This window comes from Lysinibacillus sp. IITD104, assembly GCF_036698265.2.
In the GTDB taxonomy this organism is placed as follows: domain Bacteria; phylum Bacillota; class Bacilli; order Bacillales_A; family Planococcaceae; genus Lysinibacillus; species Lysinibacillus boronitolerans.
Genome location: NZ_JBAHYH020000001.1, coordinates 3,512,659 through 3,570,329 on the forward strand (window position 1 = coordinate 3,512,659; position 57,671 = coordinate 3,570,329).

The 57,671-nt window shown below is 37.7% G+C and carries 52 protein-coding genes and 1 other annotated feature (1 of these 53 running past the window's edge); of the genes, 6 read left to right on the top strand and 46 right to left on the bottom strand.

Annotated features, from left to right (window positions below):
• Positions 1-886: 886 nt before the first annotated feature.
• The 5 genes from V1L66_RS17935 (at position 887) to V1L66_RS17955 (ending at position 6,528) form a co-directional block, all read left to right on the top strand.
• Complete coding sequence (locus tag V1L66_RS17935; RefSeq protein ID WP_016994281.1) at positions 887-2,551, top strand: peptide ABC transporter substrate-binding protein; 1,665 nt, start codon at positions 887-889, stop codon at positions 2,549-2,551.
• Between the two features lie 139 nt (positions 2,552-2,690).
• Positions 2,691-3,620, top strand: a complete 930-nt coding sequence (locus V1L66_RS17940; protein ID WP_016994279.1) for an ABC transporter permease — start codon at positions 2,691-2,693, stop codon at positions 3,618-3,620.
• A complete protein-coding gene (locus V1L66_RS17945) occupies positions 3,620-4,540 on the top strand; it encodes an ABC transporter permease (protein ID WP_016994277.1) in 921 nt (306 codons plus the stop codon). The genes V1L66_RS17940 and V1L66_RS17945 overlap by 1 nt, the downstream gene beginning before the upstream one ends.
• 13 nt (positions 4,541-4,553) lie before the next feature.
• A complete protein-coding gene (locus tag V1L66_RS17950; RefSeq protein WP_036077171.1) occupies positions 4,554-5,609 on the top strand; it encodes an ABC transporter ATP-binding protein in 1,056 nt (351 codons plus the stop codon).
• Complete coding sequence (locus tag V1L66_RS17955) at positions 5,602-6,528, top strand: ABC transporter ATP-binding protein (protein WP_016994275.1); 927 nt, start codon at positions 5,602-5,604, stop codon at positions 6,526-6,528. Before V1L66_RS17950 ends, V1L66_RS17955 begins: the two co-directional genes overlap by 8 nt.
• A 522-nt stretch (positions 6,529-7,050) precedes the next feature.
• On the opposite strand, the gene opp4C is transcribed toward V1L66_RS17955, so the two are convergent.
• The 19 genes from opp4C to V1L66_RS18050 all read right to left on the bottom strand — a co-directional run bounded on the left by opp4C (position 7,051) and on the right by V1L66_RS18050 (position 28,933).
• Positions 7,051-7,959: an oligopeptide ABC transporter permease gene (opp4C, locus tag V1L66_RS17960; RefSeq protein WP_036077169.1), complete on the bottom strand. Its 909-nt coding sequence runs from the start codon at positions 7,957-7,959 to the stop codon at positions 7,051-7,053.
• Between the two features lie 12 nt (positions 7,960-7,971).
• Positions 7,972-8,937: an oligopeptide ABC transporter permease gene (gene opp4B / locus V1L66_RS17965; RefSeq protein ID WP_036077167.1), complete on the bottom strand. Its 966-nt coding sequence runs from the start codon at positions 8,935-8,937 to the stop codon at positions 7,972-7,974.
• An 82-nt stretch (positions 8,938-9,019) separates the two neighbouring features.
• Entirely contained in the window at positions 9,020-10,753 is a 1,734-nt protein-coding gene (gene opp4A / locus V1L66_RS17970; protein ID WP_036077165.1) for an oligopeptide ABC transporter substrate-binding protein, read from the bottom strand.
• 53 nt (positions 10,754-10,806) lie between these two features.
• A complete protein-coding gene (locus tag V1L66_RS17975; protein WP_016994267.1) occupies positions 10,807-11,796 on the bottom strand; it encodes an ABC transporter ATP-binding protein in 990 nt (329 codons plus the stop codon).
• A gap of 4 nt (positions 11,797-11,800) precedes the next feature.
• On the bottom strand, positions 11,801-12,796 hold the full coding sequence (locus V1L66_RS17980) for an ABC transporter ATP-binding protein (protein ID WP_036077163.1): 996 nt from the start codon (positions 12,794-12,796) through the stop codon (positions 11,801-11,803).
• A gap of 880 nt (positions 12,797-13,676) precedes the next feature.
• Complete coding sequence (gene pyrE, locus V1L66_RS17985; RefSeq protein WP_333006113.1) at positions 13,677-14,306, bottom strand: orotate phosphoribosyltransferase; 630 nt, start codon at positions 14,304-14,306, stop codon at positions 13,677-13,679.
• Between the two features lie 3 nt (positions 14,307-14,309).
• Complete coding sequence (pyrF, locus tag V1L66_RS17990) at positions 14,310-15,014, bottom strand: orotidine-5'-phosphate decarboxylase (RefSeq protein WP_036077160.1); 705 nt, start codon at positions 15,012-15,014, stop codon at positions 14,310-14,312.
• On the bottom strand, positions 15,014-15,925 hold the full coding sequence (locus tag V1L66_RS17995) for a dihydroorotate dehydrogenase (RefSeq protein ID WP_333006115.1): 912 nt from the start codon (positions 15,923-15,925) through the stop codon (positions 15,014-15,016). The genes pyrF and V1L66_RS17995 overlap by 1 nt, the downstream gene beginning before the upstream one ends.
• The gene (locus tag V1L66_RS18000; protein ID WP_333006116.1) at positions 15,922-16,695 is read right to left on the bottom strand and encodes a dihydroorotate dehydrogenase electron transfer subunit; all 774 of its coding nucleotides are present in this window, start codon (positions 16,693-16,695) and stop codon (positions 15,922-15,924) included. The genes V1L66_RS17995 and V1L66_RS18000 overlap by 4 nt, the downstream gene beginning before the upstream one ends.
• A 1-nt stretch (position 16,696) precedes the next feature.
• Entirely contained in the window at positions 16,697-19,894 is a 3,198-nt protein-coding gene (gene carB, locus V1L66_RS18005) for a carbamoyl-phosphate synthase large subunit (RefSeq protein ID WP_333006117.1), read from the bottom strand.
• Positions 19,887-20,987: a glutamine-hydrolyzing carbamoyl-phosphate synthase small subunit gene (gene carA / locus V1L66_RS18010; protein WP_016994256.1), complete on the bottom strand. Its 1,101-nt coding sequence runs from the start codon at positions 20,985-20,987 to the stop codon at positions 19,887-19,889. Before carA ends, carB begins: the two co-directional genes overlap by 8 nt.
• A complete protein-coding gene (locus V1L66_RS18015) occupies positions 20,987-22,264 on the bottom strand; it encodes a dihydroorotase (RefSeq protein ID WP_103117551.1) in 1,278 nt (425 codons plus the stop codon). Before V1L66_RS18015 ends, carA begins: the two co-directional genes overlap by 1 nt.
• Position 22,265: 1 nt before the next feature.
• Positions 22,266-23,144 (bottom strand): aspartate carbamoyltransferase catalytic subunit, encoded by an 879-nt coding sequence (locus tag V1L66_RS18020; RefSeq protein ID WP_016994252.1) that lies wholly within the window; start codon positions 23,142-23,144, stop codon positions 22,266-22,268.
• Between the two features lie 194 nt (positions 23,145-23,338).
• Positions 23,339-24,649 carry a uracil-xanthine permease family protein gene (locus tag V1L66_RS18025; protein ID WP_016994250.1) on the bottom strand — a complete coding sequence of 437 codons (1,311 nt, stop codon included), beginning with the start codon at positions 24,647-24,649 and terminating at the stop codon, positions 23,339-23,341.
• Positions 24,650-24,663: 14 nt separating this feature from the next.
• Positions 24,664-25,212: a bifunctional pyr operon transcriptional regulator/uracil phosphoribosyltransferase PyrR gene (gene pyrR, locus V1L66_RS18030; RefSeq protein ID WP_016994248.1), complete on the bottom strand. Its 549-nt coding sequence runs from the start codon at positions 25,210-25,212 to the stop codon at positions 24,664-24,666.
• A 240-nt stretch (positions 25,213-25,452) separates the two neighbouring features.
• Positions 25,453-26,364 (bottom strand): RluA family pseudouridine synthase, encoded by a 912-nt coding sequence (locus V1L66_RS18035; RefSeq protein WP_016994246.1) that lies wholly within the window; start codon positions 26,362-26,364, stop codon positions 25,453-25,455.
• Positions 26,361-26,840, bottom strand: a complete 480-nt coding sequence (lspA, locus tag V1L66_RS18040) for a signal peptidase II (RefSeq protein ID WP_016994245.1) — start codon at positions 26,838-26,840, stop codon at positions 26,361-26,363. The genes V1L66_RS18035 and lspA overlap by 4 nt, the downstream gene beginning before the upstream one ends.
• A 164-nt stretch (positions 26,841-27,004) precedes the next feature.
• The gene (locus V1L66_RS18045) at positions 27,005-28,573 is read right to left on the bottom strand and encodes a cation acetate symporter (RefSeq protein WP_016994242.1); all 1,569 of its coding nucleotides are present in this window, start codon (positions 28,571-28,573) and stop codon (positions 27,005-27,007) included.
• A 24-nt stretch (positions 28,574-28,597) separates the two neighbouring features.
• Positions 28,598-28,933, bottom strand: a complete 336-nt coding sequence (locus V1L66_RS18050; protein WP_036077146.1) for a hypothetical protein — start codon at positions 28,931-28,933, stop codon at positions 28,598-28,600.
• A 202-nt stretch (positions 28,934-29,135) separates the two neighbouring features.
• Between V1L66_RS18050 and V1L66_RS18055 the strand changes: the two genes are divergently transcribed.
• A complete protein-coding gene (locus V1L66_RS18055) occupies positions 29,136-30,341 on the top strand; it encodes an AraC family transcriptional regulator (RefSeq protein ID WP_036077145.1) in 1,206 nt (401 codons plus the stop codon).
• Positions 30,342-30,440: 99 nt separating this feature from the next.
• On the opposite strand, the gene ileS is transcribed toward V1L66_RS18055, so the two are convergent.
• The 27 genes from ileS to V1L66_RS18190 all read right to left on the bottom strand — a co-directional run.
• A complete protein-coding gene (gene ileS / locus V1L66_RS18060) occupies positions 30,441-33,209 on the bottom strand; it encodes an isoleucine--tRNA ligase (protein WP_333006118.1) in 2,769 nt (922 codons plus the stop codon).
• Positions 33,210-33,321: 112 nt separating this feature from the next.
• Positions 33,322-33,545: a binding site (T-box leader), on the bottom strand.
• A 96-nt stretch (positions 33,546-33,641) separates the two neighbouring features.
• On the bottom strand, positions 33,642-34,166 hold the full coding sequence (locus tag V1L66_RS18065; RefSeq protein ID WP_016994237.1) for a DivIVA domain-containing protein: 525 nt from the start codon (positions 34,164-34,166) through the stop codon (positions 33,642-33,644).
• A gap of 95 nt (positions 34,167-34,261) precedes the next feature.
• Positions 34,262-35,050 (bottom strand): RNA-binding protein, encoded by a 789-nt coding sequence (locus V1L66_RS18070; protein WP_016994236.1) that lies wholly within the window; start codon positions 35,048-35,050, stop codon positions 34,262-34,264.
• A 170-nt stretch (positions 35,051-35,220) separates the two neighbouring features.
• A complete protein-coding gene (locus tag V1L66_RS18075) occupies positions 35,221-35,502 on the bottom strand; it encodes a YggT family protein (protein WP_004227322.1) in 282 nt (93 codons plus the stop codon).
• Between the two features lie 20 nt (positions 35,503-35,522).
• Entirely contained in the window at positions 35,523-36,020 is a 498-nt protein-coding gene (locus V1L66_RS18080; protein ID WP_004227319.1) for a cell division protein SepF, read from the bottom strand.
• Positions 36,004-36,708, bottom strand: a complete 705-nt coding sequence (locus V1L66_RS18085; RefSeq protein WP_036077201.1) for a YggS family pyridoxal phosphate-dependent enzyme — start codon at positions 36,706-36,708, stop codon at positions 36,004-36,006. The genes V1L66_RS18080 and V1L66_RS18085 overlap by 17 nt, the downstream gene beginning before the upstream one ends.
• 119 nt (positions 36,709-36,827) lie before the next feature.
• The gene (locus tag V1L66_RS18090; RefSeq protein WP_225340754.1) at positions 36,828-37,070 is read right to left on the bottom strand and encodes a PRC-barrel domain-containing protein; all 243 of its coding nucleotides are present in this window, start codon (positions 37,068-37,070) and stop codon (positions 36,828-36,830) included.
• 128 nt (positions 37,071-37,198) lie between these two features.
• Positions 37,199-37,972, bottom strand: coding sequence for an RNA polymerase sporulation sigma factor SigG (gene sigG / locus V1L66_RS18095; RefSeq protein ID WP_004227313.1), 774 nt, complete (start codon positions 37,970-37,972; stop codon positions 37,199-37,201).
• Between the two features lie 114 nt (positions 37,973-38,086).
• The gene (sigE, locus tag V1L66_RS18100; RefSeq protein ID WP_009373518.1) at positions 38,087-38,794 is read right to left on the bottom strand and encodes an RNA polymerase sporulation sigma factor SigE; all 708 of its coding nucleotides are present in this window, start codon (positions 38,792-38,794) and stop codon (positions 38,087-38,089) included.
• A gap of 13 nt (positions 38,795-38,807) precedes the next feature.
• The gene (locus tag V1L66_RS18105; RefSeq protein WP_036077139.1) at positions 38,808-39,641 is read right to left on the bottom strand and encodes a sigma-E processing peptidase SpoIIGA; all 834 of its coding nucleotides are present in this window, start codon (positions 39,639-39,641) and stop codon (positions 38,808-38,810) included.
• A 182-nt stretch (positions 39,642-39,823) separates the two neighbouring features.
• Entirely contained in the window at positions 39,824-40,981 is a 1,158-nt protein-coding gene (gene ftsZ / locus V1L66_RS18110) for a cell division protein FtsZ (protein WP_004224858.1), read from the bottom strand.
• Between the two features lie 53 nt (positions 40,982-41,034).
• Positions 41,035-42,318 (bottom strand): cell division protein FtsA, encoded by a 1,284-nt coding sequence (gene ftsA, locus V1L66_RS18115; protein WP_004224856.1) that lies wholly within the window; start codon positions 42,316-42,318, stop codon positions 41,035-41,037.
• A gap of 95 nt (positions 42,319-42,413) precedes the next feature.
• Positions 42,414-42,785, bottom strand: a complete 372-nt coding sequence (locus V1L66_RS18120; protein ID WP_036077137.1) for a small basic family protein — start codon at positions 42,783-42,785, stop codon at positions 42,414-42,416.
• A 3-nt stretch (positions 42,786-42,788) separates the two neighbouring features.
• Entirely contained in the window at positions 42,789-43,508 is a 720-nt protein-coding gene (locus tag V1L66_RS18125) for a DUF881 domain-containing protein (RefSeq protein ID WP_036077135.1), read from the bottom strand.
• A 123-nt stretch (positions 43,509-43,631) separates the two neighbouring features.
• A complete protein-coding gene (locus tag V1L66_RS18130) occupies positions 43,632-44,360 on the bottom strand; it encodes a DUF881 domain-containing protein (protein ID WP_036077199.1) in 729 nt (242 codons plus the stop codon).
• The gene (locus V1L66_RS18135) at positions 44,338-45,171 is read right to left on the bottom strand and encodes a cell division protein FtsQ/DivIB (protein WP_036077132.1); all 834 of its coding nucleotides are present in this window, start codon (positions 45,169-45,171) and stop codon (positions 44,338-44,340) included. The genes V1L66_RS18130 and V1L66_RS18135 overlap by 23 nt, the downstream gene beginning before the upstream one ends.
• Before the next feature lie 20 nt (positions 45,172-45,191).
• Positions 45,192-46,271, bottom strand: coding sequence for a putative lipid II flippase FtsW (gene ftsW, locus V1L66_RS18140; RefSeq protein WP_333006122.1), 1,080 nt, complete (start codon positions 46,269-46,271; stop codon positions 45,192-45,194).
• Between the two features lie 40 nt (positions 46,272-46,311).
• Entirely contained in the window at positions 46,312-47,661 is a 1,350-nt protein-coding gene (murD, locus tag V1L66_RS18145; RefSeq protein ID WP_036077127.1) for a UDP-N-acetylmuramoyl-L-alanine--D-glutamate ligase, read from the bottom strand.
• Positions 47,661-48,632, bottom strand: a complete 972-nt coding sequence (gene mraY / locus V1L66_RS18150) for a phospho-N-acetylmuramoyl-pentapeptide-transferase (RefSeq protein ID WP_016992541.1) — start codon at positions 48,630-48,632, stop codon at positions 47,661-47,663. The genes murD and mraY overlap by 1 nt, the downstream gene beginning before the upstream one ends.
• Positions 48,633-48,757: 125 nt before the next feature.
• Positions 48,758-50,674, bottom strand: a complete 1,917-nt coding sequence (locus tag V1L66_RS18155) for a stage V sporulation protein D (RefSeq protein ID WP_333006125.1) — start codon at positions 50,672-50,674, stop codon at positions 48,758-48,760.
• Between the two features lie 57 nt (positions 50,675-50,731).
• Positions 50,732-52,954, bottom strand: a complete 2,223-nt coding sequence (locus V1L66_RS18160; protein ID WP_333006126.1) for a penicillin-binding protein — start codon at positions 52,952-52,954, stop codon at positions 50,732-50,734.
• Positions 52,951-53,322, bottom strand: a complete 372-nt coding sequence (ftsL, locus tag V1L66_RS18165) for a cell division protein FtsL (RefSeq protein WP_004224836.1) — start codon at positions 53,320-53,322, stop codon at positions 52,951-52,953. The genes V1L66_RS18160 and ftsL overlap by 4 nt, the downstream gene beginning before the upstream one ends.
• Positions 53,323-54,273 carry a 16S rRNA (cytosine(1402)-N(4))-methyltransferase RsmH gene (gene rsmH, locus V1L66_RS18170; protein ID WP_036077119.1) on the bottom strand — a complete coding sequence of 317 codons (951 nt, stop codon included), beginning with the start codon at positions 54,271-54,273 and terminating at the stop codon, positions 53,323-53,325. It lies immediately after the preceding gene.
• A gap of 62 nt (positions 54,274-54,335) precedes the next feature.
• Positions 54,336-54,767, bottom strand: coding sequence for a division/cell wall cluster transcriptional repressor MraZ (mraZ, locus tag V1L66_RS18175; protein WP_016992543.1), 432 nt, complete (start codon positions 54,765-54,767; stop codon positions 54,336-54,338).
• A gap of 254 nt (positions 54,768-55,021) precedes the next feature.
• The gene (bshC, locus tag V1L66_RS18180) at positions 55,022-56,638 is read right to left on the bottom strand and encodes a bacillithiol biosynthesis cysteine-adding enzyme BshC (RefSeq protein WP_333006128.1); all 1,617 of its coding nucleotides are present in this window, start codon (positions 56,636-56,638) and stop codon (positions 55,022-55,024) included.
• A 414-nt stretch (positions 56,639-57,052) separates the two neighbouring features.
• Positions 57,053-57,448: a DUF3397 domain-containing protein gene (locus V1L66_RS18185; protein ID WP_221679721.1), complete on the bottom strand. Its 396-nt coding sequence runs from the start codon at positions 57,446-57,448 to the stop codon at positions 57,053-57,055.
• A protein-coding gene (locus V1L66_RS18190; protein ID WP_312125009.1) for a 2-dehydropantoate 2-reductase crosses the window boundary here: on the bottom strand, positions 57,445-57,671 show its 3' end. The gene runs 694 nt beyond the window's last position; 227 of the gene's 921 nt are visible here — the last part of the coding sequence; the start codon falls outside the window, past its right edge — the gene reads right to left on this strand; the stop codon is at positions 57,445-57,447. Before V1L66_RS18190 ends, V1L66_RS18185 begins: the two co-directional genes overlap by 4 nt.

Genomic DNA, 57,671 nt, shown 5'->3' on the forward strand with positions numbered 1-57,671 from the left:
CATGTGGATGCACTGTTTTTTTATATTTTTTCATGTAACACATTTGAATAGTGGAAGAATTTCCTTCTGAATAGCTATTGATAACGGTTTCATTTGATGAATAAACAGATTTTTAGTAATTATTTGCATTATCAATCCTCTTCAGTAAGACAAATGACATCCTCAAAAAAACAATATTATTAAAACGGTTCTCTTTGGAAGAATACAGGACAAAACGAAGCATTCCGTTTATTTTTTGACTGATGAATAAAACAGTGACTAGCTGCATATATGCATGTATACACATCTAGGTCAAAAATTATTTCAATAAAACTTAATCTCGTAAACTAGCTTCTCACTAAATCCATTTTTTTCTTAGTATGGGTACCTTTTTTCATACAAATGCTCATTTTTTTCTTTTTCTTCCCTACAAATGGATAATCTTAGAAAAATACAAAACAAGTTTCTTATATATCATTAATAGATAAAAATATTCATGTTTCGCGATCATAAATTACAAGAAATTACCTGTAAAAGAAACTAATTCACTGAGTTTTACATAGATTTTCTACAAATCTATACAAATTCCTCAAGGTATTACATCTATGACTTTAGATTCATTTTTCAAATATCGATAATATTATCAAAAAAATAGGAATTTTCCGTATAGTAAATCATTTTTTTATTTTTACTTTATTTTTGATATTCAGAATAAGTAAATATCAAATTCTTATTATATATACACTTTGCCTCTTTAGTGTGATAAATCGGAAAAATTTATTATTCTCCTAAATGTCAGATAATACTATATAAATTCGAATCTTTTTTATTTTGTACACAATGATTTTTTTGGTATATTAAATAGGAGCTTCACAAAAGGCTTAAAAATTGTATAAGGGGGATTCACATGAATAAAAACAAAAAGTTTTTATTACTAACTGTCCTTGCAGTATTTTCTTTAGTACTTGCTGCATGTGGCTTCGGCGGAGATTCGTCTGAAAAATCAAAAGACGATGGAAAAGATTCAGGTTCATCTGAAACTGCTTCATCAGGTGGTGAACTAAACTTAGTAGTAACTTCTGAGCCACCATCATTACATCCAGGATTAGCAACTGATACAACTTCTAGTGCTATTCTTACAAACATATTTGAAAATTTAACAACGCTAGATGCAGATTCAAAACCAGTTGCTGCTGCTGCTTCTGACTGGACAATTAGCGAAGACCAAAAAACTTACACATTCACAATCCGTGATAATAAATGGTCAAATGGAGATCCAGTAACGGCAAAGGACTTTGAATATGCATGGAAATGGGCACTAAACCCAGATAATCTTTCAGAGTATGCTTCTATTTTTTACCCAATTAAAGGTGCTGCAGCGTATAACAACGGTGAAGGTTCTGCTGATGACGTAGGTGTTAAAGCAGAAGATGACAAAACATTAGTCGTAACGTTAGAAAACCCAACACCTTACTTCTTAGAATTAACAGCATTCAAAACATATGCTCCGTTAAATCAAAAAGCAATTGAAGGTAATGATGAGTGGTACACTGATGCTGGTGATGACTATGTAACAAACGGACCATTCACTTTAAATGAATGGAGACACAACGACGCAATCGTATTAAAGAAAAACCCAGAATACTGGGATGCAGATAAAGTTTCTTTAGAGACAATTAATATCGGTATGGTTGAATCTGAAACAACTGCTGCTACAATGTTTAAAGCTGGCGAAATTGACTATCTTGGTGCTCCATACCAATCTGTTGCACTTGATTCAATTGAAGGATTTAAAGCTGATGGTTCATTAAATATTGCTGACCAAGCTTCTGTATATGTCTATAAACTAAATACAAAAGATAAATTTACTGGAAACGCTAACATTCGTAAAGCGTTAACTCTAGCAATCGATCGTCAAGGTTTAATTGACAATATTACTAAAGGTGAGCAAAAACCTGCATTAGGTATGGTGCCAATCGCAGTTAGTGGTTTTGAAGAAGACCGTGGTTACTTCAAAGATAACGATATTGAAGGTGCAAAAGCTGCACTTGAAGCTGGTATGAAAGAACTTGGTATTAAAGATCCATCTGAAATCACTGTAAACATTTCATTCAATACTAGTGAAGCACATGCTGCTATCGCTCAATTTATTCAAGAGGGCTGGACGAAAAACCTTGGTATTAAGGTAGGTCTTGATAACTCTGAATGGCAAGTTTACCTAGAGAAACTTAATCAATTAGACTACCAAGCTGGACGTCTAGGCTGGACTGGTGACTATAATGATGCTTATACATTCTTAGAAATCTATGATACTGCTGCAAACGGTAACAACGATACTGGTTGGGAAAACCCAGAATATAAAAAGTTATTAGATCAATCTAACCTAGAAACTGATCCTGCTAAACGTCTTGAGCTTTTAAAACAAGCAGAGTCAGTTATCATGACTGATTTACCTGTTGCACCTATCTACTACTACACTAACCTTTCTGTAGTACAAGATAACGTGAAAAACATGCATGCAGATGTTCTTGGTAACATTCCACTTAAAGAGGTTGTAGTAGAAGAAAAATAATTATTTATATTATTTTATCTTGCTTTTTTAGCTCTACAGCAAGAGCTGCCTCGTAGCCACTACGGCGCGAGTCAGCTCTTTTTAAAATACGAAGGCATTTATTTGTCTGAAAATTGACAAATAGAAGGAGGAGTTTTATGTGATTAAATATATTTTGAAAAGGCTGATGTATATACTTCTCGCGCTTTTCGTCATCGTAACGGTTACGTTTTTCTTAATGCGTCTCGCTCCTGGTAGTCCTTTCGCGAGTGAACGTAATTTCCCACCTCAAATCGAGGAGAAGTTAAACGAAACGTATGGATTAAATAACCCTTGGTATATACAATATAAAGATTATTTAATCGATACGGCCACTTTCAATTTCGGTGAGTCAATGAAATATAAAGCGCGTTCTACAAATGATATGATTTCTGAAAGTTTCCCTGTTTCTTTAACATTAGGGATTGAGGCTATGCTACTTGCAGTTGGATTGGGTATTTTAATTGGCGTAGTTTCCGCGCTATATCATAATAAGTTCCCGGATTATTTGGCAACGTCCTTTGCGGTGCTATTTATATCAGTACCTTCATTTATCTTAGCTGGTTTAATGCAGTATTTCTTAGCCTATAAGTTAGGTTGGTTCCCAATTAGTGGATGGAAAGGCTTTGTTTATAGTATATTACCTGCCTTTGCAATCGCTTTCTCACACATGGGCTTTATCGCAAAGTTAACACGTTCAAGTATGCTTGAGCAAAACAATAGTGACTATGTAAAAATGGCTCGTGCAAAAGGGATAGGAAAATGGACGATCGTATTCCGACATACTTTACGAAATGCCCTTCTACCAGTCGTAACATACCTTGGTCCATTAACAGCTGGTGTTGTAACAGGTAGTTTCATTGTTGAGCAAATTTTCGCTATTCCTGGACTTGGTAAACACTTCGTTCAAAGTATTACAAACCGTGACTATACAGTCATTATGGGTACGACAGTGTTCTACTCTATCATCCTTTTATTTGCGGTATTAATCGTTGATATTCTTTATAGTGTGATTGATCCGCGTATTAAACTGAAAGGAGCGAAAAAATAATGACACAGCAACAAATTGAAAAAGATAAGTTTAAAATTGTTGGTGGAAATCATGAAGCAACGGAAAAATTAGCTGATAAATCAGTCTCCTTTTGGAAAGAAGTATTTCTCCGTTTCTCTCATAACAAAATGGCCATCATTGGGATAATTATTTTAATCATTGTTATTTTAATGGCTACGTTTGTACCAATTTTTTCTCAATACAAAGCAAGTGATCAGCTAGGTGTTTACAATGCACCACCATCTGCTCAATTTTGGTTTGGAACGGATGATCTTGGTCGTGATATTTTCGTTCGTATTTGGGAAGGCGCTCGTATTTCCCTATTTATCGGAATTGCTGCAGCGATTATTGACTTAATTATCGGTGTTATTTGGGGAAGTATTTCTGGTTTAGCAGGTGGTCGTGTCGATAACATCATGATGCGTATTGCAGACGTTTTAACAGCAGTACCTTATCTATTAGTTGTAATCGTACTATTAGTTGTTATGCAACCTGGTTTAATCCCAATGATTATTGCCCTTTCTATCACTGGATGGATAAACATGGCACGTATCGTTCGTGGGGAAGTATTATCTATTAAAAACCAAGAATATGTTCTTGCTGCTCGTACATTAGGTGCTAGTACAGGCCATTTAATCATTAAACATTTAGTTCCGAATGCTCTTGGTGCAATTTTAGTAACGATGACGTTAACAATTCCATCTGCTATTTTCACTGAATCATTCCTAAGTTACCTAGGTCTTGGGGTTCCTGCTCCAACAGCTTCTTGGGGTACAATGGCCTCTGAAGGAAATAAAGCCATTGCCAATGCTCCATGGCGTTTGATTTTCCCAGCAGTATTTATTTCACTAACAATCTTTGCGTTTAACGCAGTTGGTGACGGCTTACGTGATGCTCTAGATCCAAAACTACGTAAATAAGGAGGTGGCCGAAATGAGTAAAAAAATTCTAGAAGTAAAAGATTTAAGAATTAATTTTAAAACTTATGCAGGGCTTGTCCGTGCTGTACGTGGTGTTAACTTTGATTTAAAGGAGGGTGAAACACTCGCTATAGTAGGTGAATCTGGTTCTGGTAAAAGTGTTACGAGTAATGCGCTAATGAAACTAATTCCCCAGCCACCTGGTATTTATGAGTCAGGACAAATTTTATTCAATGGCCGTGATTTAGTTCCATTAACTGATAAAGAAATGTCTAAAGTACGCGGAAATGAAATTGCTATGATTTTCCAAGATCCAATGACAAGTTTGAATCCAACGATGAAGGTCGGACGTCAAATAACTGAAGTAATTTTGCAACACAAAAAAGTTTCTAAAGACGAAGCAAAAAAACGTGCGATTGAGCTTTTAACACAGGTAGGTATCCCCTTCCCTGAAAAACGCTATAACCAATACCCACATGAGTTTTCAGGTGGTATGCGTCAACGTGTTGTTATTGCCATTGCCCTTGCAGCTGATCCTAAGCTACTAATTGCCGATGAGCCAACAACAGCTCTAGACGTAACAATTCAAGCGCAAATTTTAGAATTAATGAAAGAAATTCAGAAAAACTCGAAAACATCTATCATTTTCATTACACACGATTTAGGTGTAGTGGCGAATATCGCTGACCGTGTAGCAGTAATGTACGCTGGCCAAATCGTAGAATACGGTACTGTAAATGATATTTTCTATAATCCAAAGCATCCTTACACATGGGGTCTACTTGGTTCAATGCCTGATTTAGATAATGATACTGATGAGCTATTACGTACGATTCCAGGCTCACCGCCGGATCTTACGAATCCACCTAAGGGTGATGCATTTGCAGCTCGTAACGAGTATGCTATGGCGATTGATTATGAACAAGAGCCACCAATGTTCCAAGTAAGTGAAACTCATTTTGCAAAGACTTGGTTGTTGCATCCTGATGCACCAAAGATTCCTCTTCCAGATGCGGTTGCTAAACGTATTGAAGGGTATTTAGCAAAGGAGGCACAAGAAAATGACTAAAACTGGTGCGAAAAAAATTCTTGAAATCAAAAATTTAAAGCAGCATTTTGGTTCGCCAAGTAATCCTATCAAAGCTGTAGATGGTATCAGCTTCGATGTTTACGAAGGTGAAACACTTGGTCTTGTGGGTGAATCTGGTTGTGGTAAGTCAACAACTGGTCGTTCAATCATTCGATTATATGATATTACAGGCGGTGAGATTGTTTTCGATGGTGAAAATGTCCATGGAAAAAAATCAAAAAATGAGTTAAAGAAATTTAACCGTCAAATGCAAATGATTTTCCAAGATCCTTATGCTTCTTTAAACCCTCGTATGACAGCTGGGGAGATCATTGGTGAAGCCTTTGATATTCATGGCCTATACAAGGATAAAAAGGAACGTCGTGCGAAAATCCAAGAGTTACTTGAAGCTGTTGGTTTAAACAAAGAGCACGCGAATCGTTACGCACACGAATTCTCAGGTGGTCAACGTCAACGTATTGGGATTGCCCGTGCATTAAGCTTAGATCCTAAGTTTATCATTGCCGATGAGCCAATCTCTGCGCTAGACGTATCCATTCAAGCCCAAGTTGTTAACTTACTAAAACAACTACAAAAAGAACGTGGCTTAACCTATCTTTTCATTGCCCATGACTTATCTATGGTAAAATACATCAGTGACCGTATTGCTGTAATGTACCGTGGTAAAATCATGGAAATCGGTAAGGCAGATGATATCTACAATCACCCTGTTCATCCGTATACAAAATCTTTACTATCAGCTATCCCACTTCCTGATCCAATGTCAGAGAAGCGCCGTCAACGTATTCAGTACAAGCATACAGAGGTTGACGAAAGTGCAACTTACCATGAAGTTGGTGACCAGCATTATGTTTATGGTACTGCTGATCTAGTAAAAACTTGGGTTGCTAATCGATAAAGCCTATAACTCCTGTCGACAGTATAACTACTGTGATGGGAGTTTTTTAATTTACTTCTTTATTACCCAATATCCCCATCAGTGTAAACCTAACTAAACTTACGACTATAATTCCCCTCACTCTTTCAAATATAGTTAATAAATACCATTTTTGTAAAATTAGTTTAAATAATTTAGGGAATATATTATGATTGAGTTAACACAAATAAAGGAGTGTATTCCAATGAAAAAAAGTATGAAACTTCTTCTTGCTACATGTTGTTTTACAATCTTATTAATTAGTGTTGGTTCTTCTACAGCATCTGCCTATCCAGGTCCATGCCACAGTCCAAAGCCTTGTGTGATTAGACCATAATAGTTGCTCTCAAAACATTCTTTTCAAGTCTCTATTTTGTAATGACAATCAATATTACTATGTATTAAACGATTATCCTTTATAAAATTCGGCACCTTTAAATGTGATTACTTTTACATTTAAAGGTGCCCTATTTTCTTGTTACATATTAGATATCCATTTTATGATTACCTTCTAGATTTTGGATTTAATGCATCCTTTAATCCTTCTCCGATAAAATTAATGGACAAAATTACTAGTGTAATAGCTGTCGCAGGAGGCACCCACATCCAAAGCTTCTCCTTTAATACCTCTGAGTTTCTAGCTTCGGACAGCATATTTCCCCAACTTGGTGTATCTGCTGGTACACCCAACCCTAAAAAGCTTAAACCCGATTCAGCAACGATTGTTACAGCCATCAGCAACGTTGCTTGTACAATAATCGTCGAAGCAACATTAGGTAGTAAATGCCTGATAATGATCTTTGATGATTTACAGCCAATTGATTGAGCTGCTAATATATACTCATTTTCCTTTTCAGCAAGCACCCTACTTCGTACAATCCTTGCAACAGATCCCCACATTAACAGCGAGATAACAAAAATCAAAGTCCATAGACCAGATACTTTTCCAATTAGAATTTGATTTAAAACAATGACAAAAATCATAAATGGAAACATTAAGATAAAATCTGTAAATCTCATGAGTATTTGATCTATTTTTCCGCCAAAGTACCCTGAAATGGCACCGACTGTAGTTCCAATTAAAACAATAAAGAACATACAGCTTAATCCTACTGTTAAGGACGATCGACCAGCATAGAGCATTCTTGTAAACACATCTCGACCATTTGTATCTGTTCCTAACCAGTTTTCACTAGATGGTGGTTTACTTATTTGGGTAAAATCAACTCGAACAATATCTTTCGTTGTAATATATGGTGCTAAAAACGATAAGATAATAACGAACAGTAGAAATATAAGGCTAATCAAGGCTAGTTTATTTTTAAAGAACTTTCGTCTCGCAATTACCCATGGCGAGGGGCTTTTCTTTGGCGATTTTGGCGTTAAAACTTCTTGATCTGTTACCAATGTCATATTTCCCCCTCCTTAATCCAATCTAATACGTGGATCTACTACACCATATAATAAATCCGCTACTAAATTCCCAAAAAGTGTTAAAAACGAAAGTAACATTGTGATCGACATCATGACTGCATAATCCCTTCTTCCAACAGATTCAAGGAAGAGAGCACCTATTCCAGGATAAGTAAAGATTGTTTCTGTTATTACCGCACCACTAATTAATGTCGCAATATCAAACCCAAGGAATGTAATAAGAGGAATAATAGAATTTCGTAAAATATGTTTGTTATAAATTTTCGATTCTTTTGTTCCCTTTGCTCTTGCAGTTCTTACAAAATCTTTTCTACTATTTTCAATAATGTCATTTCGCAAAAATTGTGTATAGGATGCTGTTCCCATTAATCCTAATATAAGCGCAGGTAGTAAAACATGGTGAAATCTACTTATATAGTAGTCCAAATTTCCAGGCTCTAGCCCAACGCCCACAGAACCGTTAAATGGGAACCAACCTAACTTGAACGAGAAAAAGTAAATAGCTACAATTCCCGCAACAAATGATGGAATGGCTAAAGCTAGATAATTATACGTTGCAATCAAATTGTCCCCAAGTGTATAGGGTTTTCTACCAGCATACATGCCCATAATAAATGCAAATATGTAGGTAAAAATTAACGATGTTAGAGCTAAAAATATGGTATTAGGTATACGCTGCGCAATAATTTCTACTGCTGGTTTTTTATAAACAGTTGATTTACCAAAATCCCCTTGCATAAAATTAACAATCCATCTACCATATTGCTGGATAATAGGATCGTTATAACCTAATTTTTCTCTCATTTCTTCGATGTATTGTGGATTCGTATTAGAAGGATCAATTTCACCAGCAAATGCATCTCCTGGCATCATTTTCGCTAAAAAGAATACCACCAACGAAATAAGGAGTAACAATGGGATCATGCCAAGTAATCGTCGAAGTGTATATTGAAGCATGTAACGTCTCCTTATCTACAAATTTACTAACTAAGTCCTCTTTTTAAGGACTTAGTTAGCAAGAATTAAAATACAGAAAAGCTTATTCTTTAATATGCCATTTATAAACATCCGTTTGGAAGCCAACAGCGTTAACATGAACACCTTGTAAACGATTATTTATACCATATAAATCTAAGTTTTCCCATAAAGGAAGTGCAGGTAATTCTTCGTTGAAGTATTTTTGCCATTCAACATATGTTGCCATACGTTTGTCTTTGTCAAATGCTTCTTCACTTAAGCCTTTATCTAATAATTCTTGGTTTTTCGGATCTACCCAACGACCATAGTTCCACTCTGCATCATTGCCCCATAATCCTGATGGATCTGGATCAGAACCCATACTCCAAGCACCAAAGAATGCTTCTAATGCTGCATCATCATTGTCTTTCATATCATTATATAAGTTAAACTCAATTAAACTACCTGTCGCTAATTCTGTTTTTACACCAATATCATTCCAAGATTGTACAATTGCTTGTGCACGTCCTTCAAATGCTGCTGAACCTGCATAGTGTCCAAATGAAATTTTAAATGGTTGTCCCTTTGGATCTTCGACAAAACCATCACCATCTTTATCAACATAGCCAGCAGCTGCTAATAGCTCTTTTGCCTTTTCTGGGTTGAATTCATATTGATTTAATTCTGACTCTGGTGCAGCAGTCCAGAAAGTAGTTGGAATCACAGTATTGGCAACTGTTGCTTTTCCTTCTAAGAAAGCATCGATCATTGCTGGACGGTTAATTGCATATAATAATGCTTGACGTAATTCTTTTGCATTAAATTTATCAAAATCTGCCACATTTTTTAACGCCGCTTTATCACGGTGGCCAAAACGAAGTCCGATGTATGAATAGCCCACACCATTAGTTTCTTCAATACGTACATTGCCTAAAGCTTCTAATTCTTTTACGGATTGTGGTCTAATATCCATAATATCAATTTCTCCGTTTTGGAATGCACCAGTTGCTAGTGATGGGTCGATTACTTTTACAATAACACCATCAAGCTGTGGTTTGCCCTTCCAGTAATCATCAAAACGCTCTAATTCAGAATATTCTCCATCTACAACCTTTTTCACTTTAAAAGGCCCTAAGCCAACAGGATTTTCACGAACCTGTTTTGATTCCTCTAAATCTTTTACCGCAATGCCTTCATAATGTTTTTTCGGCATTGGATACTGCCAAAGTTGTTCTAAATTATTAATTTTCACTTGTTCAAAAGTAATTTTTACTGTATGTGGATCTACCACTTCAATACCTTCAATTTTATCAGCTTTGCCTTCTTTTTTAGCTTTTGCCCCTTTAATACCTTCTGCATAATTAAAACGAGGTCCAGCATAATCAGGGTCTGCTAGAGTCTCTAATGCAAATACCCAGTCGTCAACTGTTAACTCTTCACCATTATGCCACTTTACACCCTTTTGGAATGTAAATGTATATGTTAATTTATCTTCACTAATTTCCCAAGAAGCTAAGTTAGGAACATATTCTAAGTTATCATTTACATCATAGATACCTTCTGTTGTGAAATTTTGAATATAGCTATCTACAATACTACCTGAATAAGCTGGATCATATACGCCCTCAGGTGCAACATCTGTACCAAATGTTACGATTCCACCCTCTGTAGAAGGTTTATCTGTTGTTGCCGTTGTATCCCCGCTTGTATCCTTTTCATTTTCCTTCTCTGTTTTTGATGCGTCATTATTACATGCAGCTAAAAATAATGCCATAACTAGCAATAGCATAAATGACCATATTGCTGATTTTTTCATTTTTTTCCCCCCGTAATTTTATTTTTGTCAATAACTATTTTCCGTTTTAGTTTTTAATATAAATGACAAGCAACACTATGCCCTGACTTCACCTCCTTTAAAGCTGGCTTAGATAATGAACATTCGGCCATTGCCTTTGGACATCTTGGATGGAATGGACAGCCTGATGGTGGATTAGCAGGACTCGGTATATCTCCCTCTAAAACAATGCGACTATTTTTCTTTCTCGGATCTGGCACTGGTATTGCAGAGATCAATGCTTGTGTATAAGGATGTAATGGCTCATCGTAAATATGTTCCTTATCAGCTATTTCTACAATATTTCCTAGATACATCACGCCAATTCGATCGCTCATATGCTTGACCACACTTAAATCATGTGCGATAAACAGGAATGTTAGATCAAACTCATCCTGTAGTTCTTTTAATAAATTAAGAACTTGTGATTGTACTGATACATCTAAGGCTGAAACAGGCTCATCTGCTATAATAAGCTTTGGTCTAAGTGCTAGTGCCCGAGCAATACCAATACGCTGGCGCTGACCACCTGAGAACTCATGAGCATATTTATAATAGGCATCTTCAGGTAAGCCTACTTTTCTTAATAGCTCCATTACCTCGCCTTTTAATGATTTCAATGATTTATTACTGAAATTCATAATAGGCTCTGCAACAATGCTCCCTACCATTTGCATCGGGTTTAATGAGGCGTATGGATCTTGGAATACCATCTGAATATCTTTTCGTATATCCCTTAAAGATTTCCCTCTCAGGTTTGTAATATCTTTACCATCAAAGATAATTTTTCCATCCGTTGCGTCTAATAATCTTAAAATTGTGCGTCCAGTTGTCGATTTTCCACAACCCGATTCTCCCACTAGCCCTAATGTCTCGCCATTTTTAATGGTAAAAGAAATATTATCCACTGCTTTCACATGACCGACAGTATGCCTTAAAAAGCCACCTTTGATTGGGTAATATGTCTTTAAATCAATAATTTCTAATAAGTTATTCTTTTCTTGTTTTACGATTGTTTCATTCATACTGTCAGCTCACACCCTTTCTTGTATCACAACTTTCGTAAAGTAAACATGATACCTCATGTCCCTCGCCTATGAAGGAAAGTTGTGGCGTAACCTTGCTACAGTCAGGCATAGCCGAAGGACATCTATCCACAAAACGGCAACCTATTTGGGGCATATTTTTTAACGAAGGTACAATCCCTTGAATGGTTGTTAACTTTTCAACTTCTTCATCGATTCTTGGTATAGAAGCCATTAATAGCTTTGTATAAGGATGCTGAGGGTTGTGGAACAAATTATCTACATTTGTTCTTTCTACAATTTTCCCTGCATACATGATAATTACTTCATCACACATTTCGGCTACGACACCTAAATCATGTGTAATAAGCACGATGGACATATCATTCTTTGCTTGAATTGTCTTTAATAGATCTAGGATTTGAGCTTGTACCGTCACATCAAGAGCCGTAGTAGGTTCATCTGCAATTAATAGTTTAGGTTGACATGCAATGGCAATGGCAATCATAACCCTTTGTCTCATACCACCAGATAATTGGTGTGGATACTCATCAACAATTTGATCCGCTCTCGGTATGCCAACTTGTTTTAATAAGTCTATTGCTTTACTTTTAGCCTCTGCCTTTGAGATTTTAGAGTGATTTAAGATAATCTCTTGTATTTGTGAACCAATTGTAAAAACGGGATTTAATGATGTCATGGGTTCTTGGAAAATCATACTGATATCTTTTCCTCTAATCTTATTCATGTCATCGCTAGAATAATTTTCGATGTTTTTGCCTTCAAACTTAATTTCTCCGCCTGTAATTTTACCAATCCCTTTTGGAAGAAGCTGCATAACTGAAAGGGACATGACACTTTTTCCACATCCAGATTCCCCAACTACCCCAATAATTTGACCTGATTTGACTGAAAAAGAAACATCATCAACAGCATGATAAATCTCCCCATCTATATCAAAACCAGTTTTAAGGTTTTTCACTTCTAACATTAAGCTCATTTAATATCACACCTTTAATTTTTTTACTAAAAATCACTACATCCTTTATGTAAGCAACAGAAACATATGTCTAAAATGTATTCTTTAAGTAAAAGATGTAAAAAGAAATTAGCTTTTGGATTCCCTCATAAGATCCAATATTCCGAAAAATTAGATCATAAGGTGTTAAACCTATTTCAAAATTATATTAGCTAAAAAAAACATCAAATTTTAAAAAGAACATCTTCCTTACATAAAATTGACCCTATTTTCCAAATGTAATAGTAACTGGATCAGTATATAATATTCTGACAATTAGGCGTAATGCTATTTTATCTGGAAATAATACATTTAATCAAGTGAATTTTTACAATTCTCATAATATTACATACAAAATAATCCATACAACTATACCATTTTAAATTAGATGCTTTAGGTTTTGCCATACTGAACATTTGTTCATTTTTAACTTTATTTGCCTAAAGTATCATTTTTTTATTTTACTAAAATAATAACAACCTACTCAATTGACCTATTCATACTACGTTAAAATTTACTTTTATTTGGAAAACATGATTATAAAAGGATTTTTATTGTTTATTTAATTCATAGAATGATACTAAATTTTCCTAATTATTATTAATGAATAATTTTATTTATTAAAGTGCTAAACAAATAAAGTATTTTATATTACATTAGAAAAATAAATTATTTTTACAATATCTTTAATCTATAGACCATACTTCTCTTAAAAGTTAATAAAGTTTATTTTCCTTTGACTACGATGAAAAACACAAAAAAACAACTATCAACAAAAATATCGATAGTTGTTTCTATGCATTTGCTCTCTTTTATATTCCAGTAACTCTATGTTTTACTACTACTTTTACAAGATTTCTAATTATAGCTCTCCAGCTTTTAATTTTCCATGCCACTCTTTTAAGAATGGGATATCTTCTTCTTTGATAGCCCCTGATTCATTTGCTGCTTCAATTAGATAATCAAAATTTGTTAACGATACGTATTGGATGCCAGCCTCATCAAACGCTTGCTCAGCACGTGGAAGATTATATGTGTAAACACATACAACGCCAAGCACCTCACAGCCTGCTGCACGCAATGCTTCTACTGCTGTAATGGAAGAGCCACCTGTAGAGACGATATCCTCCACAACCACTACTTTTTGTCCTGCTGCGTATTTTCCTTCAATTTGATTGCCACGACCATGCTCCTTCGCTTTCGAGCGTACATAAACCATTGGTAATTCTAAAATATCACTTACCCATGCTGCATGTGGGATACCTGCTGTAGCTGTTCCTGCTACAATTTCTGTCGCACCGAAGTTCTCTTTGATGACAGAGGCTAAACCATTTGCTAATTGTTTTCGAATAACTGGATCGGAAATGGTTAAACGTGTATCACAGTATATAGGTGATTTAATACCAGATGCCCATGTAAATAGCTCTGTAGGATTTAATTCTACAGCCCCAACTTTTAACATAGCGTGTGCAATTTTATTTTGTAATGTCATAATTTATGCCTCCCATAATTCACTTACGATTTTATACGCTGCTACTGGATCCTGTGCACCTGTTACAGCACGGCCAACAACGATGAGTGATGAACCATCACGCTTTGCCCCATCAGGTGTTGCTATACGTTTTTGATCGTGTGCAGCACCGCCAGCTAAACGAATTCCAGGTGTGACACGTAGAAATTCATCTCCACACGCCTCAGCAATCGCCTTAGCCTCATGGACAGAGCAAACAACACCTTGTAAGCCAGCTTCCTTTGTGAGCCCTGCGTAGTGTAGGACAGACTCTTGCAATGAAAGAGCAATTTTTTGCTCTGCTTGCATTTGTTCTTCTGTTGTGGATGTTAATTGAGTAACGGCTATTAGTGCAGGACGTACTTTGCCTAATGGCGTTCCCGCTTCAAGTCCTTCTAGAGCAGCTTCCATCATAGGACGTCCGCCTGCAGCATGGACATTAACTAAATCTACCCCTAATTTTGCTAGACCCTTCATCGCAGAGCCTACTGTATTTGGGATATCATGTAATTTTAAATCAAGGAAAATATCATGACCTAAATCCTTTACTTTGCGTACGATATCAGGTCCTTCTTGCATATATAATTCCATTCCAATTTTCACGAAAAGAGGCTCATCGAACTTTTTAAGAAAATCGAATACTTCTTTTTCTCCTGGAAAATCTAGAGCTAGTATAGGTTTCGTATTCATCAACGATGGCTCCTTCCAATAATCTCTGTTATATGTTCTACACCTAATGCATCCAGCTTTGCTGGTAATTCTTCAATAATGTTCGGACAAACGAAATGGTCAACAAAGTTAGCTGTTCCTACTGCTACAGCTGAAGCACCTGCAGACATAAAATCAATGACATCCTGCGCTTCTGTTACACCGCCCATACCAATTATCGGAATATTGACGGCCTTGTATACCTCATAAACCATTCGTATTGCTACAGGTTTTACAGCAGGACCAGATAGTCCACCTGTGCCATTAGCAATGACTGGCTTACCTGTACGCTCGTCTAATCGCATACCAACCAATGTATTAATCATCGTAATACCATCTGCTCCACCTGCTTCAACAGCTAGGGCAATATCAACGATGTTCGTCACGTTTGGTGATAGCTTCACATAGACTGGCACTTCTGACACAGCCTTTACTGCCTTTACAAGCTCACGTGCTGTAGCAGGATCTGTTCCAAATTGAATACCACCACATTTCACATTAGGGCAAGAAATATTCAGCTCCAATGCTTTAACATTTGGTGCTGTTGAAATACGGCGTGCTACTTCTACATAGTCTGCTGTCTCTGTTCCAGCGACATTGGCGATGATAGGCACATCAAAACCCTCTAAAAATTTTAATTCCTCATTCATCACTTTTTCAATGCCTGGATTTTGTAGACCAATGGCATTTAACATCCCCGCTGCTGTTTCGGCAACACGAGGCGTAGGGTTACCCGCACGCGTTTCGACCGTTGTTGCCTTAATCATGATAGCGCCTAGATTAGACAAATCATAAAGCTGTGCATATTCACGACCAAAGCCAAAGCAACCTGAGGCTGGCATAATAGGGTTTTTTAAATCTAAGCCTGGTATTTGAATTGTTAAACGACTCATAGTGCCACCGTTCCTTTCGGGAAAACTGGACCATCAGAGCAAACTTTAACATAGTCCTTTTCAACTTGATCTGTTGTTTTGCATACACATGCAAAGCAAGCTCCAATACCACAGCCCATACGTTCTTCAAATGATAAATAGCCCTCTTTTTCAGGGTAATAGCCTTCTAATGCTCTTAACATTGGTAAGGGTCCACAGGAATAAAAAACATCAAATTCAGGAGCACACGACTCTAAAACCGTGGTTACAAAGCCTTTTGTACCTTTCGAGCCATCCACCGTAACATAATGCGTTTCACCAAGTGCACTAAATTCATCCTCATAAAAGCAGACATCCTCTGTTTGGAAGCCTAGGACATGGATTGTTTTCACACCACGAGCATTCAATTGCTTGGCTAACTCATGTAATGGAGGTACACCAATACCACCTCCAACTAATAGCGCCGTGCCTCCTTCTTGAACTGCATCTACTGGAAATCCATTCCCTATTGGGCCAAGTACATCGACTTGTTGCCCCTCACGATTCGTCGCTAACACTTTCGTACCACGCCCCTCGGCACGATAAATCATCGTAAATTCATTGTTGTCTTGATCAATATTTGCAATACTAATTGGTCGACGTAAAAGCGGCTCCAGTGAATCCGACACCTTTACATGGACAAACTGGCCAGGAGTCATCTCCTGAACCAGTTCACCATGAAGTGTCAGTTCGAAAATGTTTGTCGCAATTTGCTTTTGAGAGACGACCGTCATTTTCTCTTGACGTATCATATTAGTGTACTACCTCCGCTTTTGGCATTTGTTCTGCTGTAAATGTCATAGATTCGATAACACGTACCATTGCTTCTGCTGTATCTAGAGATGTTAGACAAGGTACACCATTTTCTACAGACTCACGACGAATTCGGAAGCCGTCACGAGCTGGTTGCTTGCCTTTTGTTAATGTATTGACAACAAGCTGAGCTTCCCCATTTTGAATAAGGTCAATCAATGTTTGTCCTTTCGCCCCGATCTTACCTACTACATCCGTTCTTACGCCTGCTGCTTCAAATGCTTTTGCTGTACCTTCAGTAGCTACAATGCGATAGCCTACTGTTGAGAAGCGTTTTGCTAATGCAATCGCTTCTTCCTTATCTTTATCAGACACAGTGAATAATACAGTACCTTCTGTTCGTATTTCCATACCTGCTGCAACTAACCCTTTATAAAGAGCTTTTTCTAATGTTGCATCTTTCCCCATTACTTCACCAGTAGATTTCATTTCAGGTCCTAATGTAATGTCTACACGACGTAATTTAGCGAATGAGAACACTGGTACTTTTACAAATACGCCTTTTTGCTCCGCTGCTAAGCCTGTTGGATAGCCTTGCTCTACAATGGATTTGCCAAGGATTGCTTTTGTTGCAATATTAGCCATTGGAATATTTGTAATCTTACTTAGGAACGGTACTGTACGTGATGAACGTGGATTTACCTCGATGACAAATACTTCGTTTTGTGAAATAACATATTGAATGTTCATTAAGCCGATGATGCCTAGCCCCTTCGCAAGACGAGTTGTATAGTCAACTAATGTATCTTTTTGTGCCTGTGTTAATTTTTGCGGTGGGTAAACAGAGATTGAGTCACCAGAGTGAACTCCTGCACGCTCGATATGCTCCATAATTCCTGGAATTAACACATTCTCACCGTCACAGATAGCATCTACTTCAATTTCCTGACCTGTTAAGTAACGGTCTACTAATACTGGATGATCTGGAGATGCCTCTACTGCATTTTCCATATAGTGCTGTAATTCTTCTTGATTATAAACAATTTCCATAGCACGTCCACCAAGTACATAAGAAGGGCGAACAAGCACTGGGAAGCCTAGACGCTCACCAATGGCAAGAGCTTCCTCTGTAGAAACCGCTGTTTCTCCTTGAGGTTGTGGAATATCTAATTCACGTAGCGCCTGCTCAAATTTATCTCGGTTTTCTGCACGGTCAATATCCTCAAGAGATGTACCTAGGATTTTCACGCCATTAGCAGCTAATTTATCAGCAAGGTTGATAGCCGTTTGACCACCAAATTGAACAACAACACCAATTGGTTGTTCTAAGTCGATAATATGCATAACGTCCTCAATTGTTAATGGTTCAAAGTATAACTTATCGGAAATTGAGAAGTCTGTTGACACCGTTTCTGGATTTGAGTTGATGATGATTGCTTCATAACCCGCTTCTTGAATCGCCCATACTGAGTGTACAGTGGCATAGTCAAATTCTACCCCTTGTCCGATACGGATTGGACCTGAACCAAGTACCACAACAGAAGGTTTTTCTGACTTAATCGATTCATTTTCGTCTTCATATGTGCCATAGAAATATGGTGTTTCTGATTCAAATTCTGCTGCACATGTATCCACCATTTTATAGACCGGCATAATGCCATGCTCTTTACGATAAGCGTAAAGATCTTCTGGTGTCGTTTCCCAAAGTTCAGCAATTTTCTTATCTGCAAAGCCTAAACGTTTAGCTGTTCGAAGTACGTCTTTGTCATTCTTATTGTCAGCAAGTGTTTGTTCCATATCCACAATATTTTTAAACTTATTTAAGAAGAATAGATCGATTGCTGACCATTCATGAATTTGTTCAATTGTTACACCTCGACGTAAAGCTTCACCGATGAAGAATAGACGTTCATCCCCAGCCTTGCGAATACGTTTTTCAATCCAAGAATCTGAATTTTCTTCAGCATGTTTTAACTCTAAATGTACTTGACCTGTCTCAAGAGAACGAACCGCTTTTAGCATAGCTTCCTCAAAAGTACGACCTAACGCCATTACTTCACCAGTCGCTTTCATTTGCGTACCAAGATTACGTTTAGCAGATTCGAATTTATCGAATGGCCAGCGAGGAATTTTTGCTACGATATAGTCCAGTGCAGGCTCAAAACAAGCATATGTTGAGCCTGTTACAGGGTTCTTAATTTCATCTAACGTTAAGCCTACTGCAATTTTAGCTGCTAGCTTAGCAATTGGATAACCTGTTGCTTTTGATGCTAATGCAGATGAACGAGAGACACGTGGATTTACTTCAATCACATAGTAATTAAAGCTATATGGATCAAGTGCAAGCTGTACGTTACAGCCACCTTCAATTTTTAATGCGCGAATAATATCGAGTGAAATATTACGTAGCATTTGGTTTTCGCGATCAGATAGTGTTTGCGTTGGTGCAACAACGATTGAGTCACCTGTATGAATCCCTACTGGGTCAACGTTTTCCATGTTACATACAACGATGGCATTGTCAGCTGCATCACGCATTACTTCGTATTCAATCTCTTTATAGCCTGCGATTGATTTCTCTAATAGACATTGCGTTACAGGTGAATATTTTAAACCCGATGTCACAATCTCTTCTAAGTCTTGATCGTTGTAGCAAATACCGCCCCCTGTACCGCCAAGTGTAAAGGCAGGTCGAACAATAACAGGATAGCCAATTTTCGCAACAAATCTTTTCGCTTCATCTAAGTTATGAATAATATCAGATTCAGGAACTGGAGCTCCTAGCTCATACATTAAATTACGGAATAAATCACGGTCCTCTGCTTTATGGATGGCATCTAATTTAGTACCAAGAATTTCAATCCCAAGCTCATCTAGAATACCTGATTTGTCTAATTCGATCGCCATATTTAGGCCCGTTTGACCACCAAGTGTTGGTAAAATCGCGTCTGGGCGTTCTTTACGTAATATACGCGATACAAAATCAAGAGAAATTGGCTCAATATAGACTTTGTCTGCAATTTCTGTATCTGTCATGATTGTAGCAGGGTTTGAGTTGATTAAAATAACGCGGTAGCCCTCTTCTTTTAATGAAAGACATGCTTGTGTTCCTGCATAGTCAAATTCTGCTGCTTGTCCGATAACAATTGGGCCTGAGCCGATTACTAAAATAGTTTCAATATCTGTACGTTTAGGCATGTTGTTTCCCCTTCCCTGCTTCTACTTCCATCATTTCGATGAATTCATCAAATAAGTGGTTTGAATCTTCTGGACCTGGTGATGCTTCTGGGTGATATTGCACAGTGAAAATTGGATATTTTTTATGACGCACACCTTCACATGTTCCATCATTTAACGCGATATGTGTTAATTCTAAATCAGTATCTTTCAATGATTCGATATCGATCGCATAGCCATGGTTCTGAGATGTTAAATCTGTACGACCTGTGCGTAAATCTTTTACTGGATGGTTACCACCACGGTGTCCAAACGGTAATTTAAAGGCTTTCGCACCACTTGCTAAAGAAAAGATTTGATGGCCTAAACAAATACCGAACATTGGCACTTTTCCAATTAAGTTACGTACTGTTTCAATGCCTTCTTGAACATCTTCAGGATTTCCTGGTCCATTCGACAGCATGATGCCATCTGGATGCCAAGCTAAAATTTCCTCAGCTGACGTATTATAAGGTACTACTAGCACATCACAATCACGTTTGTTTAATTCACGTAAAATCCCATGCTTCATACCATAATCAATTAGGACAACTCGTTTACCACGTCCTGGAGATGGGTAGGCCGCTTTTGGTGATACTTCACGAACATGGTGCGTAATGGCTGGCGTTGCTTGTAATTGTGCCACAATTTCATCCACATTTACTTCTTCATCAGCAGCTGTCAAAATCGCTTTTACGGAACCTTTACTACGAATAATACGTGTTAATTTTCGTGTATCAATCCCTTCAATTCCTGGGATATCCTTTGATGTCAAATAGTCATCTAAAGTTAAATCACAGCGGAAATTCGAAGGATTTTTAGCTAATTCACGTACAACAAATCCACGAATGGCTGGCGTAATCGATTCAAAGTCATCACGGTTAATGCCGTAATTACCAACTAAAGGATAAGTTAAAGTGACAATTTGTCCATAGAATGAAGGATCTGAAATCGTTTCCTGATAACCCGTCATCCCTGTTGTGAATACAACCTCACCTTGTGAAGCGCGCTCGCTACCAAATGCTGTACCTGTAAATACTGTGCCATCTTCTAAAACTAGTAAACGTTTTTTCATTACTCTGCCTCCTGATATACGATATTGCCTTCAAAAATCGTTAGTACTGGCCAACCCTTTGCCACCCAGCCATTGAATGGTGTATTACGACCTTTTGATACAAAGCCTTCTGCATCAATCGTTTGTTCTTTTTGAGTATCAATTAAAATCATATCCGCTGAAGCACCCACTTCTAATGTGCCATATGGCAGATCAAAAATCTCAGCTGCTTTCACTGTCATCCAATCAACTAATTGTTTTAACGTCCACTTTCCTGTTTCTACAAACTGTGTATAAAGTAGTGGGAAAGCTGTTTCGAAACCTACAATACCAAATGGTGCGCCAACCATACCGCAGCATTTTTCTTCTACTGTGTGTGGCGCATGATCTGTTGCAATGCAGTCGATTGTGCCATCAAGTAGTGCTGCATGTAGAGAATCTTTATCATCCGCTGCGCGTAATGGTGGATTCATTTTCCAATTCGCATCATCAGATGGAATATCCATCTCTTCTAGTAATAAATGATGTGGACAAACTTCTGCTGTGACACGGATTCCTGCAGCCTTTGCATCTCTGACCGCACGCACTGATTCCTTCGTCGATACGTGACAAACATGGTAACGAGCGCCTGCTGCTTCTGCAAGTAGTACATCTCGTGCAATTTGTACGGATTCACAAATGGAAGGTATTCCTGGGAGGCCTAGCTCTTTATTACGCTTTCCTTCATGCATAACACCATCATAGATTAATGAGTTGTCCTCACAATGTGCTACAACGACCATATCGTGCTGGGCTGCATCTTTCATTTGCTCATACATCGTAGAGGCTAGCTGAATGCCAACACCATCATCTGAGAATGCTACTGCTCCATGTGCTTTTAATTCTTCGATATTTGTTCGAACCTCACCCGATATATCCTTTGTTAGGGAACCATATGGGAGTACTCGAATAACAGCGCTGTCCTTAATGAGCCCATTGATGAGCTGCATGTTTTCAACTGAATCAGGTACTGGCTTTGTATTAGGCATTGCGCAAATTGTTGTAAAGCCACCTTTTGCTGCTGATGCCGAACCTGTTGCAATGGTTTCCTTATGCTCAAATCCTGGCTCTCGTAAATGTGTATGAACATCGATAAAGCCTGGTGCCACGATTAAACCATGTCCTTCAATCAGTTCTGCACCTGCTACAGTTACATCCTGACCAATAGCCGTAATCTTTCCGTCTGCCATTGCAATATTGACTGTCTTCAATTCACCTTGTTCATCTAGCATTTGTACATTTTGAAGTACCTTTGTCATGTTATTCTCTCCCCTTTAAAATGGTTTCCATAATAGCCATCCGTGTGTAAACACCGTTCCGCACCTGTTCAAAAATTCGAGAGCGATCACACTCGACTAACTCAGAAGCAATTTCGACATCACGATTGACGGGTGCTGGATGCATGATAATGGCTGATTCTTTCATTTGCTTTTCTCGTTCAATTGTTAAACCAAACTCTTGATGGTAACCTTCCTTTGAGAAGCTTTTATTTACCTTATGACGTTCATGTTGCACACGTAGTAACATAATGACATCACTTATTTCGATCAGATTATCCCATGAATGGTGCGCTTCAAAACCGCCAGACCATTCTTCCGGACAAAGGAAATGAACATTTGCCCCTAAATTTTGTAATGCTGTTGCATTTGATTTCGCTACTCGACTATGTGAGATATCTCCAGCAATTGTGACATTCAACCCCTCGAAATAGCCAAACTCTTTTTTGATGGTATAAAGATCCAATAAGGATTGTGAAGGGTGCTGTCCAGCACCGTCCCCTGCATTAATAATCGCTACATTAATACCATCCAGCAGCTCATTGTAATACTCATCTTCTGACGCTCGAATGATGACAGCATCTAAACCAATCATTTCTAAAGTTTTGACAGTATCGTACATCGTTTCCCCTTTCGTAACACTCGAAAACCCTGCATCAAAAGGAATAACATGACAGCCAATTTTGTATTCTGCCATTTCAAAGCTTGTTTTTGTACGAGTACTTGGTTCAAAGAATAGATTGGCAACTTTGTATGTTCGAGATAACGATGATGTTTCACCATTTTCAAATGCTTGCGCAAGATCTAGGATTTGGTTAATCTCTTCTGTTGTTAAATGTTCCATCGATAATAAGTTCTTCATCATGTGACCTCCATTAGGTTGTGAATCGTGAACGTCTATGTATGACGTCCTCTGTATATAAAGTAAAAGCCTCGTTGATGTCATCAACGAGGCATGAGGAGGCGTGACAAACTACAGCAAGACATACATCCTACTTCAGCCTGTCCACAACTTCCCTTTTTTTGCCTCTCTGGACAATTCATTAAAAGGTACTACTATGAATCTTTATTTTGATTGTATTGTACGGGTATATCAGCTTCTTTTTTACCTGGTAGAATCGCATTTAATAGCACACCGATAATCGCTGCTAGTGCCATTCCTTCCACACTCAATGATTCTGAGATTACAAACTTGGCACCACCAATACCAATGACTAAAATTACTGAAGCAATTACTAGGTTACGACTGTTACCAAAATCAATATGATTATCTACTAGCATACGTAAGCCACTTGCTGCGATAATTCCGAAGAGTAAGATGGAAACTCCACCAAGTACTGCGGTTGGAATCGTTGCAATTACGGCCATTGCTTTCCCGAAGAATGATAGTAAGATAGCAACCACTGCTGCCCCTGCAATAACATAGATACTGTATACTCGAGTAATGGCTAGGACACCAATATTTTCACCATACGTTGTTTTCGGAGGACCTCCGATTAAAGCACTCACAAATGTACCAAGCCCGTCACCTAGTAGCGAACGGTGTAGTCCTGGCTCTTTAATATAATCCCGATCTACTACTTTTCCTAATACTAGTTGATGACCAATATGTTCCGAAATTGTTACAATTACGATTGGCACCATGATAAGTAGAATTTTTGTTGTTATTTCAAACTCATAATGCACACCTGGTAGTAAGAAATCAGGCATTGCGAAGAATTTTGCTTTAGCAATCGGTGTATAGTCTACTATGTCGATCAGCATGGAGTAAATGTATCCTACAATTAGACCCATCAAAATTGGCATAGTGCTTAAAATTCCTTTAAAGAAAATCGTAAAGATGATAGCTGTAAAGACCGTCACTAAAGCAGCTGAGAAGTGTAAAAAGCTATACTCTCCATTGACATTCATCGCCATATTCACAGCCGTACCAGAAAGTCCAAGCCCAATTACCATAATTACTGGGCCTACCACAATCGGTGGCAAGATTTTCATAATCCACTTATAACCACTTTTCCAAATAATTAAGGATACAATTCCGTACGTAATGCCGACAGCCATGGCACCGATCATGGCATTGCCTGGGTTTACACTTGAACCGTCTTCATTTAAACCACCTGCAGCAAGTAAAATTGGTGCAATAAAGGCGAAGGATGATCCTAAATAAGCGGGTACCTGGAATTTCGTAATTAATAGGAAGAATAATGTAGCAATTCCGCTTGTTAAAAGGGCAATCGCTGGACTAAGTCCTACTAACTGCGGTACTAAAATCGTTGAACCAAACATCGCAAACATATGCTGGAAACTTAATGTCACTAGCTGGAGCGGGGTCGGTTTATCCTTAATATCTAAAACTGCATTTGACATACTGTTTCCTCACTTTATTGTTCGTCTTCTTTGTAAATAATGACGCAATCATCTCCGTCAACTTCCTGTAAATTGACAACAATGCGCTCAGAGCCAGAAGTTGGAACGTTTTTTCCCACATAGTCTGCTCTAATTGGTAGCTCTCGATGTCCTCTATCCACTAGAACGGCAAGCTGAATTTGTGCAGGTCTTCCTAAATCCATTACAGCATCTAGAGCTGCACGTACTGTTCGACCTGTATAAAGTACATCATCTACTAAGATGATCTTTTGATTTTTCACTTGATACTCGATATCAACTTGTTCTACATGTGCTTGTTCGTTTTCATGTTTTGTTGTTAAATCATCTCGGTAAAGTGTAATATCAAGTTCCCCTGTACGAATTGGTTTACCTTCTATTTTTTCAATTCGCTGTGCTAAACGTCTGGCTAGAAAGGCACCTCTTGTTTTAATGCCAACTAAAATACATTCATCAATTCCTTTATTACGTTCAATAATTTCATGGGCAATACGTGTTAATGCTCGTGTCATTGATGGGCCATCTAATAATTCATTTTGTGCCATATTCTTATCCTCCTCTCTTCAATCTAGTGTTGGCCATGTGTCCATAAAAAAACCTCTCGAGGCGAATAGCCTGAGAGGGTTGTATACGTGTCGAAAAAACATGTTGGAAAAATTTGCAGCACAAATTTCCACAACACTATCACATGTCCCTTCTCAGCCTCTCTGGACTGCCATTAAAGGTGAATATTTAGTTAGGTTGTTCATTCACTGTCGTTAGTATAGACTTTCTTTTCGTATACGTCAATGCCTATTTCGTAAATCATTTAATAATTGTTCATAATCAGCAGGAAGTGGTGTTTCAAACTCCAAATATTCTCCAGATGAAGGATGATCAAATCCTAAAGTCGCTGCATGTAAAACTTGTCCACCAAAGTCGATTGTCTTTTTCGGACCATATTTTGGATCTCCAACAAGTGGGAAACCAATATAATTCATATGCACACGAATTTGGTGTGTACGTCCTGTTTCTAAACGGCATTCCACTAGCGTATAGTCACCAAAACGTTCAACAACTTGGAAGTGTGTGACAGCATGTTTACCATTATCAACGACTGCCTGTTTTTGGCGATCTTTTTGATCACGTCCAATTGGCGCATCAATTGTCCCCTTATCATGTGCAATATGCCCGTGGACAAGAGCAATATATTTACGAGTAACTGTTTTATTAACTAATTGATTGACTAATGATTCATGAGCCGTATCGTTTTTAGCAACCATCAATAAGCCCGATGTATCTTTGTCGATACGATGGACAATTCCTGGTCGTAGTACACCATTAATCCCTGATAAGTCCTTACAATGATACATTAACCCATTTACCAGTGTACCTCCCATATGGCCCGGTGCTGGATGTACCACCATACCCTTTGGTTTATTCACAACAAGAACATCTGCATCCTCATAAACAATATCTAAAGCTAAATTTTCTGGGACAACATCCAATTCTTCCACTTCTGGTACATCAATAGCGATGATGTCACCAGCTTTCACCTTATATTTTGCCTTTACAGCATCACCGTTTACTTTAATGACTCCCTCACTAATCCAGTTCCCAATTTGCGTGCGTGACCACTCAGATTGTATGCTGGAAAGTGCTTTATCAATGCGCTCTCCTTGTTGCTGTTCTTCGATTGTATATGTTACTTGCGTCATTGTTTCACCTGTTTCTTCTCTTTTTTATCTTCCATAATTAAGCCAATCATCAGCACAACTACCGCTATTGTTAATGCAGCATCCGCTACATTAAAAATAGGGAAATCATAGTTAATAATTGGAATTAATACATCTACAAAATCGACCACTTCTCCTCTAAATAGACGGTCAATAAAGTTTCCTACTGCACCACCAAGCAAGAGCATTAAGCCGACTTGAAAAACAGGCTTTCCCTTTGCTTCTTTATGATAAAAATAGATAATCGCACAGATAACAGCAACTGTAACAATACTAAACAGCCACATTTGCCCCTCTAACATCCCCCATGCTGCTCCTCTATTTCGATGAGACAAAATACCAAACCATGGGTCCCATACAGCAATGCGTTCAGCATATTCCATATTTTTCACAATTAGCCATTTTGTCCATTGATCCAATAAAACGACAAAAGCGGCTAATCCATAATATTTATACACAGACATTCCTCCGTTCACTCAACATCTTACCTATTCTACCATAACAGTACCATTCACAATAACTAATATCACATCTAAATATGGCTGATTCTAAATCTCTTCAAGAAATATAAAAAGGCTATCCCTATTACGTTTACGCAATAGAAATAGCCATAACTTATTGGTTAGACAGTTTCAGATTCTTTTGAATGTACTCGCTTCATGAAGTCATTTACATCAGCAGGTACTTTACGATCTATTAATGACACAATAATAACAGATAAGAAACCCACAGGCACAGTCACAATACCTGGAATTTTAAACTGCAAGAAGCTTGGTAACGTTCCTGGTAAAAAGATCATCCACATCGACACGCCAAGTCCTATTAATAATCCAGCAATGGCTCCCTTCTCTGTCATGCCTCTCCACCAAATACCTAAAATAAATATTGGTGTAAATGTACTTGCAGCGACAGTAAAGGCGAGCGCCACTAAATGACCAATGGATGCATCTTTTACAAGTAAGCCCAATGCTCCATATAAAATACCTAATAATACAATAGCCACTTTCCCAGCAATCACTCGTTGCTTTTGTGTAATATCCTTTTTCATGATATTGGCATATAAATCATGAGCTAGTGCACCTGAGCTTGTAATAAACAACCCTGAAAGATTGGAGAAGATCGCTGCAAATGCTCCTGCTATAACTAATCCTAGTAGCCATTTGCCCCCTAGTGCAAGGGCTGTAGTAGGAATAACCATATTATTACCACCTAGCACTAAATCACGCATAACTTCCTCACTAGCTGTTCCAGAAATGAAAATAGATCGACCTACAACACCTAAATAAACAGCTAACAAGAAGAATGCACTTGCAATCCCAATGGCCATGAGTGCAGATTTACGTGCTGCTTTAGCACTTGGATTTGTATAAAAGCGCAATAATATATGAGGAAGTCCAATTGTACCTAGCGCTAATCCAATCGTCATACTAATGGTTTGCCAGAACGTCGGGAAATAGAAGCCCGTGCCTGTCCAAGCAGCACCATCAAAATTTATTTCATTGCCATCTAAGGCATACGGTGAAGTGCCTGTGATCGGACCACTAAATGAATGGATGGCTGCTAAAATTTTATCGTAATGCAAACCACCATAAACCGCTGCAATTAACATCACGATAAACGCACCAAGACGAATCCACAACTCTAATGCTTGGTTGATGGTTGTGCCTTTCATACCTCCAATACCTACATAAAAAATCATTACCACACAAGTAAAAATAATGCCAAATTCATAAGAAGTACCAAAAAACATACTTAAAATTTGTGCAGCACCTAATAATTGGGGAGCTGCATAAAAACCAGAAATAGCTAAAACCACTGCCACTGCTACAAGCCGTGCTCGTCTACTGTGAAAACGATAGCCTAAAAAATCTGCAACAGTAAACGCACCAAAGCGTCTTAAAGGACCCGCCACAAAAATCGCTAATAATGTTAACCCAATGGAGAAGCAAAAAGCATAATAAGCACCATCATATCCAAGTTGAAATGTTAAACCTGCGATGCCCAGGAATGTTGCTGCACTTAAGTAATCCCCACCGATAGCAGAACCATTTGTAAACCATCCGAAGCTTCGGCCTCCTACAAAGAAATCCGATGCTGTTGCATTTCTTTTTGTTAAATACGTAATGTATACAATTGTTCCCATTAAAGCAATGGTCATTAACATCTTTGGTTCTAATAGAGCTTCCATCATTCAACATTTCCCCCTTTGTTCCAACTACTTATTTGCTATATCGTATTTTTTTAGACGTTTCTCGTACATGGCTGTGTGAACATATGCAATAATAAATGCCATAGCCATCATTACAATCGTTGTCACAAACCATGTGACTGTCATACCACCCCAGATCTTCTTAAATGCAAATGCTGGCGCAAACCAATTCATAACAGGGATACTAAAAATCAATATAAAATAAAATATCGTTAAACCTAAACCTGTAGTAAATTCATCTTTCATAATTTTGTTTGTTGTCGCATCTAAAGGTGGTAGATCTCTCACATCAATTGTTCCTGCTTCTACATAGTCATAATCATGACTGCCTACTTCCGCCATCAGCAAACTCCCCCTTTTCTGATAAGTGAATAATTGTCTGAAATTTCAAATTATTATTCACTACAATTATTCTATTCTATTTCAACTTCAATATAGATATAAAATATTGCTGTATTAGTACAAAAAATTGCTATTTTAAGTTAAAATATTTTTATCTTTTTATTCGTAGGGAGCTGATAGCATTTTAAAGGTGGTATGGTATATGGAAAGCTCATTTGACAAGCAGCAAATGAGTGAATGGTTAAAAGAAGTTTTACCAAACGCTTTAGAAGAATGTAAAGTGCCAAAGCCAGAAGATGAGGTCATTATTGTCTATGAAGTCAATCGGTTATTTGATTGGGTAAAGATTAATCGATTAAAAAGAAATTATCCTAATAGTATAATTGTCCCGTTTGTTACAGAACACCTTACCTACTCGACTGGTATAGCAATTGAATTAGCTTTACCTGCACTTCTCATAAAACCATTACAAAAATCAAAGTTTTTGCGAATCGTAAAAAAGCTGTATACGTCCTATCAGGAAAAAAAGGCGAGTACACTTACAATGCTTGAGCTATCACAACAAGTATCCCAACAACATACCTCTCCATTCAGGGAAGCATTTTTAAAACGTCTGATCCGCGGAGAAATTGACAATGAACAAGAAATAATACAATCTGCATCATTTTTATCGACAAGCTGTATTCCTAATATTGTATTTTTAATTCAAGGCTATATTGATGGGGATAATAAGAGAGCTCTCCCACATGATGCAAGTAGTCGTATTACAACTGTTTTTCGCCAGCACTTTGCTGATAAGGCCTCAATATCCTTTTTACATTTTGAACGCTATTTATTACTTCTCATGCGAATTCCGTCTGAGTACAACTCTTTTAAACATTGGACAGAGGGTGAAGCCTGTTTATTAGAGGTGATCGAGACACTAAAAAGGGATTATTCTATTCATCTTTTTATGGGGGTTGGGGGTGTATTTCAGGATGCTATGCAAGTGAAGGAATCCTATAGTCAGGCAAGAAAAGCACGTAGAAAACCACCTATTCATAATATACACATCAGATATTACGAAGATTTAACTAAACATGAGCAGCTTCAAAAAGCTATCCAGTATATTGAAGAACATTACGATGAACAATTGACCATTCGTGATGTTGCAAAATATATTAACTTTAGCCCAACTCATTTTAGTAGACTATTTAAAAAAGAAACGGGTCGCAATTTTGTTGACTATGTTGCTTATACACGTATTATCAAAACCTTACCTTTTTTACGCAAGTACGACTACACCATAGAAAAAATCTCCTTCACCTGTGGCTTCAATACACCAAATTACTATAGTTTAACCTTTAAAAAATATGTAGGTATCTCTCCTACGGACTATCGCAATACGACAGAAATTTTATTTAAATAATGGAAAAGAATCTGCAAAACTTCCATGAAAAAAGCAAGCCTCCATCAAGGAGACTTGCACATCCTCTACATTAAAATGCAGATTCTTATTATTTATCGTTTAAACGTAATACTTTTCTACAACGTCTGCACAACGAGCACATACTGTAGGTTGCGCCTCATTTGAACCAACTGTTTCAGAAATTGACCAGCAACGCTCACATTTTTCACCTGTAGCCTTTTCAACAACAATGGAAACATGCTCAAGTGCTAAAGCCTGTGCAGGTGCCTCTTCAATGGCAGCTACCTCAAAAGCTGAAACGATAGAAAGTTGTGCAAAGTCAATGTTCGCATCATTCAATAATGCAACAACATCTTCTTTTGCGTAGACAGTGACTTTTGCTTCAAGTGATTTACCAATTGTTTTCGCATTACGTGCTTCCTCTAATGCTTTTAAAATATCATCGCGTACATCAATAATTTTTTCCCATTTTGTACGTAGGCTATCAAAATTCGCTTGAACATCTACCTCTGGGAAATCTGTTAATTGAACAGAAACTTCTTCTACAATACCTTGAGCATGTAGGTAAGACCACATTTCATCTGTTGTATGTGGGATAATTGGTGTCATGATTTTTACCAATGTCATCAATGTATCATAAATAACTGTTTGCATCGCACGACGATCCTTATTGTCATGACCCTCGATATAGACTACATCTTTTGCAATATCAAGATAGAATGAAGATAACTCCACAGCTACAAAATTATTGACTACATGATAAACAGCAGCAAAATCATAGCGATCATATGCAGCACGCACAGCTTTTAAGACATCCTGTAAGCGCATATACACGTATTGATCCATTTCACGAAGCTCTGCATAAGCTACACGATCTTGCTTTGGATCGAAATCAGCAATATTGCCGTGTAAGAAACGGAACGTGTTACGAATTTTACGGTACACTTCTGACACTTGCTTTAACATATCCATAGAAATACGCACATCAGCTGTATAGTCTACAGAAGCAACCCAAAGTCGAAGAATATCTGCTCCATACTGATCCATTACTTTTTGTGGAATAATGACATTTCCTAATGATTTACTCATTTTACGTCCTTCACCATCAAGAACGAAACCATGTGTTAAAAGTCCTTTATATGGTGCGTAACCATTGATAGCTACAGATGTAATTAGTGATGAGTTAAACCAACCACGGTGTTGGTCAGAGCCTTCTAAATATAAATCAGCTGGATATTTCATGCCTCGTTCAACAAGTACACCTTGGTGAGATGAACCTGAATCGAACCAAACGTCCATAATATCATTTTCTTTTGTAAATTCGCCGTTCGGGCTACCTGGATGTGTAAAGCCTTCTGGTAATAATTCTTTCGCTGTTTTTTGGAACCAAATATTTGATCCATGCTCACGGAATAATGCTGAGACATGACTAATTGTTTCAGGTGTAATAATAGGTTCACCATTTTCAGCATAGAAAATTGGAATTGGCACACCCCACGCACGTTGACGAGAAATTACCCAGTCTCCACGATCACGAATCATATTATAAAGACGAGTTTCTCCCCAAGCTGGTGTAAATGCTGTTGCTTTTACAGCCTCTAATAACTCCCCACGGAATGCTTCAACAGATGCAAACCATTGTGGAGTCGCACGATAAATAACAGGCTTTTTCGTACGCCAGTCATGTGGATAGGAGTGCGTAAAGAAATCAAGCTTTTCTAATGCTCCTACTTCTTTTAGTTTTTCTGTGACTAGTTTATTCGCATCATTATAAAACACGCCTTCAAAGCCAGGTGCTTCGTCTGTATAACAGCCACTATTATCAAGAGGACTAAGAATACCTAAACCATATTGTTTACCAATATGATAATCGTCTTCACCGTGTCCTGGTGCTGTATGAACACAACCTGTACCCGCTTCAGCAGTTACGTGTTCACCTACCATAATAAGAGATTCACGATCATAGAATGGATGTTGCGCTACAATACGATCTAGTGCCTCACCTTTTACTTCTTGTACAACCTCATAGTCTTCCCATCCAAGCGTATTTGCCACTGACTCTAATAATTCTTTGGCAATGATGAATTTTTTATTAGCCACTGCAACTACTACATAGATAAATTCAGGATTCAAAGAAATCCCTAAGTTTGCTGGTAATGTCCATGGTGTTGTTGTCCAAATGATAAATTTTGCATCTTCTGGAACAACGCCCTTCGCATCCTTAATAGCAAAGCTTACATAAATTGATGGGGATTTGATGTCCTTATATTCAATTTCAGCTTCCGCCAAAGCAGATTCAGAAGATGGAGACCAATAAACTGGTTTTAACCCTTTATAGATATACCCTTTTTCCGCCATTTTACCGAATACTTCAATTTGACGTGCTTCAAACTCAGGCTTCAACGTAATATAAGGATTTTCCCAATCACCTCGGATGCCTAGACGTCGGAATTGAGCACGTTGATTGTCAATTTGCTCGTAAGCATACTCTTCACAAAGTTGGCGGAATGCTGCTACTGACATTTCTTTACGTTTTACACCTTTGTTAGTCAATGCTTGCTCAATTGGTAAACCATGTGTATCCCAGCCTGGAATATAGTTGACATGGTAGCCAGTCATTGAACGATGACGTGTAATCATATCCTTCAATACTTTATTTAGAGCATGGCCGATATGGATATCACCATTTGCATAGGGAGGACCATCATGTAGAACAAATTCTGGACGACCTTCCGTACGTTCCATCTGTAATTTGTTAATATCCATACCATTCCATTTTTCTTGCATTTTTGGCTCATTCGCTGGTAAATTTCCACGCATTGGGAAATCAGTTTTTGGCATTAATAAAGTATCTTTGTATTCAACCATTAAAATTCCTCCTTTATTTTACATAAACAGTTAGACATTTTTCTCATAAGACAGTTATTGGCAATTTTATCTAAAACGATTCGGAAACAAACAAAAAAAGCCCTCAATCCCACTAAGGGACGAGAAGCTTCTACTCGCGGTACCACCCTACTTGTAGCACAAAAAATTGCACTACCTCTTAAAAGCACATTTAACGTCGTGCATCACGAAATAACCTACTTTTTTCAGTTATTTAGCTCAGAAGTGATGTTCAATGCTAGTTGTATGTTTGGGCTCTCACTGTCCCCAAATCGCTTAACAACGCCTAACAAATACTGTCTTCGTCTCTGCTTTTATGCATATCTGTTCAAAATAATTACTATTACAAAGTATATGAAATTCACACAATCGCGTCAAGTTTCATTTGTCAATTGCAAAAATTAAAAAGAAAAGTTAAATATCTTCAGCATCCTGTGCTTCATCAACAGATGCTTGAATTTCTGTTAAATCAATATCATATTGCAGCAAATGATCCCAATCATCTGCATTTAGTAAATCTAGCTGTGCTTCTACAAGCATCTTGAAACGATTACGGAATACCTTAGATTGCTTTTTCAGCTCATCAATTTCAATTGTCACCTTACGAGCCTTCGTCAAAGCTTCATTGACAATTCGATCAGCATTTTTTTCAGCTTCTTTTACAATGAGCTTTGCCTCTTTTTGAGAATTTCTTCGCACTTCATCAGCCGCTTCTTGTGCAACGACAATAGACTTCTGCAAAGTTTCTTCTAAGGAGTTAAAATGTCTCGCTTGTTCTAAAGCCATCTCTAATTGCTTATCAACTTCCTTTTTTTCACGAAGCAGAATTTCATAGTCTTTAATAATCTGATCTAAAAATTCATTTACTTCATCTTCAGCATAACCTCTGAAGGCTTTTGTAAACTCCTTATTATGTATATCAATAGGTGATAATGGCATACAATCCTTCTCTCCTTTACATGTACATTCGTAACTCCTATTATACAATTGTTCCGACAACTTAGCAGTAAAAATTAATGAAATTTACTTCACTTTCAGCTTTTTTGGGCCAATCGACCGATTTGAAGACGGATTTTATCTTTTTTTGTTCGGCCTTCAGTCATAATAATTTTCACCCGACCACTTCCTCGTATTGATAATATATCTCCTTCTTGTAATTCAAAAGCAACTGTATCTCGTTCTGTCCAATTAACACGCACTTTTTTTCCAGTAATTAAAGCTTGAGCTTTTTGGCGTGATACATTTAATATAGTCGCAATAATTACATCTAATCGCATCGAAGATACTGTATGAGATTCCTCCAACCATTCTTCCTCATTAATAATAAGGGACTCTGATTCTTTTAAAGACTCGATATGCACCTTTACTTTACCAATACCTGTTAAATGTAACCGAACATATTCTGCTACTTCTTGAGCTACAACAAATTGCACCTGCTGATCATTTACACGTATATCGCCAAATTTGCCACGGTTTAAACCTAATGATAGCAATGCACCTAAAACATCGGGATGTCGTAATTGGACAAATTTCACCGGGTACTGAATCGTAAATGCTACTAACTGAAAGTCTTCATTTGTCGCTTCATAGTAAGTAGGAAAAATGAGCATACGCTGCCTCTCTGCCCCTTCAAATAAACCTGTACAGGCAGTTTTCAGGGTATCATCTTGCCCGATAATCGATGTCACAATAAAACGCTGTCTTGGGTCAAGAAAATCTGTCAGCTTAGGTGCATAACGATCTTCAACCTCACGCTGCCAGTTTATTACCTGTTCAATAAAGGGCTGTTCATCTTTTCGAAAATGCTGTATTAAGTGTTCCATCTTGTTGTCTCCTCTTTCACTCGTTCCTTTTTGCTTTATTAGTTGGAAACTTAGTATTCCCAATTAATGACGTTTGGACGTCATTGTTTTAAAATTTTTTATTAGTCGCTTTAATAGCGGAGATAATTAAAATAAATAAAAAATCCCCACCAAAACGTGAGGATTTATTTCTAAGCGAACATAAAATATATTTTCTGAATGACTATATAAAGCCCTCTTTCTATAAAATTCAGCATAAAGATGGCTACAATTGGCGAAATATCAATCATACCAAGTGGCGGAATGAATTTTCTGAAAATCCCTAAATATGGCTCACACACTTTTTCAAGCATGCGACCAATGGCTGAATTTTGAGCGGCAGGCACCCAAGACATTAAGATATATGCAATTAGCATGAATGAATAAATCTTAAATGCTAATGATACATAACCAAGTATAATAAAAAAAGTCATATAAACTACAATCCTCGCTATTAATTATCGTCTAAAATAAAGTTTGTAATTTCACCAGTCACTTCTACATTATCTGGCGTACAAAGGAAGATATCTTTACCGATACGTTGAATATCTCCAGCAAGAGCATAGACTGTACCACTTAAAAAATCAATAATGCGTTTGCCTTGCTCTCGTTCAATACGTTGTAAATTGACAATTGTTGCGCGTTTATTTTTTAAATGCTCTGCGATATCCTGTGCTTCTGCATAAACTCTCGGTTCTATTAAAACAACTTTTGCTCCCTTAGAACTCATCGCTGCCTGCAAACTGACAATGTTATTAGGAGTTGCTGTGCTTTGTGGCATGATTTCATGAATAGGTGCTTTGCGTTCTTTCATCATTTTTTTTGGCTTAACTGAATGAATCGGTTGCTGTTGTTGTATGGGTTGTTGTTGCTGAATAGGAGCTTGCGTGATTTCTTCTTCTAATTCTTCTTCAAGGTAAAAGAAGTTTTTAATCTTATTTTTCATGCTCATCCTGTTCCCCTCTTTCATTTCCAACAAGAGCCGTTCCGACTCGAACAAAAGTAGCCCCTTCCTCTACCGCAATTTCAAAGTCATTAGACATGCCCATTGATAACTCGGTACAAGGTGCGTGTGCGAATCCTTGCTCGGCTATTTGCTGTTGACATTGTTTTAATTGCTTGAAAACAGAGCGAATAATTGCTTCGTTTTCGGTGTTTGGTGCCATAGTCATTAAACCTACAACTTGAATTTTAGTAAAACCTTTTAATGCTTCTACAAAAGGCAAAACTTCTTCGATAGTTAACCCATGCTTTGATTCTTCACCAGAAACATTTACTTGTACAAAACATTTAACAGGTTGTTCTGCTCTTTTTTCAATTTCTTCTGCCAAACTCAAACGATCTAAGGAGTGCAAATAATCGATGCTGTTTATCACTTGTTTTACTTTACGTGTTTGAAGCGACCCAATGTAATGCCAATGTACATCAGCGTGAATCTCAGTAATTTTGCGATGTAAGCCTTCTGGTCTGTTTTCTCCTAAATGAGTGAGTCCTGCTTCAATTGCTTCTTGCGTTCTTTCAACAGAAACTTCCTTTGTCACGGCAATTATTTGGACTTTCTCGCCCTCACGATTCCCTTTTTTTTCTGCTGCTGTTATTAATTCATTTAGTTTGTTTAAATTTGTTAAGATTTTTGTCACTGTTTTTCCCAACTTTACAACAATAGTTTCTTTTATTGTAACAAGCAATGCTTGATTTATCAATGAATAGCCTGACCTATGTCAGCATACAATCCTCATAATTTTAATAAGCCTACGTCTTAGGAAAGGGCTTTGACTAAAATGACATCCTTGCCAACAACAAGCACATCCTTCATATACACTTTCCTCACAGACTCTTCGCCTTTAAAAAAACCAAGATATTTGCGAGGCTCTGCAATCAAAAATGCTGTCACATAGCCCGTTTCTTTTGATACTTCAGCATCTATTACAAAGCCTATAAATCGTCCATTTCCTGCTTCAATGACTTCTTTTTGTTGTAACATCGAAAAACGCAATGACATACCTCCTCTATTGTTTACTTTCGTATAATCATTTCTACCATCAAACTTTGCTGTTACATTATATTTATGTATTACTTGTTCATTGAATGAAGATAAAATGCGCACCGAATTATACGATGCGCATTTTTTTATTTGTAATCTTTTTGCATTGTTTCAATTGCATTTTTTTCAAGACGTGATATTTGTGCTTGAGAAATCCCAAGTTCTTTGGCAATCTCAGTTTGGGTTTCTCCATAATAAAATCGTTTGGCAACGATCATTTGCTGACGTTCATCTAGCTTTTGCAAGCTTTCCTTTACCGACACATAGGCAACCCATTGATCCTCAGATACATCATCATCACGTAATTGGTCCATCATATAAACAGCATCTCCGCCATCTGAATAAATGGGCTCTTGTAATGAAACTGGATCTTGAATTGCATCTAAAGCAAATAAAACATCTTCCTTTTTCATGTCAATCATTTCAGCAATTTCTTCAATCGTTGGTTCTCGCAAATTATCGGTTATCCATTGCTCTTTTGCCTGCATTGCCTTATAAGCTATATCTCTTAGAGAGCGAGATACACGTAATGCATGATGATCACGCAGATGGCGACGAATTTCACCAATAATCATTGGTACAGCATATGTCGAAAATCGTACATTATGCTTTAAATCAAAATGATCAATGGCTTTCATGAGGCCAATACAGCCCACTTGAAATAAATCATCTGCCTGTTCACCTCTATAGGCAAATCTACCGACAATACTAAGCACTAGCCTTAAATTGCACATCACAAGCTCTTCTCTAATCTCTGTTTCTCCAGCTTGTAACCGGATGAAGAGTTCCTTCATTTCCTCGTGCTTTAGAATTGGCAAAGTCGATGTATCTAAGCCGCAAAGATCTACTTTTGTTCGCATATTCGATTCCTCCGGATGTTATTCTCTGACTAAACCGTGACATCAGTTTGTCCGAGAGAAACAAGAATATGCACAAAAGCTGCGACCAATTTTAGGTAGGTTAAATTTCCCTTTCTAAGAAATTGGTTGATTTAAATTTTCACGTAAATCTTGAATAATTTTCTTTTCTAAACGGGAAATATATGATTGCGATATGCCTAAATGATCTGCAACTTCTTTTTGTGTCATTTCAACTTTTCCATTGAGACCAAAGCGACATTCCATAATATAACGTTCACGCGCACCTAGTAAATTAATAGCGTGGAACATATGCTGACGTTCAATTTTTTTCTCCACATTATCTAAAATAATATGCTCTTCTGTTCCTAAAATATCTGACAGTAATAATTCATTTCCATCTGCATCAGAATTTAGTGGCTCATCTAAGGATACTTCACCCTTCATACGACTTGTTTTTCGTAAATGCATTAAAATTTCATTTTCAATGCAGCGTGATGCGTATGTTGCAAGCTTAATATTTTTATCCGTATTGAACGTCTCAATCGCCTTTATTAAACCAATGGAGCCAATGCTGATTAAGTCTTCGATTGGCGTTCCCGTATTATCAAAACGTCTAGCAATATAAACAACAAGACGTAAATTACGTTCAATTAGTGTGTCTCTAGCTCGTAAATCACCGTTCATAAAGGATGCAATGACTGTAACTTCTTCTTCTCGACTTAATGGCACTGGCAATGAATCATTTCCCCCTATATAGTACGTTTCACGACTCCGAAACTTACTCCATAATTTTTTCAAGCTAGCAAGTAGCCTAAGAAGCAATAGTTCTCCCCCTCTATGAGTTATTTGAAAGCGCTGAAAAATGTAAAATTGCTGCTGTGCTATGTGGAAAATTTTTAGCTTTTTTGGTTAATACAATATATTCATTCATTTTCACTTGTGAAGGCTCCCCCTTTATATGCCACTCATCAAAGCGAAAACCAAGGACAACGGTTTGCTGTTGTACTGTATTGACATGAATAAATCGTATATAACGCTGATAATCTTCTGAAAACATAGATACATTGTACGGATCTGTTTCTTGCCATTCCATTAATGCTTCCCTGAACGCCGAAGGTAAATGTGGTCTCAAAGCAGTATAGGAAACAAAATGAACCGGTTTGCCTGATAATGGCTCAATAGCTTGATTTCCTGTATCTACAAAGGCAGAAAGTGGTATTGTTGCCCCAAAGATTGTTAAAGTTGTATCAAATACAAATTGACCACTTAAGCGTTCTAACTTTACAAAACCCCATTGCTTATAAAATGCAACAAGATTTAAAACTGCCAGCAAAAAGCAAATGATTATGAAATGGATGGCAGAAAGATTTTTTAAAAAAGGTTGTAGTGCTGTTAACAATCCGCCAATAACGATCGTTGCTGTTAACACAATCGGTCCTTGCTTCTGAAAGCTTCGAATCTTAAAATGAAACGCTATACCAATTAATAATATAAAACTAAGAATTGTCGTCCACAGCATTTGACCGCCAATGACAGCTACAAAACTACTACAAATAGAACTCATTAATAATCTTGAATTTTTTACAAGGACTCCTGTTACTCTTGCCGTAAACGTGAGTATCGCTAGATTAAAAAGCGTATTAATGAGCACCAGCCATTCTCCATACATAACAGCCGCCTCCTACTTACAAAGTTAGCACGTTACTCCCACAAATATTGTCAAACAATCGCATCATTTCCTAAAAATGTTTTGACAAAAAACATGGTTTCCTTACACATTTGAACATCATGACAGTCAATATAAAAAGCTCGTATTTTACATATGTAAAATACGAGCTTTTTAGAAGTTAATTAACCACGATTTTTGCGGTTACGTAAAAATGCTGGAACCTCAAGCATGTCATCCTGTGCATAATTTTGCTGATTTTGACGTGGCTGCTCATGTTGCACATGCATTTCTTGTCGTTGTTCACGAATAGGTGCTTGTTGCTGTGGAGCAGATTGTCTGTTCATGTTAAGTGTCGGTTTTGCTGTTGGTCGTTGTTGCTGTAAAGCTTCCTCTGTGAAGCCTGTCGCAATGACTGTAACAATGATTTCATCTTTAAGATTTTCATTAATAACAGAACCGAAAATCATATTTACCTCTTCATCTGACGCAGAAGCTACGATATCTGCCGCTTCTTGTACTTCAAATAAGCTAAGATTTGAACCACCTGTAATGTTCATAAGAACACCTTTTGCACCGTCGATAGACGATTCAAGCAATGGACTTGAAATAGCTTTCTTTGCAGCCTCAGAAGCTCTGTTTTCGCCTGTCGCGATACCAATTCCCATTAAGGCTGAACCTTTGTTGGACATAATCGTTTTCACGTCTGCAAAGTCTAAGTTAATAAGACCCGGTGTAGCAATTAAATCTGAAATACCTTGTACACCTTGACGTAATACATTATCGGCTTCTCTAAATGCTTCTAGCATTGGTGTTGATTTATCAACTATTTGTAGTAGCTTGTCGTTTGGTATCACAATCAGTGTATCTACTGCTTCTTTCATACCGCCAATTCCACCGATTGCTTGTGTTTGACGCTTACGACCTTCAAAAGTAAATGGACGTGTGACAACACCTACTGTAAGGGCTCCCAATTCACGTGCAATTTGTGCAATCACTGGAGCTGCACCCGTACCCGTTCCGCCGCCCATACCAGCAGTCACGAATACCATATCGGCTCCTCGTAAAACCTCTTCTAGCTGTTCTCTGCTTTCTTCTGCAGCTTTTTTCCCTACTTCAGGATTTGCACCTGCACCTAATCCACGCGTTAATTTAGCCCCAATTTGTAGCCTTACTTCTGCTTTGGATAAATTTAATGCCTGTGCATCCGTGTTAACTGCGATAAAATCAACACCCTGCACACCATGTTCTATCATTCGATTGACAGCGTTGTTACCGCCGCCACCAACACCTATGACCTTTATTACTGCAAGTTCATCAACACTTGTATCAAATTCTAACATCTCTTTTTCCTCCCACGGTAACTCGACTCTGTATCATTCATTACGCATTCTAGTTAATCAAAGAACTTATCAAATAATTTTTTTGCTCTCCCAATTACGCTTTCTTTTGGTTCTGAAGGTGCAGAATACTCTTGCTTTTTGCTTATAGCTGGTTGAGCCCCTACAACTGCATATTCAACAGGCTGCGTATTCGTACTTTTACCGTAAAAATCATCTTCTAAATAGGCGTAACGAATAAGTCCAACTGCCGTCGCAAATGAAGGCTCTCTAACCCCGATATAATCGGGTGTATAGATTCTAACACGCGTTTGTAGAATTTGACGTGCTAATTGGGCAATCCCCTCAAGCTTTGCAACACCACCAGTTAAAACCACACCGCCTGGTAAATCTCTAACACCTAAACGCGCTAATTCATCTATAACTAGCTCTAGTAATTCTTCTAATCTAGCACCGATAATCTCCGATATATAACGTTGGCTGTACTGATCAGTAGAATCTGTACCTACGACGGGCACTTCAAAGAGTTCGTCATCTGATGCGTCATCATAAAAGGCATGTCCAAACTGGTGTTTAATTTGTTCTGCTTGTTCTGTTGGTGTTTTTAAAACGATTGAAATATCCTTCGTTATATGATCACCACCAACTGGTATGACACCAGTATGTGTTAATAAACCCTCTTCAAATACTGCGATTGTTGTAGATCCGCCACCTAAGTCAATAAAGGCAGTTCCTTGGTTTTTTTCATCTTCTGTTAAAGCAAAATAGCCCGATGCTAATGGCTGCAAATATATTTCTCGTATACTTAAACCCGCTCGCTCAACACAGCGAAGAACATTGTGTAAAAGCGTTTTGGATGTCGTTATCATTGTTGCATCCATTTCAAGACGAATGCCAATCATACCACGAGGATCTTTAATTTCATCAAGGTTGTCCACAATAAACTGTCTTGGAATGATGTTAACTAATTCACGTTCAGGAGGTATTGACATGACTTGTGCAGATTCTACCACTCTGTCTAAATCATCATCTGTAATTTCTCTATTTTCACTATTTACAGCGACAACACCTTTAACTAGCTGTAACATCGTCTGGTTAGCTGGAACGCCTAAAACGACTTCATGGATTTGATAACCCGTCATTCGTTCGGCCTGTTCTATTGCTTTTCGAATAGATTGTACTGTTGCATCAATATCAACAATTGCACCTTTTCGAACTCCATTCGACTTTACATTTCCGACGCCAATTACATGTAATTGCCCGTCACTCATTTCACCTATTAATACCTTGACAGAGGAGGACCCAATATCAAGGGAAATGTATAAATCTTGCTGATTCAATTCGCTGCACCTCCTTGAAAAATGCTCTTGTTTTCATTCTATTGTAAATTTGGCATAATGTCTAAGCAAATCGAGTATTTTGGTCAATTTTTCTCTCATTCTATGGAAGATTTTTTTCGCTTGTGACGTTTCTCATCTAACCTAGTTAGTAATATACGCCTAATTATTGCTATATTCTGGAACAAACGTACTCCAAAAGCGAAAATCGCTGCTAAATACAAATCTATCCCCAAATTCACTCCTATAAAAGCTAAACCTGCTGCTAGAACTATATTAAAAAAGAATCCTGATACAAAAACTTTATCATCGTAAACTTGCTGCAATTGAGCACGAATACCTCCAAATAATGTATCTAAAGCTGCTAAAACAGCTATTGACAGATAATTTTCATACATAGAGGGGATTTGTATATTTGTTAACAAGCCAAGGGCAAGTCCAAATACCAAACCTAAAAATGGTAGCCACATATATTAATCTCCTTTTTTAACCTCTGCTAAATAATCATTTGTCAACGGCTGATCAAATGCTGGAATTTGTAACTGTTCAATTGGTTCTTCAATTACTAAATTAAAATTATCTAAATAAAATGAGTCTATAAATGTTGAGGCCTGCAAGGAATTATACATTTTCTGCGCTGCTTTATAATCGCTTGTCCCTACAAATATCTCAAAAGAAGGCGAAGACAATGGTATACTGTTTACTGTTGTCTTGCCATTTATATCTCGTATGGCTGTTGTTTGTACTACACGATTACCATCAATCGAGACATTAGTCGCATTGTTCTTAAAAAGGGTATTTAATAATTGAGTTAACAAATCGGGTGAAATTTCTTTAATTTCATAGCCCATTTCTATCAGTTCAGGTGCAGGTTCGACTCGAAGTACAACACCTGGCCCGATAACTTCTGTTAATCCTGCTTGTAGCTTTAAACGATTCAATGTTTCATTTAAGGCTGCTTGCTGATTTACTTTTTCAGATTGCTCATAGCGATCCACTACTTCATGAAGTGAGCGAATTTCTGCCAGTAATGCGGAATGTCTTTGTTTTTCTTGTGCTAATTCCTCTCTTATTGCCCAAATATCTCGTGTATCTCGCTCAGCTGGTTTTTGTATGGTATTGTATTGTACCGCTATCATCAAACCGATAATAAATAGCACGATCGTTATTCGGGTGTACATATTTCTTTTCAAAATAGCCCCTCCTAGACGTATCGTATGCCCCTCAGAATACGACTTTGAATTGTATAATTATCTACAATTGACTATAAAACTGGAGGCTAAATTAAACTTGAAGCTTAAAGTATAGAACTTGTCCTAACTTTCTACTTTTACTTTTGGCATTGTAAGCTTTTGATTTTCTTCAAGTGACACCACAATATTGTCATTTAATAATTGATCCACTACGCCCCCATTTAAATTTAAAGAAGCCATCAATGTATCTGAATCACCAACCGCTTCGATCACAAATGGAGCTGGATGTTGTGTACCATCAATTGTTATTACTGGACCATTACAGCGAATATAAGAACTCGCTAATACACGTTGTCCATTAATAGCAATAGCTTGCGCGCCTGAAATTTTTAGTTCATTTAACAATTTAAAAACATGACTTTCATGGACAATATAGTCATTTGGATTTAAGGATTTTGGATCATAGTCTCCATCCTGAAGGGTTATGCGTATGCCCTTCCCCTCACTCTTTAGTTCACCGAGTAAAAGCCGTAAATCTTCTGCTTGCTCAACAAGCTTCTTATAGTCCTTTTCGTTTGAAGCAAAGGATTTTTCATACTTTCGAATTTGTTCTTGTAAATTATTTAGTTCTTCTGTGAGTTCTTTATTGCGCTCTTGTTGGGTGATTAGCTCCTCCCGATAAGATTCTTCTTGCTCAAAAAGTTCAGAATCAATAGTGCCTGCTTCTCGGTTATCTTTTGCCTGGTTGTATGAATAGCCGATGATAAATCCTGTTGTTACACAAACAATTAGTAATTCAAATTGTTTTCTAGTAAAAAAACTCCCTTTGCTATTCGTCTTCTTGTTGTTCATCATCCGTCACTTCCTGGTTAACCATTTCCCCATCTGCATTCGCTTCCATATCAATACTAATCTTGTTGTATTCCTCGTTAAAAGGACGATAGTATGAACCGACCTCTAAATCAATCACACCTTTTTCTAAGTTGGCAATTTGTGCGACAATAGAGGGGTAGTAATTTAACTTTTCCGCTAGTGTCTGAATAACAGCACGAACTTCATAGCCATCATTCATATAAAGCTTGACTGCATTTGGATTTGCCTCATTACTATTCGTGTTAACCTGAGAAATTAAAGCTAATACTTCTGGCTTTAATTGTGCTAGCTGTTCAACAAGCTTATTTATGGTCTTTTCACCAGTTATCCCGATAAAAACAGGTGCATCAATGGGTGTATCATTTCCTGTTTGTTCAAAGCGCTTGCCGTTTTCTAGCAAAGGATAATAAGTGCCGTCTCCAGCTAAGTACGCAACTTTTTTCCATTCTTTAATATCAATCGTTACGCCTTGTAACCAGTTACGGTTAACATGTGCTTCTTTTACCCATTTATCCTTTAATAAAATCTGCTCAATATCTTCCACTTTGAAACTCCACATTGATTTTCCTGGTGCAAGAGTACTTGCCTCCAAATAATATTGGTCATTTGCTAGCTTTGCACCATTGACTGTGATTTTATTGATGTTACTGTATGGAGATTGAAAATAAAGGAGTACTGCTAACACAATAAAGAAAAGTAATATTAGCACGATAAATTTACGGTTTGTACGCTTTTTTCGTCGCTTTTTTAGCGTAGGTATGCGATCTTCTATATCAATTACTTTCTCCAAAAAGTACTCCTCCTTTATATTTATTTCGCTAATTGATAAATAATACCTATTATTAACCACATTGTTACTAAAGATGTTCCACCATAGCTAATAAAAGGTAATGTGACACCCGTTACTGGCACTAAACCTATTACTACGGCTATATTTAAAAATGCTTGCACCATAAGCATTGTGACAAGCCCGATAATCGCATAATAGGACGTTCGATTTTTAGCCTGTACAGCAAATCTATAGCCTGCATAGATCGTTAGTACAAAAAGCGCTAAAATAACGAGGCCACCAATCAATCCGACTTCCTCTAAAATAATGGCGTAAATAAAATCATTTTGAGGCTCTGGTAAATACAGAAACTTTTGTCTGCTTTGTCCAAAGCCATGCCCAAAAATCCCGGCTGGGCCGATAGCCATTAATGATTGCACCGCTTGGAACCCACTAACCAAGGGATCAGCCCATGGATCAAGAAATGCTTCTATACGCTTTAGACGATATGGCGCTGTCGCTATGAGACCTACTAATCCAGCGACACCAGCTAGCATAATCATGGCGTATAGTTTTAGAGGATAGCCAGCGACAAAAAATAATAAAAATACAGATACAACGAGAATAAATACTGAGCCAAAATCAGGCTGCAACATGATGAGAACAACAGGTAATAACAGGATGAAACCATGTCGCCAGTTAACAACAGGAGTGCCCGTTTTATGTTGGGCTAATATATGGCTCAAGTACACAATGACGGTAATTTTCGTTAGCTCTGCTGGCTGTATTGTTAATGGACCTACACCAATCCAGCTTTGCGAACCATTTCGCACGAGTCCTATACCAGGAATCAGTACGAGAACGAGTAATATTAACGAAAATATATAGGCCATTTTCCAAAAGGACTGCTCTCTCAAAATATTTAATCGAATCGTGATTAAAAATACGACAATGGCTACCACAAAGTATACGCTTTGCTTCATATAAAACGGCATTTTTCCACTATAATGAACGGCACTCCAATAGGTACCTGCAGAATAGACGAAAATAATGCCGATTATTGATAGCATCAAAGTTGTGACGAGCAATAAGTAGCTTTCTTTACCTCTCAGTAATGCCATCCTTCCAAGTCAAGTATATTCTAAAATAGTTACAGGCTCATTACAGCTTCATTACAGCATCAATAAAAACATCTCCACGTATTTCAAAGCTGTCATATTGATCCCAGCTTGCACATGCAGGAGATAGTAAGATAATATCTCCTTCTGCAGACATCGGTGCTGCATATTGAACAGCGTCTTCTACATTTTGAGCAATGACGGTTTGTTGGACACCACACGATTTTGCAAATTCTACAAAGCGTAAGCCAGTTTCTCCAAATGCAACAACACCCTTTACATGACTCATACAAGGGCGAAGTTCTTCAAAAGAATGTCCACGATCTAAGCCACCTGCGAGTAAAATGACAGGAGCTTGGAAAGCATCTAAAGCACTCTTTGTTGCTAAACAATTGGTTGCCTTAGAGTCGTTATAAATCTTTCGACCGTTCCATTCACGTACGAATTGTGTACGGTGTCTAACTCCCCCAAATGTCGCTAAAACCTCTTCCATCTTCTCTTTGTCACAGCCTACTAAAATACAAGCTGCGACGGCTGCCAAGATGTTTTCTAAATTATGCTTGCCAGGCAAGGCAATGTTGGCGCGATCCATATACGGCTCACCTTGCCAATAAATTGTTGTCTCATCTGCACTAATGCCATTTTCAGTACGTCCCTTTGAACTGAATGGAATCTTCTGTGCATGAGATTGTGCTGCATATCCAACCACTATCGGTTGATCGGCATTGTAAATAAAATAATCACTGTCATCTTGATTTCGAGTAACACCAAACTTCGCTTCAGCATAGTTATTAAATGTTCCATGATAGTCTAGATGCGCATCATAAAGGTTTGTCAAAATAGCAATTTTAGGCTTAAACGTTTTGATCCCCATCAATTGGAATGAAGACAATTCTGTTACAATGATGTCATCTTGTTTAGCTTCTTTTGCGACGCCACATGCAACTGTTCCAATATTTCCAGCAATTAACGGATTTTTACTTCCATTATTTAACATGTCGAATATTAAAGTTGTCGTCGTTGTTTTGCCATTCGAGCCCGTTATACCGATAAATGGTGCATCACTAATTAAATAAGCTAGCTCAATCTCTGTCCAGACCGGAATCTCTCGACTAAGGGCATCTGCCACAATTCGATTGCTATAAGGTATACCTGGATTTTTCACCACTAGCTCAAAGCCTTCATCAAGTAGATCTTCAGGATGGCGACCACAGATTACTGTAATCCCCTTTTGTAATAGCCTTTGTGCATCTGGACTTTCATCAAATGGCTTCGAATCATTAACTGTTACGAATGCGCCAAGCTCGTGTAAAATTTCAGCAGCAGCCACACCACTTTTTGCTAGACCTAACACAAGTACTTTTTTATGTTGTAAATCTGTATAGTTTTTCATTAGAACGCCTCCGATAAAACTGCAATTAATGCTACTGCTAAGGCCGTTGACCAGAAGACAAGCACCACTTTCCATTCTGACCAACCTGATAATTCAAAATGATGATGAATAGGGCTCATTTTAAAAATACGCTTTTTTCGAAGCTTAAAGCTACCTACCTGCAAAATAACGGAAAGTGTTTCGATAACAAACACTAAGCCAACTAGTAAAAGCAAGAACTCTTCTTTTACTAAAACAGATACCATAGCCAATGCACCACCTAATGCTAATGACCCCGTATCCCCCATAAATACCTTGGCAGGATTAGCATTAAATAATAAAAAGCCTAATAAAGCACCTGTTACTGCAAACGAAAATAGTGCAATATCTGCTTGACTTTGGAATAGCGCAATAACCCCAAATGCTGCAAAGGCAATCGAAGCAGTACCTGCCACTAGCCCGTCTAGTCCATCCGTCAAATTCACTGCATTAGAGAAGCCTACTAACCAGAAAATTAAAAAGGCTACATAGAATACGTCAAGATCAATTGTCCACTCCGTAAATGGAATGGCTAGCGTTGTATCAAACGATCCTACATGTAGAAGGAAATACGCAAGAATAGCAATAACAATTTGCCCAATCAATTTTTGAAGAGAGGTTAAACCTAGATTTCTTTTAAATACAACCTTTAAACCATCATCTAATAAACCTATTAAGCCGAATCCTGCTAATACTAATAAAAGTACTACGGTCTGTGTCGTTAATAAATCTAAAAAGCTACCTACACCAACAGTTGTAAGGAGGATGGATATTAAGAATATAATTCCTCCCATTGTTGGTGTACCAGCTTTTTTCATATGTGATTTTGGTCCCTCTTCTCGAATACTTTGCCCAAACTTTAGACGACGAAGAAGTGGAATACTTATTGGTGCCAGGATAACTGTTACTAAGAAAGCAAGAGCTAAAATGGTAAGTGTTGTTGCGAGTTTCATTGAAAAATCTCCTTTAAATCTTGTTTCACTTTCTTCTTTAAGAAAAAAGCATTAACTTTCATTTTATTATTACTACCCTTCATAATAATAGTGGTTCTTTCCCATTTTTTAAAGGTAAAGTTATTCTAGTTCTCCAAATATAAATGAATGGTACCATCTTGTTTGATAACACTATCCACTTCAGGTAACTGATTACCAATTTTGGTCCCTTCTCCATGCCATTCAATACGGAATGGGTAAAATTGCTTGGCAATATCATCCTTCGTTTGACCAATGAAATTCGGTACCTTCACAGTAATTGGGTCACCATAACGATAATCCTTTTCAAGTTGTTCCTTCGATTTTTCAATACCTACAAAAGGCGCAACATCCTCAATAATTTGCCCCACTATAGGTGCTGCTACAACACCACCAAACTGGGTAGTCTTTTTCGGATTGTCAACAGCAACATAGACAACAATTTGCGGATTGTCTGCTGGTGCAAAGCCAATAAAGGATACGATGTATTCTCCACTTTTATAACGGCTATTTTCAACTTTTTGTGCTGTTCCAGTTTTACCACCAATTCGCAATCCATCTCGAAAGGCTTGTCGACCTGAACCATTCGCTACTACTGATTCCAAGGCACCTCGAACCTTAGCAGAGGTTTCTTCACGAATTACCTGATTTTTAACAACTGGCTGCGTTTCTTGTATGACTTCCCCTGTATTTGGATTAAATACCTTTTTCACAACATATGGCGTATAAAGCTTGCCTCCATTTATGGCAGCAGCAACTGCTTGAACTTGTTGAATAGGTGTCACGGCTACTCCTTGACCAAATGAAGTGGTTGCCTGCTCGACAGGACCAAAGGCTTCCCTAGAAAATAAAATCCCTGATGCTTCACCAGCTATATTAGATCCTGTCTTTTTTCCAAAACCAAAATCTTTAATATATTGAAGTAGTCGCTCATTGCCTAAACGCTGACCTAATTCTATAAAGCCTGGGTTACAAGAGTTTTCAACTACCTCTAAAAATGTTTCATGACCATGCCCTTCACGTTTCCAACAGCGTAGCTTTGCTCCCGCCACCATTGTATAACCTGGATCATAAAATGTATCATGCTCCAAATCCACTAAGTTTTCTTCCAACGCAGCACTAAGGGTAATAATTTTAAAAGTTGAACCTGGCTCATACGTCATCCATACGGGCAAATTACGATTGTAGATGGCTGGCTCTACTAATTGATATTCAGCTGGATGGAAAGTCGGATAAGAGGCTAATGCCAAGATTTCGCCATTGTTTGGATTCATAGCAATGGCTAATGCTTGGTCAGCTTCATAGCGCTTCATAGCTTGCGATATTTCACGCTCTACGACTTGTTGTACATCGACATCAATTGTTAGCTCGATTGTGGCACCATCCTCTCCTGCTTTCCAAGCACTTGAAACATTAGGCAAATTATTACCCTTTGCATCTGTGAATAGACGGATAGCAGAAGAATTGGCCTGCAGGAATTTATCATATTCATATTCTATTCCAGCTAATCCTTGAGCATCATAGCCCGTAAAACCTAAAAATCGAGATAAGAGCGTGCCGTAAGGATAATCCCTTGAATAATCAACACCACTATACAACCCTTCAATTTGCATACCTTGTAATTCTACCGCTTTTTCATAAGGTATATTTTTGCCTTCAGGCGCTAGTTTCACTAAGTAGGCTTTTTTTTGCATTTTCTCTAATAGCTTCGCTTTATCCACTTCAAGAACTTGCGCAATTTTTTCTGCAGCTCCTTCAATATCATTACTTTGTGAAGGCATGAAATATAATGTAGGCGCTAGCTTATTAGTTACAATACTCTCTCCATCTCGATCTGTTATATGCCCTCGTTCATTCGCGAATGGAATTTCCCTGTCCCAGTTCTCCTCTGCCTTGGTAGTTAGTTCTTTTTGATCTAACACTTGCAAAAAAAACAACCTAACAACAATTGCCACTGCTACACACATAAACAACACATATAAAATACGTAAACGCTTTTTAGAATGGATAGAAATCCACTTCATTCGACATCACACCTTGTTTTTTACAACGTATGAAATAAAGTGGACTTCTATTCAGTATTATTCACCCTCTACTTCTTCAACTTCACCCTCAGAAGCAGACTCAACGTCTTGTACAAAGCTCTCAGCAGGTGTTTTGAGCTTGACGACTATCGGTGAACTATCGGTGATGACGGTTCCAGCTGAAACACTTTGACTTGCTACAAAACCTTCACCGAATATTTCCATCTCTAGTCCAGTCATAGATTTGAAGACTAGTAGATTACGTAATGACCAATTCGTGAAGTCTGGCAATGTTATCTCGCCTTCAGTCTTTAAAAATACAAAACTACCTTTTACGAGTTTTTGAGTGTTTGTTGGATATTGTTCAATAATTTTACCGCCACTACCTACAACGATTGGTTGTAAACCATCATTCGCTAATTCTACCTCAACTGCTTCAGAACTTTGACCTGTATAATCTTGAATGCTGACTTTATTGACATGTTGAACATCGTCTGGATTGATATTAAGGTGCTTTAAGCTATTTAACATAACTGGATTAAAGACTTTTGATACTGGTACGGAGCCAAGCTCATTGTTCAGCTTAGGTTTTTTCACTGAGACATAGACAATTAGCTGTGGATCATCTACAGGAGCCAAGCCTAAAAATGAATAAAGGTATTGGTTTGAAAGATATCCACCGCTAGCTTTTGGAATTTGGGCAGTACCCGTTTTCCCTGCAACCTCATAATCCTCCAATATAAAATCCTTCGCTGTCCCATGTTTTGATGTTAATGTGGAGGCAAGGATTTCTCGTACTTGTTTCGCTGTATCAGCTTTAATTGGTTGCCCTTTTTCAACAGGCTCATGATTTTGAATAATTTTCCCAGTAGAAGAATCAACAATACGGTCGATAACATACGGTTGCATCATTTTGCCATCATTTGCAATAGCAGTCATCGCTTGGATTAACTGAATAGGTGTTACTGTTGAGCCTTGGCCATAAGTTGTTGTTACTCGTTGAATAGGGTACTTTGATAAAATGGTACCCGCTGCTTCATTCGGTAAATCAATACCCGTTTTGTGCCCAAAACCAAAGCGGTCCAGATAATCAATAAATACGTCATCGCCAATCTTAGTTAATAAATGGGCCATACCAGTATTGGCAGAGCGTTGAAAACCTTCTAAATAAGTAATTGGACCCCAGCCATATCTATTGTGATCTCGAATCGTACGGTCAAATACTGTATATGAACCAGACATAAACCAATCATTCGGTGTCCATTTTCCCGTATCAATAGCAGAGGCAAGTGTGAAAGTTTTCATTGTTGAACCAGGCTCAATCGTTTCTTCAATTACCTCGTTTAGCCACTTCATATTTTGACTCTCACGTGTTTCTGGGTTAAATGTAGGACGCTGTGACATTGCTAAAATCTTTCCAGTCTTCGGATCTGCCACAACCGCGGTCATAGACTCAGGATTATATTCCTGTTCAACCTTTGTCATTGCTTCCTCTAAGAAGCTTTGGATTGTTTTATCAAGTGTTAAATAAATGTCGTCCCCATTTTTTGCAGGAGTAATCATTTTCTCACTGTTCGGAAGCAAATAGCGGAAAGCATCTGTCTCATATTCCACTTTGCCATTAACGCCTGTTAGTTCTTTATCATACGTATATTCTAGACCCATTTCTCCCTTGGTTGTAACCGTACCATCTTCATTATCTTTTTTGAGAGCATAGCCAATTAAATGAGAGGCAAATACACCATTTGGATAATACCGTTTTAAGTCACTTACAAAGAGAATTCCCGGTAATTTTTCTTCCTTTATTTTACTCATGACCTCGTGACTAATGCCACGGCCTGCGCTACCAAACTCAACTTGATATAAAGGTTCACCATCACTTCTATATCGATTGTTCAACTTTTTAACAATCTCGTCTTCCTTATCCTTCATCGCTGGTATATATTTCGCTAGTACTTTTGCCGTTTTCTCCGAATCCACTACATGTCGGGGATTCTTAGGATCTGTTGTAGCCTTTTCACTTACAATGGCAATCATGCGATAACTTAATGTATCCTCTGCAATTACTTGTCCATTTTGATCATAAATCTTCCCACGATTAGCTGTAATTACACTTTCCTTACCATACTTAGCTGCTGCTCTCGCTGCAAGCTCTTGTCCTTCTACTTCACCTGTAGCCTGTAATGTCACCATTCTTGTGAATAATAGAAAAAAGAGCCCTCCATAAAAAATTAATAATAGAAAGGCTCCCCATTGGAATCGAAATCTCTTTTTTTTCATTCTCCCGGCACTACCTTTACATTTTTCTCATTTTGAGTTAAACCGAGTTCTTTGGCTTTTTTCCATATGTTTTCGTATGTAGAAAGTTCACTTACACGAACCGTTAAGTCAACATTCTGTTTCGCAATCTCTTCTGCTTCTGATTCGATTTTTTGAATGTCTATACTTGTTGTTTGAATCGCTGCTTGTTTATTTAATACAAGTATTCCTAGTACAGCAATAATGCCAATTAAAACAATTAGCATTGTCTTTTCAAACTTCTGGTTCGTTTTTTTACGACGTATGATAGTGGGTTGTGGACTAGGTGGTGTTATCGGTTGTTGCACTTGTTGATGTTGGTGCTGTTGCCTTACACGAACTGCTGCCATTTACTCACGCCCTTTGTCGTTAATTTTCTCCACCACTCTAAGCTTCGCTGAACGCGCACGATTATTAACTGCCAATTCTTCATCAGAAGGAATAATAGGCTTTCGTGTGATAAGCTTTAAAGTTGGCTTCATGTCATCAGGAATTACAGGTAAATTTGGTGGTAATTCCGGTAATGATGACGCTTCCTTAAAGATTGTCTTGCATAGGCGGTCCTCCAATGAATGGAACGTAATGACACTAATGCGCCCCCCTACGTTAATCATATCAATCGCATCGACTAAAGAATCCTCTGCTGCGCCTAGCTCATCATTAACAGCAATTCGTATTGCTTGGAAAATGCGCTTTGCCGGATGTCCACCTTTTCGGCGTGCCGCTGCTGGAATACCCTCTTTAATTAATTCTACAAGTTGACCAGTTGTTTCAATCGGTGCTGTTTTTCGAGCCTCTTCAATTTTACGGGCAACTTGTTTAGAAAACTTTTCTTCTCCATAACGGAAAAATATACGAACAAGATCCTCGTATGCCCATTGATTAACAACATCTGACGCTGTCAGTGTTGCAGTTTGATCCATACGCATATCAAGTGGTGCATCGTGGTGATAACTAAAGCCTCTCTCAGGTGTATCTAATTGTGGAGAAGATACGCCTAAGTCATATAAAATACCATCAACCTGCTTAATGCCATGAGCTAATAGTTCTTCTTTTAAGTAACGGAAATTCGAATGGATAAATGTAACACGCTGTATATAAGGTGCTAATCGAATTTTCGCATTTTCAATAGCCGTCATATCTTGATCAAAACAAATTAAGCGGCCTTTATCTGATAATTGTTGTACTAGATATTCACTGTGTCCCGCACCACCAAGTGTACAGTCCACATATACACCATCAGGATCTATGTTCAACCCATCAACAGTTTCTTTTAATAACACGGTTGTATGATCGAACATACCACTCGCTCCTCTCAGGCCTTAACCTCATTCAACTATCACGTTGCAATGCCTATTACAAGTTAAAAATCAAAGCCAATCATATTTTCTGCAATTTCATTAAAAGATTGTTCAGACTCACTAAAGTAAGCTTCCCAAGCATCCTTAGCCCAAATCTCTATTCGATTTGAAACACCCAGCACCACACATTCTTTTACTAGATGCGCATGATGCATAAGGGTAGTTGGGATATTGATGCGCCCCTGCTTGTCTATCTCTACCTCTGTTGCTCCAGAAAAGAAAAACCTCGCAAATGCTCGTGTATCTTTTTTGGTCATTGGTAAACCTTTTAATTTCTCTTCGAGTTTTCGCCATTCATTCATAGGATAGCCAAATAGACAGTTATCGAGACCTCTTGTGACAACAAACGTTTCGCCTAAAGCTTCACGAAATTTTGCCGGTACGATTAATCGCCCTTTCGCATCAACGGAGTGTTGATATTCTCCCATGAACATACTACTCACCCCACTTTATTAAATAATGTACCACATCCCCCCACTTTCCTCCACTTTTTTTAAAAAAAACTTGACATTTTATCACTTAATGTGCAATTAGACCTTTAGGAATTTTTTTGACATATGCTAAATGATACAAAAAAAGAGCCACCCCTAGTAGGATAGCTCTTTAAATACTATTTATCTCGACATTATTCATCAAATTCACAGGATATCAAATTACTACTTAGGCAAAAAGTATCTATTTATTAATTTTATAAATAAAGTAAATAGTGGTGTTTACCGATACTATAATTTTGCTTCAGCATTTCAGTAATTAACATAGGTCCAAACTCATTGAAATATTGATACGGATTAAAGGATCTCTCTTGGAAACCATCATTTGGATACAATTCATTTTGTAGCGTCATAAATTTACGAATCGTCGTTTCATGCTTACTCAATACAGTTTGTTCAATTTTTTGCTGCAAATAATCAAATTGCTTCGCATGATTTTCTTGATTTTTCTCAAGAATCTTATCTAATTGGAGATGCTGTTTCTCTAAATAGTAGGCAAGCTCTTCATATTTTTCTGTTAACAACTGCTGCATAGCTTGAATTTGACGTTTGGCTTCACTGTCCTGTACATCTGCAATAAAACGTTCTTTCAATTGTAACGCTTTTCCTTCCCATACGTCAGTAACGGTTAGTTGATGCTCACGTAATAATTGCTCTACATGACGAGTCACAATAGTAATATGTAGGCGTGGAGCAAAAATCGGCATTTGTAAACCTAACTCTGAAAATGCATTTTTCAGTGTTGCCCAATAAGCTAACTCTCCTGGCCCCCCAACAAACGCTAATACTGGCAATGTCATCTCCTGCATCAATGGACGCGTTACTACGTTATTACTTAAACGTTCAGGATGATTATTTGCCACTTCTAATAGTTCTTCTTTTGTAAATTTAAGGTTTGCCGCTAAATTAACAAACAGATCATTTTTTCTTTCTAAAAGATATCGCTCGCCATCTTCTACATAAAATAAATTAGCGGCTTCATATGTTGCTAAAATAGGCTTACCGTAGCCAGCACGTTCAAGCTCCTCTTCCTTTTCCGTTACTACTCTAGCAATTTCTTCATTGGATTGAATGATTTGTGCAAAATATTTATGTTCAAATTGACGGAAATGAAAGTTGGCGGCATCGATTAATAATAAGCCTTCCTCTTTGAATAATTGATTCATTAGACAGGCAAAGAAATCTGTAAATGTTTCACTATTGTTCAATGCGTCAACTAATTGCTTAATCAGCGTTTCTGTATACTCTGTTTCTCCAATATCACGAATAATCGTATTAATTAATTGCGTCATCGACTCTTTGTTTAGGGCTGTTGCAGAAGCCATCGTTTTACGTCTAGAGCGCTCCCCATAAGCTCTTTTTTTCAGCAATTCCCCATGTACCGTATAGGTGTGATTGATTTCTTCTAAGTCATGATCTTCTCCAGCTATCCAGAAAACAGGAATAACAGGCTGTTGAAGCTTCGTACTTTGCTCTTTCGCTAATGCAATAACTGAAATCGCTTTATGAACGGAGTAAAGAGGGCCTGTTAAGATACCTGCTTGTTGTCCACCGACTATTACCATAGCTCCTTGCTCTAGTTGTTCTAAATGTTCATTCGCTTTTTTTGATAACCCCAGCGGCTCCATAAATTGACGGATGATTGTTGTTAATTCTTTTTGATCACGGGAATTTCTCGCTAAATGCTCCGCTCTTTTCTCAAAAGCTTGATCATTGTATTCATACTCAAAAAATTGATGAATGGCAGTATTTGGCGACCAGTAATCTGCTAGTACATGATTTTTTATAGGTACTTGGATTGACTCCAGTTTCATTTAACATAAACTCCTCTACTCACTAAATCATTTCCTTACTCATAACAAGAAATTGAATTTCATTCATACTATGCACATGAGGCTTCCAATGTCGCCTTGACGTTCAAATAGCTCAAAAAAAATCCGCGATCTAGCGGCTTTGAGGTAACAGTGTATCATCAAACACTTTTTGACAATGTTTCAGCAGACATTTCAAACTCATTAAAAAGCATCGATCTCCCTCAAGTAGGATTTTCTATATCCAACTTTGCTTTTGGTACAAAAAACATGTGCTGGTTCACTTCGTCCATGTCACTGAACTAGTTACGAAGGTTTATGAATGCAATCAATATTCTCATCCCCATAGAATGATTTTTATAACTATTTTAATGCTATTATTTTAACGCTTAAAGCTTCAACATGAAAAGAAAATGCTTAGACAACCTGTAAATATTCCATAATGGATTGAATAACACCCACGATACATATCACTAGATAAGCTGTACTAAGTATTAAGAATAAAAAACGCCAAATTTTCTTTAATAACGGCTTTACTTCTATTTCCTTTTTTGTCCGCCAATCAATATATGTAAAAATCATGGCCATCATTATCGCGAGTATCACCAAAAGCGCCCCAACATTCACACGCCAAAGCACACCGATAGCTAATGGAACAGAAAAAAACAAGCACAATGTCGTAACATCAGAGGCTGCTCCAAAAGCATGTGTGCCACGAATTTTAACTTTCCTGCCAACCAGATAAACAATGATGAAAAGAACAATTGGACAAAAAATTATAATACTAATAACTATATGTAAAAGGTCTTTCAACTTCTTTCACCGCTCTCCTCTATTGCAAGCACTTGATGATATAAAGTACGCAAAGTAGGTAAATTATGACCGTTTGCTAAAGCTTTATTTAGAATGACACCAACAATTGTTTCGATTTCACTTTTTCTCCCCTGCAGACGATCTGCTAGCATAGATGAAGTATTGTTGGCCGTTTTCCTACATAAGTCTATCACATCACTAAAAGATATGGTGTGTTCAATCT

Excerpts from the sequence above, each read along its gene's own strand:
- V1L66_RS18045 (WP_016994242.1), bottom strand. The coding sequence starts at position 28,573 with ATGATGGAAGCTCTATTAGAACCAAAGATGTTAATGACCATTGCTTTA.
- V1L66_RS18000 (WP_333006116.1), bottom strand. The coding sequence starts at position 16,695 with ATGATACGTCAAGAGAAAATGACGGTCGTCTCTCAAAAGCAAATTGCG.
- V1L66_RS17950 (WP_036077171.1), top strand. The coding sequence starts at position 4,554 with ATGAGTAAAAAAATTCTAGAAGTAAAAGATTTAAGAATTAATTTTAAA.
- V1L66_RS17945 (WP_016994277.1), top strand. The coding sequence starts at position 3,620 with ATGACACAGCAACAAATTGAAAAAGATAAGTTTAAAATTGTTGGTGGA.
- ftsZ (WP_004224858.1), bottom strand. The coding sequence starts at position 40,981 with ATGTTAGAATTTGATACAAGTGTTGATGAACTTGCAGTAATAAAGGTC.
- rsmH (WP_036077119.1), bottom strand. The coding sequence starts at position 54,273 with ATGTTCGATCATACAACCGTGTTATTAAAAGAAACTGTTGATGGGTTG.
- V1L66_RS18020 (WP_016994252.1), bottom strand. The coding sequence starts at position 23,144 with ATGAAGAACTTATTATCGATGGAACATTTAACAACAGAAGAGATTAAC.
- V1L66_RS18065 (WP_016994237.1), bottom strand. The coding sequence starts at position 34,166 with ATGCCATTATCACCTATTGATATACATAATAAGGAGTTTACAAAAGCC.
- V1L66_RS18075 (WP_004227322.1), bottom strand. The coding sequence starts at position 35,502 with ATGACTTTTTTTATTATACTTGGTTATGTATCATTAGCATTTAAGATT.
- V1L66_RS18080 (WP_004227319.1), bottom strand. The coding sequence starts at position 36,020 with ATGAGCATGAAAAATAAGATTAAAAACTTCTTTTACCTTGAAGAAGAA.
- mraZ (WP_016992543.1), bottom strand. The coding sequence starts at position 54,767 with ATGTTCATGGGAGAATATCAACACTCCGTTGATGCGAAAGGGCGATTA.
- pyrF (WP_036077160.1), bottom strand. The coding sequence starts at position 15,014 with ATGAATACGAAACCTATACTAGCTCTAGATTTTCCAGGAGAAAAAGAA.
- ftsL (WP_004224836.1), bottom strand. The coding sequence starts at position 53,322 with ATGGCAGCAGTTCGTGTAAGGCAACAGCACCAACATCAACAAGTGCAA.
- V1L66_RS17980 (WP_036077163.1), bottom strand. The coding sequence starts at position 12,796 with ATGAGCTTAATGTTAGAAGTGAAAAACCTTAAAACTGGTTTTGATATA.
- sigG (WP_004227313.1), bottom strand. The coding sequence starts at position 37,972 with ATGCGAACAAAAGTAGATCTTTGCGGCTTAGATACATCGACTTTGCCA.
- murD (WP_036077127.1), bottom strand. The coding sequence starts at position 47,661 with ATGAAAAACTATACAGATTTACAACATAAAAAAGTACTTGTGTTAGGT.
- V1L66_RS18055 (WP_036077145.1), top strand. The coding sequence starts at position 29,136 with ATGGAAAGCTCATTTGACAAGCAGCAAATGAGTGAATGGTTAAAAGAA.
- V1L66_RS18155 (WP_333006125.1), bottom strand. The coding sequence starts at position 50,674 with ATGAAGTGGATTTCTATCCATTCTAAAAAGCGTTTACGTATTTTATAT.
- V1L66_RS18070 (WP_016994236.1), bottom strand. The coding sequence starts at position 35,050 with ATGGAACACTTAATACAGCATTTTCGAAAAGATGAACAGCCCTTTATT.
- carA (WP_016994256.1), bottom strand. The coding sequence starts at position 20,987 with ATGAAAAAACGTTTACTAGTTTTAGAAGATGGCACAGTATTTACAGGT.
- V1L66_RS17995 (WP_333006115.1), bottom strand. The coding sequence starts at position 15,925 with ATGAGTCGTTTAACAATTCAAATACCAGGCTTAGATTTAAAAAACCCT.
- V1L66_RS18130 (WP_036077199.1), bottom strand. The coding sequence starts at position 44,360 with ATGAACAACAAGAAGACGAATAGCAAAGGGAGTTTTTTTACTAGAAAA.
- V1L66_RS17955 (WP_016994275.1), top strand. The coding sequence starts at position 5,602 with ATGACTAAAACTGGTGCGAAAAAAATTCTTGAAATCAAAAATTTAAAG.
- V1L66_RS18035 (WP_016994246.1), bottom strand. The coding sequence starts at position 26,364 with ATGACGCAAGTAACATATACAATCGAAGAACAGCAACAAGGAGAGCGC.
- opp4B (WP_036077167.1), bottom strand. The coding sequence starts at position 8,937 with ATGCTTCAATATACACTTCGACGATTACTTGGCATGATCCCATTGTTA.
- V1L66_RS17935 (WP_016994281.1), top strand. The coding sequence starts at position 887 with ATGAATAAAAACAAAAAGTTTTTATTACTAACTGTCCTTGCAGTATTT.
- carB (WP_333006117.1), bottom strand. The coding sequence starts at position 19,894 with ATGCCTAAACGTACAGATATTGAAACTATTTTAGTAATCGGCTCAGGC.
- mraY (WP_016992541.1), bottom strand. The coding sequence starts at position 48,632 with ATGAAACTCGCAACAACACTTACCATTTTAGCTCTTGCTTTCTTAGTA.
- V1L66_RS18090 (WP_225340754.1), bottom strand. The coding sequence starts at position 37,070 with ATGTCATTGCGTTTTTCGATGTTACAACAAAAAGAAGTCATTGAAGCA.
- V1L66_RS18025 (WP_016994250.1), bottom strand. The coding sequence starts at position 24,649 with ATGTCAAATGCAGTTTTAGATATTAAGGATAAACCGACCCCGCTCCAG.
- pyrE (WP_333006113.1), bottom strand. The coding sequence starts at position 14,306 with ATGACATTACAAAATAAAATTGCACACGCTATGTTAAAAGTTGGGGCT.
- V1L66_RS18050 (WP_036077146.1), bottom strand. The coding sequence starts at position 28,933 with ATGGCGGAAGTAGGCAGTCATGATTATGACTATGTAGAAGCAGGAACA.
- pyrR (WP_016994248.1), bottom strand. The coding sequence starts at position 25,212 with ATGGCACAAAATGAATTATTAGATGGCCCATCAATGACACGAGCATTA.
- bshC (WP_333006128.1), bottom strand. The coding sequence starts at position 56,638 with ATGAAACTGGAGTCAATCCAAGTACCTATAAAAAATCATGTACTAGCA.
- V1L66_RS18015 (WP_103117551.1), bottom strand. The coding sequence starts at position 22,264 with ATGACAAAGGTACTTCAAAATGTACAAATGCTAGATGAACAAGGTGAA.
- ileS (WP_333006118.1), bottom strand. The coding sequence starts at position 33,209 with ATGGTTGAATACAAAGATACTTTATTAATGCCAAAAACTGATTTCCCA.
- opp4A (WP_036077165.1), bottom strand. The coding sequence starts at position 10,753 with ATGAAAAAATCAGCAATATGGTCATTTATGCTATTGCTAGTTATGGCA.
- V1L66_RS17975 (WP_016994267.1), bottom strand. The coding sequence starts at position 11,796 with ATGAATGAAACAATCGTAAAACAAGAAAAGAATAACTTATTAGAAATT.
- V1L66_RS18105 (WP_036077139.1), bottom strand. The coding sequence starts at position 39,641 with ATGTATGGAGAATGGCTGGTGCTCATTAATACGCTTTTTAATCTAGCG.
- opp4C (WP_036077169.1), bottom strand. The coding sequence starts at position 7,959 with ATGACATTGGTAACAGATCAAGAAGTTTTAACGCCAAAATCGCCAAAG.
- ftsW (WP_333006122.1), bottom strand. The coding sequence starts at position 46,271 with ATGGCATTACTGAGAGGTAAAGAAAGCTACTTATTGCTCGTCACAACT.
- V1L66_RS18120 (WP_036077137.1), bottom strand. The coding sequence starts at position 42,785 with ATGTGGCTACCATTTTTAGGTTTGGTATTTGGACTTGCCCTTGGCTTG.
- V1L66_RS18160 (WP_333006126.1), bottom strand. The coding sequence starts at position 52,954 with ATGAAAAAAAAGAGATTTCGATTCCAATGGGGAGCCTTTCTATTATTA.